Origin of the sequence: Nonomuraea sp. NPDC000554 (genome assembly GCF_040300065.1) — a bacterium.
Classification (GTDB): domain Bacteria; phylum Actinomycetota; class Actinomycetes; order Streptosporangiales; family Streptosporangiaceae; genus Nonomuraea.
Genome location: NZ_JBEPDC010000035.1, coordinates 1 through 55,165 on the forward strand (window position 1 = coordinate 1; position 55,165 = coordinate 55,165).

At 72.8% G+C, this 55,165-nt stretch carries 55 protein-coding genes (1 of these 55 cut by a window edge); 35 read left to right on the forward strand and 20 right to left on the reverse strand.

Annotation, left to right across the window (positions count from 1 at the left end; translation table 11 throughout):
* From ABT294_RS43090 to ABT294_RS43105, 4 genes are all read right to left on the reverse strand, one after another.
* A partial coding sequence (locus tag ABT294_RS43090; protein ID WP_350812262.1) for a Mov34/MPN/PAD-1 family protein occupies positions 1–811 on the reverse strand: 811 nt, incomplete at its 3' end.
* Positions 808–1,392 (reverse strand): hypothetical protein, encoded by a 585-nt coding sequence (locus tag ABT294_RS43095; RefSeq protein ID WP_350812263.1) that lies wholly within the window; start codon positions 1,390–1,392, stop codon positions 808–810. The genes ABT294_RS43095 and ABT294_RS43090, both read right to left, overlap by 4 nt.
* Entirely contained in the window at positions 1,389–2,168 is a 780-nt protein-coding gene (locus ABT294_RS43100; RefSeq protein WP_350812264.1) for a hypothetical protein, read from the reverse strand. Before ABT294_RS43100 ends, ABT294_RS43095 begins: the two co-directional genes overlap by 4 nt.
* A complete protein-coding gene (locus ABT294_RS43105) occupies positions 2,165–3,175 on the reverse strand; it encodes a hypothetical protein (RefSeq protein WP_350812265.1) in 1,011 nt (336 codons plus the stop codon). The genes ABT294_RS43100 and ABT294_RS43105 overlap by 4 nt, the downstream gene beginning before the upstream one ends.
* A gap of 195 nt (positions 3,176–3,370) precedes the next feature.
* Between ABT294_RS43105 and ABT294_RS43110 the strand changes: the two genes are divergently transcribed.
* From ABT294_RS43110 to ABT294_RS43130, 5 genes are all read left to right on the forward strand, one after another.
* Positions 3,371–5,131, forward strand: coding sequence for a sensor histidine kinase (locus tag ABT294_RS43110; protein WP_350812266.1), 1,761 nt, complete (start codon positions 3,371–3,373; stop codon positions 5,129–5,131).
* Entirely contained in the window at positions 5,128–5,832 is a 705-nt protein-coding gene (locus ABT294_RS43115; RefSeq protein WP_350812267.1) for a response regulator transcription factor, read from the forward strand. The genes ABT294_RS43110 and ABT294_RS43115 overlap by 4 nt, the downstream gene beginning before the upstream one ends.
* A gap of 65 nt (positions 5,833–5,897) precedes the next feature.
* Complete coding sequence (locus ABT294_RS43120) at positions 5,898–6,326, forward strand: response regulator (RefSeq protein ID WP_350812268.1); 429 nt, start codon at positions 5,898–5,900, stop codon at positions 6,324–6,326.
* Between the two features lie 161 nt (positions 6,327–6,487).
* A complete protein-coding gene (locus tag ABT294_RS43125) occupies positions 6,488–6,643 on the forward strand; it encodes a hypothetical protein (protein WP_350812269.1) in 156 nt (51 codons plus the stop codon).
* Positions 6,644–7,211: 568 nt separating this feature from the next.
* Complete coding sequence (locus ABT294_RS43130; RefSeq protein ID WP_350812270.1) at positions 7,212–7,589, forward strand: hypothetical protein; 378 nt, start codon at positions 7,212–7,214, stop codon at positions 7,587–7,589.
* 512 nt (positions 7,590–8,101) lie between these two features.
* Here the strand turns inward: ABT294_RS43130 and ABT294_RS43135 are convergent.
* Together ABT294_RS43135 and ABT294_RS43140 are read right to left on the reverse strand one after the other, a co-directional pair.
* Positions 8,102–8,473, reverse strand: coding sequence for a CAP domain-containing protein (locus tag ABT294_RS43135; protein ID WP_350812365.1), 372 nt, complete (start codon positions 8,471–8,473; stop codon positions 8,102–8,104).
* Between the two features lie 214 nt (positions 8,474–8,687).
* Positions 8,688–9,683 (reverse strand): aldo/keto reductase, encoded by a 996-nt coding sequence (locus ABT294_RS43140; RefSeq protein WP_350812271.1) that lies wholly within the window; start codon positions 9,681–9,683, stop codon positions 8,688–8,690.
* Positions 9,684–9,735: 52 nt separating this feature from the next.
* Between ABT294_RS43140 and ABT294_RS43145 the strand changes: the two genes are divergently transcribed.
* Positions 9,736–10,089, forward strand: coding sequence for a cation:proton antiporter regulatory subunit (locus ABT294_RS43145; protein ID WP_350812272.1), 354 nt, complete (start codon positions 9,736–9,738; stop codon positions 10,087–10,089).
* Positions 10,090–10,107: 18 nt separating this feature from the next.
* On the opposite strand, the gene ABT294_RS43150 is transcribed toward ABT294_RS43145, so the two are convergent.
* Entirely contained in the window at positions 10,108–10,977 is an 870-nt protein-coding gene (locus ABT294_RS43150; protein ID WP_350812273.1) for an SDR family NAD(P)-dependent oxidoreductase, read from the reverse strand.
* 97 nt (positions 10,978–11,074) lie between these two features.
* On the opposite strand from ABT294_RS43150, the gene ABT294_RS43155 reads away from it, so the two are divergent.
* Positions 11,075–12,025 carry an alpha/beta hydrolase gene (locus tag ABT294_RS43155; RefSeq protein ID WP_350812274.1) on the forward strand — a complete coding sequence of 317 codons (951 nt, stop codon included), beginning with the start codon at positions 11,075–11,077 and terminating at the stop codon, positions 12,023–12,025.
* Positions 12,026–12,061: 36 nt separating this feature from the next.
* Complete coding sequence (locus tag ABT294_RS43160; protein WP_350812275.1) at positions 12,062–12,892, forward strand: class I SAM-dependent methyltransferase; 831 nt, start codon at positions 12,062–12,064, stop codon at positions 12,890–12,892.
* A 4-nt stretch (positions 12,893–12,896) separates the two neighbouring features.
* On the opposite strand, the gene ABT294_RS43165 is transcribed toward ABT294_RS43160, so the two are convergent.
* A complete protein-coding gene (locus tag ABT294_RS43165) occupies positions 12,897–13,229 on the reverse strand; it encodes a putative quinol monooxygenase (protein ID WP_350812276.1) in 333 nt (110 codons plus the stop codon).
* A 271-nt stretch (positions 13,230–13,500) separates the two neighbouring features.
* On the opposite strand from ABT294_RS43165, the gene ABT294_RS43170 reads away from it, so the two are divergent.
* From ABT294_RS43170 to ABT294_RS43180, 3 genes are read left to right on the forward strand one after another with little or no spacing between them, the layout of a single operon-like run.
* Positions 13,501–14,250: an HAD family hydrolase gene (locus ABT294_RS43170; RefSeq protein ID WP_350812277.1), complete on the forward strand. Its 750-nt coding sequence runs from the start codon at positions 13,501–13,503 to the stop codon at positions 14,248–14,250.
* Positions 14,247–16,475 (forward strand): glycoside hydrolase family 65 protein, encoded by a 2,229-nt coding sequence (locus tag ABT294_RS43175; protein ID WP_350812278.1) that lies wholly within the window; start codon positions 14,247–14,249, stop codon positions 16,473–16,475. The genes ABT294_RS43170 and ABT294_RS43175 overlap by 4 nt, the downstream gene beginning before the upstream one ends.
* Positions 16,472–17,119: a pyridoxamine 5'-phosphate oxidase family protein gene (locus ABT294_RS43180; RefSeq protein ID WP_350812279.1), complete on the forward strand. Its 648-nt coding sequence runs from the start codon at positions 16,472–16,474 to the stop codon at positions 17,117–17,119. The genes ABT294_RS43175 and ABT294_RS43180 overlap by 4 nt, the downstream gene beginning before the upstream one ends.
* Positions 17,120–17,171: 52 nt before the next feature.
* On the opposite strand, the gene ABT294_RS43185 is transcribed toward ABT294_RS43180, so the two are convergent.
* Together ABT294_RS43185 and ABT294_RS43190 are read right to left on the reverse strand one after the other, a co-directional pair.
* On the reverse strand, positions 17,172–17,753 hold the full coding sequence (locus ABT294_RS43185) for a CBS domain-containing protein (protein WP_350812280.1): 582 nt from the start codon (positions 17,751–17,753) through the stop codon (positions 17,172–17,174).
* A complete protein-coding gene (locus tag ABT294_RS43190) occupies positions 17,750–18,616 on the reverse strand; it encodes a universal stress protein (RefSeq protein ID WP_350812281.1) in 867 nt (288 codons plus the stop codon). Before ABT294_RS43190 ends, ABT294_RS43185 begins: the two co-directional genes overlap by 4 nt.
* A 171-nt stretch (positions 18,617–18,787) precedes the next feature.
* Between ABT294_RS43190 and ABT294_RS43195 the strand changes: the two genes are divergently transcribed.
* From ABT294_RS43195 to ABT294_RS43205, 3 genes are all read left to right on the forward strand, one after another.
* A complete protein-coding gene (locus tag ABT294_RS43195) occupies positions 18,788–19,774 on the forward strand; it encodes an Lrp/AsnC family transcriptional regulator (RefSeq protein WP_350812282.1) in 987 nt (328 codons plus the stop codon).
* Between the two features lie 117 nt (positions 19,775–19,891).
* The gene (locus ABT294_RS43200; RefSeq protein ID WP_350812283.1) at positions 19,892–21,190 is read left to right on the forward strand and encodes an FAD-dependent oxidoreductase; all 1,299 of its coding nucleotides are present in this window, start codon (positions 19,892–19,894) and stop codon (positions 21,188–21,190) included.
* A gap of 254 nt (positions 21,191–21,444) precedes the next feature.
* Positions 21,445–21,897, forward strand: a complete 453-nt coding sequence (locus ABT294_RS43205) for a sensor histidine kinase (protein WP_350812284.1) — start codon at positions 21,445–21,447, stop codon at positions 21,895–21,897.
* On the opposite strand, the gene ABT294_RS43210 is transcribed toward ABT294_RS43205, so the two are convergent.
* The 6 genes from ABT294_RS43210 to ABT294_RS43235 all read right to left on the reverse strand — a co-directional run bounded on the left by ABT294_RS43210 (position 21,887) and on the right by ABT294_RS43235 (position 25,994).
* Positions 21,887–22,522 (reverse strand): response regulator, encoded by a 636-nt coding sequence (locus tag ABT294_RS43210; RefSeq protein ID WP_350812285.1) that lies wholly within the window; start codon positions 22,520–22,522, stop codon positions 21,887–21,889. The two genes, ABT294_RS43205 and ABT294_RS43210, sit on opposite strands and share 11 nt — an antisense overlap.
* Positions 22,519–23,847, reverse strand: coding sequence for a histidine kinase (locus tag ABT294_RS43215; protein WP_350812286.1), 1,329 nt, complete (start codon positions 23,845–23,847; stop codon positions 22,519–22,521). Before ABT294_RS43215 ends, ABT294_RS43210 begins: the two co-directional genes overlap by 4 nt.
* Positions 23,848–24,047: 200 nt before the next feature.
* A complete protein-coding gene (locus ABT294_RS43220) occupies positions 24,048–24,440 on the reverse strand; it encodes a YbaB/EbfC family nucleoid-associated protein (RefSeq protein WP_350812287.1) in 393 nt (130 codons plus the stop codon).
* The gene (locus ABT294_RS43225) at positions 24,433–24,816 is read right to left on the reverse strand and encodes a YbaB/EbfC family nucleoid-associated protein (RefSeq protein ID WP_350812288.1); all 384 of its coding nucleotides are present in this window, start codon (positions 24,814–24,816) and stop codon (positions 24,433–24,435) included. Before ABT294_RS43225 ends, ABT294_RS43220 begins: the two co-directional genes overlap by 8 nt.
* The gene (locus ABT294_RS43230; RefSeq protein WP_350812289.1) at positions 24,813–25,544 is read right to left on the reverse strand and encodes a hypothetical protein; all 732 of its coding nucleotides are present in this window, start codon (positions 25,542–25,544) and stop codon (positions 24,813–24,815) included. The genes ABT294_RS43225 and ABT294_RS43230 overlap by 4 nt, the downstream gene beginning before the upstream one ends.
* Before the next feature lie 171 nt (positions 25,545–25,715).
* Complete coding sequence (locus ABT294_RS43235; RefSeq protein ID WP_350812290.1) at positions 25,716–25,994, reverse strand: hypothetical protein; 279 nt, start codon at positions 25,992–25,994, stop codon at positions 25,716–25,718.
* Between the two features lie 1,050 nt (positions 25,995–27,044).
* On the opposite strand from ABT294_RS43235, the gene ABT294_RS43240 reads away from it, so the two are divergent.
* From ABT294_RS43240 to ABT294_RS43300, 13 genes are all read left to right on the forward strand, one after another.
* Positions 27,045–27,269, forward strand: coding sequence for a ferredoxin (locus tag ABT294_RS43240; protein ID WP_350812291.1), 225 nt, complete (start codon positions 27,045–27,047; stop codon positions 27,267–27,269).
* Positions 27,259–28,638: an NAD(P)/FAD-dependent oxidoreductase gene (locus tag ABT294_RS43245; protein ID WP_350812292.1), complete on the forward strand. Its 1,380-nt coding sequence runs from the start codon at positions 27,259–27,261 to the stop codon at positions 28,636–28,638. The genes ABT294_RS43240 and ABT294_RS43245 overlap by 11 nt, the downstream gene beginning before the upstream one ends.
* 15 nt (positions 28,639–28,653) lie before the next feature.
* On the forward strand, positions 28,654–29,886 hold the full coding sequence (locus tag ABT294_RS43250; protein WP_350812293.1) for a cytochrome P450: 1,233 nt from the start codon (positions 28,654–28,656) through the stop codon (positions 29,884–29,886).
* A 231-nt stretch (positions 29,887–30,117) separates the two neighbouring features.
* On the forward strand, positions 30,118–34,059 hold the full coding sequence (locus ABT294_RS43255) for a Pls/PosA family non-ribosomal peptide synthetase (RefSeq protein WP_350812294.1): 3,942 nt from the start codon (positions 30,118–30,120) through the stop codon (positions 34,057–34,059).
* A complete protein-coding gene (locus ABT294_RS43260) occupies positions 34,056–35,324 on the forward strand; it encodes a M1 family metallopeptidase (protein WP_350812295.1) in 1,269 nt (422 codons plus the stop codon). Before ABT294_RS43255 ends, ABT294_RS43260 begins: the two co-directional genes overlap by 4 nt.
* A gap of 56 nt (positions 35,325–35,380) precedes the next feature.
* Positions 35,381–36,883 carry a helix-turn-helix domain-containing protein gene (locus ABT294_RS43265; RefSeq protein WP_350812296.1) on the forward strand — a complete coding sequence of 501 codons (1,503 nt, stop codon included), beginning with the start codon at positions 35,381–35,383 and terminating at the stop codon, positions 36,881–36,883.
* Positions 36,884–37,014: 131 nt separating this feature from the next.
* Positions 37,015–38,577, forward strand: coding sequence for a purine-cytosine permease family protein (locus tag ABT294_RS43270; protein WP_350812297.1), 1,563 nt, complete (start codon positions 37,015–37,017; stop codon positions 38,575–38,577).
* A gap of 10 nt (positions 38,578–38,587) precedes the next feature.
* Complete coding sequence (locus ABT294_RS43275; protein WP_350812298.1) at positions 38,588–39,550, forward strand: carboxyltransferase domain-containing protein; 963 nt, start codon at positions 38,588–38,590, stop codon at positions 39,548–39,550.
* Positions 39,550–40,545: a 5-oxoprolinase subunit C family protein gene (locus ABT294_RS43280; protein ID WP_350812299.1), complete on the forward strand. Its 996-nt coding sequence runs from the start codon at positions 39,550–39,552 to the stop codon at positions 40,543–40,545. Before ABT294_RS43275 ends, ABT294_RS43280 begins: the two co-directional genes overlap by 1 nt.
* Positions 40,545–41,330 carry a LamB/YcsF family protein gene (locus ABT294_RS43285; RefSeq protein WP_350812300.1) on the forward strand — a complete coding sequence of 262 codons (786 nt, stop codon included), beginning with the start codon at positions 40,545–40,547 and terminating at the stop codon, positions 41,328–41,330. Before ABT294_RS43280 ends, ABT294_RS43285 begins: the two co-directional genes overlap by 1 nt.
* Positions 41,330–42,691: an acetyl-CoA carboxylase biotin carboxylase subunit gene (locus ABT294_RS43290; RefSeq protein WP_350812366.1), complete on the forward strand. Its 1,362-nt coding sequence runs from the start codon at positions 41,330–41,332 to the stop codon at positions 42,689–42,691. The genes ABT294_RS43285 and ABT294_RS43290 overlap by 1 nt, the downstream gene beginning before the upstream one ends.
* Position 42,692: 1 nt before the next feature.
* On the forward strand, positions 42,693–42,908 hold the full coding sequence (locus ABT294_RS43295; RefSeq protein WP_350812301.1) for a biotin/lipoyl-binding carrier protein: 216 nt from the start codon (positions 42,693–42,695) through the stop codon (positions 42,906–42,908).
* Between the two features lie 61 nt (positions 42,909–42,969).
* A complete protein-coding gene (locus ABT294_RS43300) occupies positions 42,970–44,406 on the forward strand; it encodes an FG-GAP-like repeat-containing protein (RefSeq protein ID WP_350812302.1) in 1,437 nt (478 codons plus the stop codon).
* A gap of 38 nt (positions 44,407–44,444) precedes the next feature.
* Here the strand turns inward: ABT294_RS43300 and ABT294_RS43305 are convergent, their stop codons facing one another.
* Positions 44,445–45,059, reverse strand: a complete 615-nt coding sequence (locus tag ABT294_RS43305; RefSeq protein WP_350812303.1) for a DinB family protein — start codon at positions 45,057–45,059, stop codon at positions 44,445–44,447.
* Positions 45,060–45,256: 197 nt separating this feature from the next.
* On the opposite strand from ABT294_RS43305, the gene ABT294_RS43310 reads away from it, so the two are divergent.
* The 7 genes from ABT294_RS43310 (at position 45,257) to ABT294_RS43340 (ending at position 50,677) form a co-directional block, all read left to right on the forward strand.
* Positions 45,257–45,742: a hypothetical protein gene (locus ABT294_RS43310; RefSeq protein ID WP_350812304.1), complete on the forward strand. Its 486-nt coding sequence runs from the start codon at positions 45,257–45,259 to the stop codon at positions 45,740–45,742.
* Positions 45,743–45,744: 2 nt separating this feature from the next.
* Entirely contained in the window at positions 45,745–46,134 is a 390-nt protein-coding gene (locus ABT294_RS43315; RefSeq protein ID WP_350812305.1) for a nuclear transport factor 2 family protein, read from the forward strand.
* The gene (locus ABT294_RS43320) at positions 46,118–46,801 is read left to right on the forward strand and encodes a CGNR zinc finger domain-containing protein (protein ID WP_350812306.1); all 684 of its coding nucleotides are present in this window, start codon (positions 46,118–46,120) and stop codon (positions 46,799–46,801) included. Before ABT294_RS43315 ends, ABT294_RS43320 begins: the two co-directional genes overlap by 17 nt.
* Positions 46,802–47,082: 281 nt before the next feature.
* Positions 47,083–48,282, forward strand: a complete 1,200-nt coding sequence (locus ABT294_RS43325) for a cytochrome P450 (RefSeq protein WP_350812307.1) — start codon at positions 47,083–47,085, stop codon at positions 48,280–48,282.
* A 67-nt stretch (positions 48,283–48,349) separates the two neighbouring features.
* Complete coding sequence (locus ABT294_RS43330; RefSeq protein WP_350812308.1) at positions 48,350–48,988, forward strand: TetR/AcrR family transcriptional regulator; 639 nt, start codon at positions 48,350–48,352, stop codon at positions 48,986–48,988.
* Positions 48,989–49,103: 115 nt separating this feature from the next.
* A complete protein-coding gene (locus ABT294_RS43335; RefSeq protein ID WP_350812309.1) occupies positions 49,104–50,069 on the forward strand; it encodes a GlxA family transcriptional regulator in 966 nt (321 codons plus the stop codon).
* Positions 50,070–50,071: 2 nt separating this feature from the next.
* Positions 50,072–50,677, forward strand: coding sequence for a DJ-1/PfpI family protein (locus ABT294_RS43340; RefSeq protein WP_350812310.1), 606 nt, complete (start codon positions 50,072–50,074; stop codon positions 50,675–50,677).
* 35 nt (positions 50,678–50,712) lie between these two features.
* On the opposite strand, the gene ABT294_RS43345 is transcribed toward ABT294_RS43340, so the two are convergent.
* From ABT294_RS43345 to ABT294_RS43355, 3 genes are all read right to left on the reverse strand, one after another.
* Positions 50,713–52,275: a M28 family metallopeptidase gene (locus ABT294_RS43345; RefSeq protein WP_350812311.1), complete on the reverse strand. Its 1,563-nt coding sequence runs from the start codon at positions 52,273–52,275 to the stop codon at positions 50,713–50,715.
* 188 nt (positions 52,276–52,463) lie between these two features.
* Complete coding sequence (locus ABT294_RS43350) at positions 52,464–53,477, reverse strand: MASE1 domain-containing protein (RefSeq protein ID WP_350812312.1); 1,014 nt, start codon at positions 53,475–53,477, stop codon at positions 52,464–52,466.
* 258 nt (positions 53,478–53,735) lie between these two features.
* Positions 53,736–54,674 carry a LysR family transcriptional regulator gene (locus tag ABT294_RS43355; protein WP_350812313.1) on the reverse strand — a complete coding sequence of 313 codons (939 nt, stop codon included), beginning with the start codon at positions 54,672–54,674 and terminating at the stop codon, positions 53,736–53,738.
* Between the two features lie 228 nt (positions 54,675–54,902).
* On the opposite strand from ABT294_RS43355, the gene ABT294_RS43360 reads away from it, so the two are divergent.
* A protein-coding gene (locus ABT294_RS43360; protein WP_350812314.1) for an ABC transporter substrate-binding protein crosses the window boundary here: on the forward strand, positions 54,903–55,165 show its beginning. It continues 628 nt past the right edge of the window; 263 of the gene's 891 nt are visible here — the first part of the coding sequence; the start codon lies at positions 54,903–54,905; its stop codon lies off the right edge, out of view.

Here is a 55,165-nt window from a genome sequence, read left to right on the forward strand (position 1 = left end):
GCCGCCCCAGCGCCCCCGCGGCCCTGGCGGGCGCCTCGCGCAACCGCGCGCGGGCCGAGGACGGCGAGCGTCGGGGCGGCCGGGCAGCCGCGACGGCCAGGGCGAGCCGGTCGGCGGGCGCGGCGGACAGCTCCCAGGGCAGCGCCACCGGCGAGCCGTGCGTGACCAGCGCCGGAGGCACGGCCGGGAAGTCCACCCCGAACAGCACCGCCGACACCGAGGGCAGCGGGTCGAAGCGAGCCTGGACGGCCAGCACCGGGACGCCGTCCACCGTCAGCAGCTCGGGCTCCCCCACCTCGCACGCCCCCGCCCGCTCCAGCGAGGCGGAGACGGGCAGCACCAGCGGATGCATCGGCAGCACCTCGGTCCGCCCCGCCACGCTCACCGCGCCGAACCACGACACCCGTATCCCGTGGCTGACCAGCTCGTGCGCCTGCGGTGGCCGGTCGTCATGCGTCACGATCGGCGCCAGGAACCGTCCGAGGTGCGGGTTCAGGCCGAGTGACCGGCCGAACTCGCGCCGGTCCTGGTCCGAGGGGCGCGGCAGCGCGGCGGGATGCGAGTGCGCGATCCCCTTGAACCTGGCCGCGCCCGCGCGCTGGACCCGCCCGACCTCCTCGATCAGCCACTCGCTGGTGCGGTATCGGACGTCCGTGACGGCGGCCTGTTCGTCCAGGACCAGGCCGGTGACCAGGTCGGTTCCCGGGGGCCCGAGCAGCGCGCCGCCCGCCTCCGGCGGCACCCCGCCGATGCGGGCGACGATCGCGTCCAGCGCGTGGTCGGTGACCCTGACCCGCAGCACGGCGCTCACCGCCCTTCCAGGGCGAACGGGAACGCGTAGCCGTTGCGGACGAAGCCCATGCCCAGCGCCCACAGGACGGACTTGGAGTACGCCTCTTCGAGCGTCGGCTGGCCGGCGCCGCGCGTCTCCGACAGGCAGATCGTCCCGTCGGCGTACAGGTGGCCGTCGTGCGCGCTGACGACGTTCTGCCGCACCAACTGCTCCAGCGCGGGCTCGACCAGTTTGACGCGGTACTCGCGGCCGTCGAAGAACGCGAACAGCGTGTAGCGCTCGTTGAGCTCGGTCGTGATCGAGTACGCCCAGCCGCGCACGCCTGGCTCGTCGAGGTAGACGGTGCCCTCCGGCATGTGCGTGCGCGCGAACCGCTGGTCTTCGGCCAGCGGCCGGTCGGCGCGCCGGGACGGTGCGGCGAAGGTGCCGTGATGGACCTTCGAGATGGGCTCGGTCCCCGCCTGGTCTCCTCGGTAGATCTTCCCGTCCCGTCCCACGGTGATCCGGGCCGCCGGGTCGTGCGGGTACGGGTCCTGGGCGGTCTGCGCCTGCCTGATGATGTCGCGCAGCTCGTTCAGGTCGCCGGGGTTCTCGCTCATCGGTGCTGCCCCCCGGTTCCGGAGTCCAAGCCTGGGCGGTGGTCGCGCGAGCTGTTCGTCCCCGTGTCGCCGGAGCCGCTGAGCGAGCCGTGGAAGTCCGTCCGAGGCTGGGGGGACGACCCGTGGCCGCTCTGGCCGTGGTCCGCCTGCTTCTGCCCGGCCCCGGCTCCGCCGGCGTGGCCCCGCTCCTCAAGGCCCTGGTACGGGTTGGAGACCGGCAGACCGTCGGCCGCGTCCCGCGAACCCATCTGCGCCGGCGGGCGCCCCTGCGCCGCCGTCCCGGCGTCACGGGTCTGGTGGTCCTGCCTGCCGTCCTGCGGCGGGCGGTGGTCATCGCCCCGCTCCGGGGCGGACCTGTGGCGCTGCTGCTGCTCGAACTCCTGGCGGGTCGGGATGTGCCAGCCGTCCGCGTGCCCGTGCCCGGAGGTGGGCGGGCGGCTCTCGCCCTGCCGGCCCTGCCCGTGCCCCTGCCCGTGCCCCTGCCCGTGCCCGTGCCCCTGCCCCTGCCCGTGCTCCCGGCCCTGGCCGCCGCCCTGCTCGTGCGGGCGTTCCCGGCCCGGCTGCGGGTGCTGCTCGGGCTCGGAGCCGAAACGGCGGCGCTTGTCCGGAGTCTGGCCCTCGTTCGGGACCCTGCCGGTCCCCGGACGGGGGCGCTCACCGTGGGGGCGATGCCCGGCCCCGCTGCCGGGACCGCCGCCGCGGGCGTCCATCGGGGCCGGTCCCTGACGGGTGTCCTGGTCCGGCGTGTTCTTGCCGTCGTCCGCGTGGGAGCTCATGCGGGACGCCTCCTGTCGTCGAGTTGCCCGATCTCGTCGGGGGACGGTGGCGCGGCTGCCGCCTCGGTTCCGGGGACGCGCCCGCGCGCCAGGTCTTTGAGCAGTTCCGTGGGGGTGACGCCGAGCGCCTCCGCCGCGAACGGGATCGTGTCGGCGTACTCGCCCAGCAGCCCGTTCAGCACCTGCCAGCGCGCCTTCTCCACCTCGGCGCCGGCCGTGGGGTCGCGCATGAACAGGGGGACCACGCCGTACAGCGCGGCCAGGTCCACATCGAGGGCGGCCTGCCGCACGCCGTGGTCACGGGCGATGGCGTCGCGGTACCGGCTCCTGATGGCGCGCAGCGCCGCGCCGATCGGCTCGATCGCCGTCCGGGCGACCAGCCTGGCCATCTCGATCTCGGCTTCGTCCCCGGCGGTCCTGATCGAGGTGACCACCGGGTCCGGGTCGATGATCACGTGCACGAACCGTTCCACCGCCAGCATCCCGCCGCCGGGGACGGACGAGCCGGGCGAGCCGGCCAGCGCGCTGCGGCTGTCGTGGGCGAGGTAGACGGCGTCGTGATCGCGTTCACCCAGCAGGGTCCGCGCCCATGCGCGGAAGTCGGCGTCGAGCTGGAAGCCGGCCGCCTCGCCGTACCGCGAGCTGAGCACGCCGTACCGGGCCGCGATGTCCAGGAGCATCCGGGGCTCGGCGCTCCACCGCGGCTGCACCACGGCGACCGCGGTCACGCCGACCTGGCGTCCGTCCGCCAGCCGCACGTCGTCGGCCGCCACCTGCACGTTCTGCGGCGCGGTGTCGAACAGCAACATCGACAGCTCGCCGGTGGCGGGCAGCCTGCGGCCGGTGAGCAGGCCGAGCACGGAGCCGTGCCGTCCGGGGCCGCACACCAGGCGGGGCACGCCGTTGCGGAAGACGACGGCCAGCCAGCCGACGTCCACCACGAGCCGCCGTCCGGCCAGCGGGTACGGCCCCCTCACCAAGGTGGGCAGAACGTACGGTTGCGACATGCCGGGCACCTCCGCGCGACGGGATGTTCACCCAGAGTGTGGACGGTTATGATCGGCCCTGCGCACCTGACAAACCCGCTTTTCACGGATGGCATCCTCGACGGCCGGCCAGGGGAAACCCGGGGTCGAGGTCCGGTTAACCAGAGGCCGAGGGGGTGGCGAGACTCGGTGAGGAGCCCGGTTCTCGGCGGGAGGGTGCCTGACACGGCGGTCGCCGCCTCGGTCACCGTGCTCGCACTGGCCGCGGCGACGTGGATGATCGCCGCCACCTGGGGCGCCGGGCCGCCGACCGCGTTCTGGGTGGATCTGGCCTACCGGGGATTCGGGATCCCGATGATCCTCGCGGGAGGCGCGCTGTGGGCCCGCGGACGGGCCCGGGTCGGCCTGCTGCTGATCATCCTCGGCACCGTCTACTACCTGCAGTTCCTGCGGCTCAGCGACGTCCCCGTGCTGTTCGCGGTGGGGTTCTGCCTGGCGTTCCTGTACGTCGGCGTCTTCGGCCACCTGGCCCTCAGCGTGCCCTCCGGGCGGCTGCGCGGCCCCGGCGACCGTGTCTACGTCGCGCTCTGCTACCTGGCCTGCGTCGGCACGCAGGTGGCCCGCTACCTCTCCGACCGGCCCACAGGGCCGTGGAACTACAACATCCCGCAGGTCAACACGGGCTGGGCGATCGCGGGCAGCCTCATCATGGCCGTGCTGGGCGTGGCGGGCATCGTGATCGTGCTGCGCCGCCTGGTGTCCGCGCTCACCCTGCGGCGCCGACGCACCGGGCCGGTGTGGGCCACCATGATCATCGTGGGTGGGCTGCTCATCGTCTCCGCGGTGGCCAGCGCGACCGGCCGCCCCCTCGGCTTCCGGTTCGGCGTCGAGGTCCTCATGTTCGGCGGCGCGGCCGTGGGGATCGTCACGGCGTACCTGGTGTCGGTCGGGATGCGGTGGCGCAGCGAGATGCGCATCGCCGAACTGCCCGCCCGCCTCGGCGGGCTGAGCGCCCCGCCGCTGGAGGCGCTGCAGGCGGCCCTGGCCGAGGCCGCCGGCGACCCGACGCTGCGCCTGCTGCTCCCCCGGCACGACGGCACGCTCGCCGACCTGGCCGGACGCCCGGCCGCACGGGCCGAGGATCCCGCGCGCGCCCTCACCCGGGTCGCCCGGGGCGAGGAGCTGCAGTGCGTCATCGAGCACGACGCCGCGCTCGCCGAAGGCGGCCGGGCGATCGCGAGCGCCACCGCCCTCACCGGCCTGGTGATGGCGAACGTGCGGCTGTACATGCAGGTCAGCGAGTCCCGGCGGCGCCTGCTCGAGGCCGAGCTCGCCGAGCGCAGGCGCATCGAGCGCGCCCTGCACGACGGCGCCCAGCAGGGCTTCTTCGTCGTGCTCACCCTGCTCGGCATGGCCCACAGCCAGGCCGCGGCGGAGGGCAGCCCGCTCGCCGGCCAGCTGGACACCGCCAGGAGCCGGCTCACCGAGGCCATCAAGGTCCTGCGCGACCTGTCGCAGGGGCTGCATCCGCGCTCGCTGGTCGAGCACGGCCTCCGGGAGACGGTCGCCGACCTGGCCAGGCACCACCCGGGGCTGCTCACCTACGAGGTGCCGGGCCGGCGCTGGCCGCCCGACGTGGAGTCCACGGCGTACTTCGTCATCGCCGAAGGCGTCACCAACACCATCAAGCACGCCACTCCGGGTGCCACCGTGCACGTGCTCGTGGCCCAGGACGGCGACGACCTGGTCGTCGAGGTCGCCGACAACGGGCAGGGCGTCGCCGACCCCTCCGGCGGCGGGCTGCGCGGCCTGACCGAACGGGTCGCGGCCGCCGGGGGCGCCCTGGTCATCGACAGCCCGCCGGGGGCGGGCACGCGCCTGCTGGCCCGCCTCCCCGGCGAGTTCCCCTCCGACGCACCCGATCCCGCACAAGCCGATCCCCCGCAAGCCGTTCCCCCGGAAGGAGACGACCGGTGAGAGTCATCGTCGTCGAGGACGACGCCATGCTGCGAGCCACCTTCGTCACGGCGCTGACCCACGTCGGCGTGGAGGTGGCGGGGAGCGCCGAGACAGCCGACCGCGCGCTCGCCCTGGTGGACGAGCACGCCCCGGACGTGCTCACCCTCGACCTGCGCCTGGCCAAGGAGGCCGAGCCGGCCGATGCGGGGCTGCGCATCGCCGAACGCGTCCGGGCCCGCTATCCCGACGTCGCCCTGCTGGTCGTGGCCACCGAGCCGAAGGTCGCGCACGCAGAGCGGCTGATGGCGCTGGAGGAGCCGCCGCGCGCGGTCGGCCTGATGGCCAAGAGCAGCCTGGGCGACATGGAACTGATCACCGACGCGATGAGCCGCGTCGTCAAGGGCCAGATCGTCGTCGACTCCGACCTGGTCCGCCAGCTTCTGTCACCGCGTCCGCGCCGCGCCAACGCGCCCGCCGACCCGCTGGCCGGGCTCACCCCGCGCGAGCTGGAGATCCTGTCCCTGGTCGCCACGGGCCTGACCAACCTGGCGATCGCCCAGAAGCTGTCATGTGCGCTGAGCAACGTGGAGAAGAACCTGTCGACCATCTTCGGCAAGCTCGGCCTGGTCTCCGCGGACGCGGCCGAGCAGCGCGCCCTCAATCGCCGGGTCCTGGCGACCCTGATCTACCTGCGCGCGGGAAACCGGAACGGGCAGTAGGGGAAACTGCGCTGGCTTCCTTCCCGGAATCGAGCAAGATCTGTCCGAGAGAAGGGCCGGCCGCCATGCGCATCGTCATCGTCGAAGGCACCCCGTCGCTGCGTGACGCGCTCGTCCAGCTCTTCACCGAACGCGGGATCGAGGTGGCGGGCACGGCCGCCGACCACGTCGAGGGGCTGCGTGAGGTGGGGCGGGTCCTGCCCGACGTCGTCGTCATCGACCTCCGCCTACCACCCGACCACACCGACGAGGGGCTGGGCATGGCGGAGGCGATCCGCTCGCGGCACCCCGCCGTCGGCCTGCTCGTGCTGTCGTCCCGCGCCGAAGCGGGGTACGTGCACCGCCTGGTCGGCCTGCGCCCGCCGGGGAGCGCCGGTTACGTGCTGAAGGAGCGTCTCGGCGACCCGGACGGCCTGGTCACCGCCCTGCGCCGGGTGCACGCCGGCGAGATCGTCATCGACCCCTTCATCGGCTGGCCCGGCGACCCGCCCTAGGTGAGGCCCAGGCGGGGTTCGTTTGCCGCCGCGCTGTCAGGTGCAGCAGCCGCCTCGCACCAGTCGATGCCGTGGGTGTCCTGTGTCTCCCACTGGAACCGGTGCGCGGCCGGCGGCGCGGGTCGATCTCGTCGAGGCTGAGGGCGTCGTAGAGGCGCCCGTTGACCATCGTCATCGTCACCGTCGTCGAGTTGCGGATGCGGCATGCGGCCGGACACCTGGCACCTGTGCATGTCGGTGTCCACCGCCGTCACGGCCACCGCCGTCGGCTCGGTGATCGGGTCAGGGCGCTCTCGCCCGGCGACCAGGTGTGCTAGGTCGTGCCCGAGTTGCGCGGCACCGGGCTGGCGGGCGCCACCGTCCGGCACCTGCTGGACATGCACGCGGGGACTCGCGAGGACATCACCACGCTCGACCTCCAGCGGGCCTACGACGCCACACCTGCCTGTGGGCGCCTCCCGAGGCGCCGGGTGGGACGAGGACTCCCGCAGCCACTTCTGGCGGTCCGCCCGCAACCGAACCGGCGGCCCAACGGGCCGCGACCACCTCCGGGAGGTCACCGGGATGCGGTCGAGCCCGCATGGCAGCACGGGCCGGACGGCAGCACGGGCAGCACGGCAGCGCGGGCAGCACGGCAGCACCGCAGCGCGGGCCGCACGGGCAGCACGGGCAGCGCGGGCGGCGCGGGCGGCGCCGAGATCCACGTCTGCCGCGAGGCCGAGGAGGTGCTGGCGTCGCCGACGGCGGTGTCGGCGGGCGGGAGACGGCTGCCGTGGCGATCCGACGAACCGCGCCACCACTCTGCGACAACTTATGGTTACTCTGCGTCGTCTAACGTTGCGTTCCAGTTCCCCCACGGAGGGCCCAACGATGCGTTCATTCCGCATGGATCGTTCCATTCTGGTAGCCGCGGCTCTCGCCGCCGCCGCCGTCCTGACGGGCGGCTGCTCGGCTTCCAACGGCTCCACCCAACCCATCCCGACGGACTCCACCACGTTCGCGACGCCCACGCCGTCCGCAAGCCGGCAGGCTGAGAATCTCGGGAGCCCGGCTCCGACGACGGTGGCGCCGACGCCCGGGGTGGCGACCTCTTCTCCAACCCCGACAGCGGCGAAGACGCCTCGCAAGGCAGCGCACAGGTCCAGGCTCCGGCCCACGCCGACGGCGACCGCGCACCGGCCCAAGCCCAGGTCCACGCCGACGGTGCCCCCGGAGGTGCCGCGCCGCGCCGTGCAGTCCGGCATCCACCCCGGAGTGCTCTGATCGCCGCAGGGCGCACTCGGCCGGTCCAACGCGGGCAGGCCGATGCGGTGCAGCTCGCACGACGGCAACCGCGCCCGCTGGCGCTCCACTTGAACGTCACCCGGGCGCTCTGGCGCGGCACCTGAACGTAAGCCGGGCCTCTGGCGTGGCACCTGGACGCCAGCCGAGCACGTGGGCGCGGCGCCCGAACGTAAGCCGGGCGTTTTGCGCAGGCGCCTGAACGCCAGCCGAGCACTTCGGCGCGACGCCAGCCGAGCACGTTGGCACCGGCTGGCCTTCAGGCGCTGGGGGTCAGCGCGCCTCGTTCGAGGCGCGCGACTACTCGGGAAGCCCGAAGCGCCGGGCCGCTGTGACGACGGCCAGGCTGCGGCGCACCAGCCCTGCGGTGGCCGGGAGCACCACTACCCGGCCAACCGTGGCTGCAGGGCCCGGCACTGCTTCGAGCGGTTCGGGGTCTGGGCCGGTTCGTGGCGCTGCTGCCGGTTCTCGCCGTCCTCGCCGTCCTCGGCGGGTCATCTGCAGAAGCCGAAGACCTGGGTGGTCACCAGGGCGTACACGGACGTGGTACCCGGCCTGGCCGTGCCGTGGCGCACCGAGACCCCCGTCTCGACCATCTGCCCGTTGAGGATCGCCTGCCGGTGCGGAGTGCTCCGCATCCACCAGGTCACCGCCGCCCGCGGGGTGGCCCCGGCCGGGCCCCACCCCTGGTAGACGTTCTCCAGCACCTGCCAGGTGCCGGACGGGCAGTAGCCCGCCGCCCTGACCCGCTCGCCCGGCCCGGTGCCGGTTCGCGGGTTGACGCCGAAGACGGCGCCGATGACAGGGCCGATGCCGAGTCCGATGACCGTGCCGATGACGGGGACGCCAGGGACGGGGCCGGTGATGCGGCCAGCAGGCCCAGCGCTGCCAGCGACGACGTGGCGGCCGCTGCGGCGAGTCTCCCCGTTCTCATGGTGGTGTGCTCCCTCTGTCGGTCTTCACTTCCCTCGAATGTGCGGACCGACGGCCGGCCACGCATGAGTAGGGCCTACTCAACGCGACGCAGCCCTGTTCAACGGGCCTACTCGCCACGGGCCTGCTCGACTCCACGGGCAGGTGTCAGCCCGCCGGGTGGCGGAGGTCGAGCTTGGCGCGCTGCTCCGGCGTCAGGTCCAGGTCCACCGCGGCCAGGCTCTCGTCCAGTTGCGCCACCGAGGACGCGCCGACCAGCGGGATCGCCGGAACCTCGGCCCCGATCAGCCAGGCGAGCACCACCTGGTTGACGCTCGCCCCCGTCTCCTTGGCCACCTCCCGCAGCGCCGCGAGGCGGGCGGGCGTGTCCGCGTGGTAGAGACCGGCGGCCAGCGGCTTGTCCTCGCGGACGTAGGCGCCGCCGAGCAGCGGCGAGTAGGCCACCAGCGCGAGCTGCGGTTCGGCCCGCAGGTAGCTGAGCGTGTCGCCGCTGAGCACACCGAGATTGCCGTCAGGAGAGCGCAGGGTCGGCTGGTCGGTACGCTGGCGCAGGTAGGAGTGGTGGTACTGGAGGACCTCGTAGCCGGGCAGCCCGGCCGCCGCGGCGAGGGCCCTGGCCCGTTCCACGCGCCACGCCCAGTGGTTGCTGGCCCCCAGCAGCCCGACGGCGCCGTCCACGACCAGCTCGCCGAAGGCCTCGACGATCTCCTCCAGCGGCGCTCGCAGGATCTCGACGTGCCCGTACAGCAGGTCCAGCCGCTCCATGCCGAGCCGTTCCCTGCTCCGCTCCGACTGTTCCCTGATCACCTTGGCCGACAGGCCCTCGATGTCGCGGGAGAGCGTGGTCGAGGCCGCCAGCGGCCGGCCGCCGAGCTTGGTGGCGATGACGATCTCGTCCCCGATGCCGCGGCCGCGGCGCCAGCGGCCGAGCAGCTCCTCGCTCTCCCCACCCTGGGTGCCGTTGACCCAGAAGGCGTAGTTGTTGGCGGTGTCGACGAAAGTGCCGCCGGCCTCGACGTAGCGGTCCAGGATGGCGAACGAGGTCGCCTCGTCGGTGACCGTGCCGAACAGCATGGCACCGAGGCTCAGGACGCTCACCCGGCGGCGCGTGCTCGGGTCCGTGCCGATCGTGCGGTATTTCATGCGGCTCCTCTACAGGCGCGGATCGAGATGCGCGGATCGAGCAGGAGTATGGGTGCTGGAGCGCGCTCCAGGTCAACCTCGGCGTCAAGATCCCGTGTGGGCGGCCCCGGCGGGGCAGGTGCCGCTGCTAGCTCGCCGGCACTGGAGCTCGTCAGGCGCGGCACCGGGGTGCCGGCCATCGACCGGCGTCCCACGCCCTCGCCAAGACCCGCCCGCCCAGGAGTACGCGGGGGTCCCTCTGGGACGGGCGGGCCTGCGGCGCAAGTGCGGCGTCACCATCGTCGCGGTCAAGAGCCCGGGCGAGGCGTTCACGTACGCCACCGCCGAGACCGAGCTGAGCTACAGCGACACCGTCATCGTCTCCGGCCGGACCGGGCAGGTGGAGCGCTTCGCCGAGCTCCCTTGACCGATCGGGCCGCTCGGCTCAGCCGCCGAGGGGGCCGCGCGGCTGGGCGCTGCCCAGGTCGGCGATCTGGGCGAGGTGGGCCGCGACGTCCTCGACAGACAGGTCGGCCGAGGTGTAGCCGGCCGACTCGACGACGGCCAGCCTGGAGACCTTGCCGCTGCCGACGCAGAGCACCTCGCCGTTGAGCTCGCACGACTCGTGCGCGAGGTAGGCGGCCGCGGGGGCGACCAGGTGGGCCGGCATGCTCGCCTTCAGCTGCTCGATCGCCTCGGCGGGCAGGTCGAGGGCGGCTAGCATATCCTCGGCCATCCGGGTGCCCGCGCGCGGGGCGACGCAGTTCACCCGCACGTCGTGGGCGACGGCCTCCACCGCGAGGTTACGGCTAAAGCCGAAGACCGCGCCCTTGGCCGCGCCGTACGCGGTCATCAGGTCGGTGCCGAGCATGCCTTCCGAGACGGTGTTCACCACCCGTCCGTGCCCGGCCCGGCACAGGTGCGGCCAGGCGGCGGCGGTGACCATCACGGTACCGAGGAAGTGCACGTCCAGTGAGCGCTGGAACTGCTCGACGGGGATGTCGGGAAAGGCGGCCGGGCGGGCGAAGCCGGCGTTGTTGACGACGACATCCAGCCGCCCGAACGCGGCGACGGCCGCCTCGACGATGGACCTCGCGCCCTGTTCGGTGGCGACCGAGGCGTGGTGGGCGATGGCCGTGCCTCCGGCTTGGACGATCTCGGCCGCCACGCCGCCCGCCGAGTCCGCCTCGTCGGCGAGGTCGGTGACGACGACGGCCGCCCCCCTCCTGGCCAGCAGCAGCGCGTGCTCGCGCCCGATGCCCCGCGCGGCGCCGGTGACGATCGCCACCCGGCCGTCGAACCGCAGTTCAACCATGATCACTCCTATGAACGAGTCTGAACGACTTGACCATGCTAGCTATTTCAGCCAGAGTTGAAACACCTAGCAACAACTCGTCAAAGGAGACGATCGCATGGCTTCCCAGCCAGAACAGGTGACCTTCAACTCCCTCGGCACCCGCTGCGCGGGCGACCTCTACCTGCCCGACGGCGCCTGCGCTGACCGGCCCGTGCCCGCCCTGGTGCTCGGGCACAGCGGCGTCATGGTCAAGGAGGCGCTGGGCTTCTTCGCGCCTTACTTCGTCGACGCCGGCTTCGCCGCCCTGGCCATCGACTACCGGACGGTCGGCTCCAGCGAGGGCGAGCCGCGCGGCATGGACTACCCCGAACGGCAGGTCGAGGACTTCCGCAGCGCGATGTCCTACCTGCAGACCCGGCCCGAGGTGCAGCCCGAGCGCCTCGGCCTGTGGGGCGTCAGCTTCGGCGGTTCCGTCGCCACGCAGGCCGCCGTGCTGGACCGCCGCGCGAAGGCCGTCGTCGTGCAGAGCCCCAGCGTCTGGAACGGCTGGCGCTCCCTGGAACGGATGCTGGGCCGTGAAGGGCTCCGGGCCCTGCGCGACAGGCTCGACGACGACTGGAAGCAGCGCTACGAGACCAACGTGAGCGCCCGGGTGCCGCACCTGACCCTCGACCACGACAACGTGCAGGACGCGCCCGACCTGTCGGAGGAGCTCTTCCCGACCTACCGCAACGAGAAGACCCTCGACTCCGCCGAGCACCTGCTCACCTTCGCGCCCGAGAATCTCATCGAGCGGCTGGCCCCGACCCCGCTCCTCATGATCGCCAACGGCGGATGGGACCCGTACCACGTGCTGGAGGAGGCGCAGAGCGCCTTCGCCAGAGCAGGTGAGCCCAAGCGGCTGGAGATCCTGCCGTACGACGTGCTGGGCCTCTACACCGGCCCCGGCCTGGAGGAGGCGATGGGCCTGGCGATCGACTGGTTCGACCGCTACCTGCGCCAGACCCGGCTCCCGGACAACACCCCCACCCCGACCCGCGAGAGCGTCGAGCAGATGCGCCGCTGACCGTCCCGACCTCAGAAAACCAGAAGGAGGCACATCATGGCGCTCCAGCGCCGCACGCCGGTACCCGCCCTCACCACGATCCAGGAGACCCTGCTCCTCACCCTCTACGCCCGCGCGCTCGACAGCAGACTGCCGGGCTCGATCCTGCACGACACGATGTCGGACGAGGTGGTGAAGCGGCTCGACTACGACTTCGCCAAGCTCAAGGCGTCAGCGAGCGTCGTGTCCGGCACGGCGCTGCGGGGCGCCAAGCTGGACGACGTCGTCAGGCGGTTCTGCCGGGCCAACCCCCGGGCCGTGGTCCTCGACCTGGGCTGCGGCCTCGACACCCGGGTGTTCCGCTGCGACCCGCCCGACGGCGTCGACTGGTACGACATCGACTACCCCGAGGTCATCAAGCTGCGCGCCGACGTCGTGCCGGAGCGGGCGCACGCCCACCGGGTCGCCGCCGACATCACGGCGGCGGGCTGGCTGGACGCGATCCCGTCCGACCGGCCCGCCATGATCGTGGCGGAGGGCGTCATGCCCTTCCTGCCCGAAGAGACCTTCCAGGCGCTGACGCGGACGCTGACGGCCCACTTCCCCTCCGGGGAGCTGGCGCTGAACGGCTACACCCGCTTCGCCGGATGGTCGATGCGCTACCACCCGGCCATGAAGGCCCTCGGCATCAGGGGCGGCGAGGGCTTCGACGACCCCCGCGAGCCGGAAGGCTGGCGGGCCGGGCTCACCCTGGCGGGCGAGCAGCTGCTCACGCGCGCGCCCGAGGTGGCGTCGTTCCCGCAGCCGCTGCGCGCGCTGAGCCGGCTGATGGCGCTCAGCACCGCGGTGTCGCGGCAGGGCGCCCGCATCCTGCGGTACCGCTTCTGAGCGGTCAGTCGCGCCCGGGGACGGCCATCTCCCCCAGCCGAGACCAGTCGTCCTGCGGGACGGTCGCGTTCACGATCCGGGGCGTCTCGGCGAGGTGCGGCGGCAGGGTCCGCTGCGCCTGCCTGAAGTGCTCCGACTGGACGTGCGCCGCCCCGGCCTCGTCGTCACGGAACGCTTCGACCAGGACGTACTCGGTCGGATCCGCCACGCTGCGCGACCAGTCGAACCACAGGCAGCCAGGCTCGGCGCGGGTCGCCCGGGTGAACTCCCCGGCGATCTCGGGCCAGCGATCGGCGTGTTCGGGCAGGACGCGGAACTTCGCGGTAATGAAGATCATCGGTGTCATCCCTCCGGTCAGCGGTGTACGCGTCGAGGCTATCGGCAGGCCTCCGCTCAGGAGGGAGGCGCAGGGCGCGGCGGGCGCCGGATCGCCCTGGCGGGAAGGCCGGGCGCGAAGGCGGGGTGGGAAGGCGGGGTGGGAAGGCGGGGTGGGAAGGCGGGGTGGGAAGGCGGGGTGGGAAGGCGGGGTGGGAAGGCGGGCCGGAGGTTCCGGTGGGCGGGGTCCAGCGGCGATGTGCGGCCGGGCGGGCTGTGGGTAGCGTCCCGATATGGCCGCCATCGACCTCGTGACCGTCCGCGCGGTCGTCTTCGACACCGACGGAGTCGTCACCGACACCGCCCGCGTGCACGCGGCCGCCTGGAAGCACGTCTTCGACCGCTTCCTGCGCGGCCGCTCGGCCCCGTTCGACGTCCGCGAGGACTACCTGCGCCACGTCGACGGGCGGTCGCGGCTCGACGGTGTCCGCGCCTTCCTGGCCTCCCGGGGCATCACCCTGCCCGAGGGCGGGCCGCGGGACGAGCCGGGCGCGCCCACCGTGCACGGCCTCGGCCTGGCCAAGGACGCGCTCTTCCGCCGGCAGATCCGCGAGCACGGCGTGGCCGCCTTCCCCTCGACCGTCGCGCTGCTGCACGAGCTGCGACAGCGCGGCTGCCGGACCGCCGTGGTCTCCGCCAGCACACACTGCCGCGACGTGATCGCCTCGGCGGGCCTGATCCACCTGTTCGACGTCCTGGTGGACGGCGACGACGCAGCCCGGCTCGGCCTGCCCGGCAAGCCGGACCCCGCCCTGTTCCTCGAAGCGGCCCGCCGCCTCGACTCCCCGCCGGAGGAGACGGCGGTCGTCGAGGACGCGCTGCCGGGCGTCGAGGCCGGACGCAGGGGCGGCTTCGCCCTCGTCGTCGGGGTGGACCGGTCACGGTCCCTGGCGGCGGCGATGCGCCGCGCCGGAGCCGACGTCGTCCTGACCGACCTGGCCGACCTCGCCGTCACCGGCCGCGTCCCCGTGAGCCGGACATGAACCCGTGGAGCCTGTCCTACGAGGGCTACGACCCCGCCTCCGAAGGGCTGCGCGAGGCGCTGTGCACGCTCGGCAACGGCCGCTTCGCCACGCGGGGCGCGTCGCCCGACGGGCGGGCGCGGACGCCGGGCACCTACGCCGCCGGCTGCTACAACCGCCTGCCGTCCACGGTCGAGGGACGGCTCGTGACCAACGAGGAGCTGGTCAACCTCCCCGACTGGCTGCCTCTGACGTTCGCCACGCCCGGCGTAGCCTGGTTCCACCCGGAACGGGCCGATCTGCTGGAGTACCGTCAGGAGCTCGACATGCGCCACGGGGTCCTGCTCCGGGAGCTGCGCTGGCGCGACCGGCAGGACCGCGTCACGCAGGTGCGGCAGCGCCGCCTGGTCTCCATGGCCGACCCGCGGCTGGCCGCCCTGGAGACCACCTTCACCGCGGAGAACTGGACGGGCCGGCTCCGCGTCCGCGCGGCGCTGGACGGCCGGGTGACCAACAGCGGCGTGGCTCGCTACCGCGACCTGCGCGGCGACCATCTCACCTGCCACGCCACCGGCGCCCTGGACGGCGTGACCTGGCTCACCGCCATGACCCGCTCGTCGGGGATCATCGTCGCCCTCGCCGCCCGCACCGACTCGGGCGAGCCCCGGGTCACCGAAGAACCCGGCTGTGTCACCACCGACCACGTCCTCGATCTCGTCGAGAACGAGCCCGCGACGCTCACCAAGATCGTGGCCCTGACCACCTCGCGCGATCCCGCCATCCACGATCCGCGCTCGGCGGCGATCCGCGCCGCCCGGCGCGCGCCGCACTTCGACGCGCTGCTGGCGCAGCACGCGGCGGCCTGGGAAGGGCTGTGGGAGCGCGCCGGGATCGACGTGGACGGGCCGGAGATCGCGCAGATCGTCCACCTGCACATCTTTCACCTGCTCCAGACCCTCTCTCCGCACACGGCCGACCTCGACGTCGGGGTCCCCGCGCGCGGACTGCACGGCGAGGCCTACCGCGGGCACGTGTTCTGGGACGAGCTGTTCGTCCTGCCCTGGCTGAACCTGCGCTTCCCCGAGATCTCGCTCGGCCTGCTGCGCTACCGGTGGCGGCGGCTGCCCGAGGCCCGCGCGGCGGCGCGGGCGAGCGGGTTCGACGGCGCCATGTTCCCCTGGCAGAGCGGCAGCGACGGGCAGGAGGAGACGCAGACGACGCACCTCAACCCCGTCTCGGGACGTTGGCTGCCCGACAACTCCCACCTGCAACGGCACGTCGGCCTCGGCATCGCCTACAACGTCTGGCAGCACTACCTGGCGACCGGCTCGATGCCGCCGTGGTGTGCCGAGCTGCTCCTGGAGATCGCCCGCTTCTTCGCGTCGCTGGCCGTGCTCGACCCGGTGTCGGGACGGTATGAGATCCGCGGCGTCATGGGCCCGGACGAGTACCACGAGACGTACCCGGGCGCCGCGTCGCCGGGCCTGGCCAACAACGCCTACACCAACATCATGACGGTCTGGCTGCTGCGCCGCGCCCGCGACACCATGCGGCTGCTGCCCGGTCTGCCCGCCACCGCCCACGAACTGTCCCGCTGGGAGGACATCACCCGCCGCGTCAGGGTCGACTTCCACGACGGCGTCATCAGCCAGTTCACCGGCTACGCCGACCTCAAGGACCTGGACTGGGAGCGCTACCACGGCGTGCGCCGCCTCGACCGCGCCCTCGAAGCCGACGGTGACGACGTCAACCGCTACAAGGCGTCCAAGCAGGCCGACACCCTCATGCTGTTCTACCTGCTGACCGCCGAAGAGCTCCTCGACATCCTGGACGGGCTCAACTACCTGGCGGATCCCGGTCTCATCCCCCGCACGATCCACTACTACCTGGACCGCACCAGCCACGGCTCCACCCTCAGCGCCGTCGTGCACGCATGGGCGCTGGCCCGATCGGACCGGGCCCGGTCATGGCACTTCTTCACCGAGGCGCTGCGCAGCGACATCGAGGACGTCCAGCACGGCACCACGGCGGAAGGCATCCACCTCGGAGCCATGGGCGGCACGCTCGACCTCCTGCAACGCTGCTACCTCGGCCTGGAGATCCACGCCGACGGCCTGCGGCTCGACCCCCTCCTCCCCGACCAGCTCAGGATCCTGTCCATGCCCGTCCGATTCCGCGGCACGCACATCCAGATCGACGCCGACCACCGGCGGGCCCGCACCTTCACCAGGGGGAATCGATCATGACCGATCTCGGACGCCGCATCGCCCATCACCGCGAGCGGCTCGGCCTGAGCATCGAACAGCTGGCCGACCGCGCGGAGCTGTCGTCTGGATACGTGCGGTTCCTGGAGGAACAGCCTGGCTCGCCGACAAGCGACACGCTGTCACAGCTGGCCGGCGCCCTGGAGACGACGGTGGACGAGCTGCTCGGCGGCAGCGCGGAGAAGCCTCCCGGCCGGGGCCCCGCCATGGCCCACCCGTCCGTGGAGACGCTCGACACCGACCGGTGCCTGCGCCTGATCGCCCCGGGCGGCATCGGGCGGGTCGCCTTCACCGGCCCGAACGGGCCGACGGTGCTGCCCGTCAACTACAAGCTGCACGAGGGCGCCGTCGTCTTCCGCACCGCGCACGGCGGCCCGATGGACAAAGATCTGCGCACCGGCCTGGAAGGCGTGGACATCAAGATCGGCTTCGAGGTCGACAGCATCGACGAGGCCAGGCACGAGGGATGGAGCGTCATGATCCAGGGGCCCGCCCACCACGTCTCAGAGGAGGAGCTGCCGAAGGTGATCGAGTGCGGCGTCACGCCGTGGGCGGGCGGCCCGCGCGAGCTGTACATCCGGATCGTCCCGCATCAGATCACCGGCCACCGCGTCCACGGCCTCTGAGGTGAAGGGGGGCGCCACCCGGCCGCCCCCGATCGGGCCGGGTGGCACGCGCTCAGCTCGGCAGCACCGGCTCGAGGTGGAACATGCCGGTGACGACCTCGCCGGTGAGCTCCGGATGCGGGACGCGTCCGGCCACCGCCATCAGGACGTCCCGCGCGGTGATCATGCCGACCAGCCCCCGCTCGGACACCACGGGGACGGCGTCGCAGTCCGCGTCGATCATGACGGCCGCGACCCGCGTCAGCGGGGTGACGGGCCGGACCCGCGGCCTGCGCCCGCGTCCGAGCAAGGTGCGGACCTGGCGGCTCGACTGCTCCTCGGGGCCGCCCGACCAGGACGCCGCCAGCTCCTCCCGCGACAGGATTCCCAGGACGTGCTGCCCGTGGACGACGGGCAGGTGGTGCACGCCGGCCCGGCGCATCAGCTCCCAGGCCATCAGCGGCGACTCGTCGGCCTTGACGGCCACCAGGACCCGGCTCATCACGTGCTCGGCGGTCAGCGACTCGACACCCATCGCCTCCGCCGACCCGCCTCGCTTCGAAGCAACGGTTTCCGGCCCGCCCGGCCGCGCGGACCGTGCCGCGCTCCGGGGCCGCTCCGAGCTTTCCAGCCGCTCGCCGGTCGGTGTGTTCATGACGCCCCCCTGTGTGGTCGTACCACCGCGACCGGGCGGGTCACGTGGTGCAGCACCGCGTGGCTCACCGACCCGAGCACCGCCGAGGCGAAGCCCCCCAAGCCCCGCGACCCCACCACGAGCAGGTCGACCGCGGCCGCGGCCTTGATCAGGGCGCTCACCGGGTGCTCGCACACCTCCTGTTCGGTGATCTCGACCTCGGGGTACTTCTCCCGCCACGGGGCCACCCGCTCCCGCGCCGCGCGTACCTCCTGCTGGAACACGTCCTCCAGCACTCCTCCGTAGCCGACCGCGTACGGCGAGAAGACCGGCAGCTGCCACGCGTAGACGACCCGCAGCCTCGCGTCACGCGCGCGGGCCTGCATGAGCGCGTACTCCATGGCCGCCTCGGAGTGCTCGGACCCGTCGAACCCGACGGCGATCTGCCCGTGCTCGACCGGCCCGGGGCCGAGCCCCGCCGCGCTGGGGTCGCGCACGATCACGACCGGGCCCTCCGCGTGGCCCGCGACCGCCATCCCGACCGAGCCGAGGACCATCCCGGCGAACCCGCCGAGCCCCCGGCTGCCCAGCACCACGCTGTCCGCCGACGCCGACTCGGCGATGAGCGCCTCGATGACGTTCCCGGACAGCATCTCCGTCGTCACCTCGACGTCCGGAGCGAGCCCGCGCGCCAGGTCGGCGGCGGCCTCCAGCACGCCCGCACAGTGGTCGCTCCGCGGCTCGCCGACGCCGTGCGGCCACGGCTCGCAGACGTGCACGACCCGCAGGGGCAGCCCTCTGCGACGGGCGTCGTCCGCCGCCCACTCCACCGCCGCCGTCGCGGGCGCGGAACCGTCCACGCCGACCACCATCCGTCCAGCCATCGCGTCTCCCTCACGAGTCGGGCTCCCCCTACCAGCTTCACGGGACGGGCGCCCGCCCGCCGGAGCCCGAAGTCCCGCATGCGGGTGCCATTGGTCCCTAGTCGCGCCCTCCTTGGCGTCCGGGACCGACGGCAGGGCGTGGCGCGATCCGTCGCTGGATAGCCTCCAGGGGTGGAATCCGTCACGCTCGACGCGCTGGACCGCGCTCTGGTGCACGCCCTCCAGATCGACGGGCGGGCGCCGTTCAGCAGGATCGCCGAGGTGCTCGACGTCTCCGAGCACACGGTCGCCCGGCGCTACCGGCGGCTGCGCTCGGCCGGGACGGCCCGGGTGGTCGGCGTCGTCGACGGCCTGCGGGCCGGCTATGTCTCCTGGGCGATCCGCCTGCGGTGCTCCCCCACCTCGGGCACGGCCATCGCCGCGGCCCTGGCGCGACGTCCCGACACCGCCTGGGTGAGCCTGCTGTCAGGCGGCACCGAGATCGCCTGCGGTTCGCTGGCGAGGACGCCGCAGGAGCGCGACGCGCTGCTGCTGGACAAGCTGCCGGGCACCCGGCAGATCGTGTCCGTGACCGCCCACCGGCTGCTGCACCTGTTCACGGGCGGGCCGGCCGTCTGGGCGGGGCTGCGGGCGCTCTCCGACGAGCAGGCCGAGCGGCTTCGGGCCGCCTCGCAGGAGCCGGAACCCGGCGACGACGGCGGCGGCGGTCCCGTCGTCCTCGACGAGGCCGACCACCGGCTGCTGGCGGCTCTGGCGCGCGACGGGCGGCTCAGCCACGCCCACCTGGCGGCGGTGACCGGCTGGTCGGAGACGACCACCCGGCGGCGGCTCAGACGGCTCCTGCGGGCCGGGATCCTCTATTTCGACGTGGACATCGCGCCCGAGTCGCTCGGCTATCACGCGGAGGCCTGGCTGTGGATGTCGGTGCGCCCGTCCGACCTGGCCGCGGTGGGCGAGGCGCTAGCCCGTCATCCGGAGGTGACGGTGGCCGCGGCCCTGACGGGCCCGGCCAACCTCTTCGCGGGGGTCGCCTGCCGGGACTCCGGCGACCTGTACCGGTACGTGACCGAACGGCTCGGCGAGCTGACGGCCGTCAGCCACCTCGAGACCGCCCCGGTGATCCGGACGGCGAAGCGGGCGGGCACCGTCCTCGTCTGACGGAATCCGCCCTCTCACCCCGCCTCCATGCTGGAATACGGCACCAGGCGGCGGCCGGCTCCGCTTCCCCCGCGTGCGGGCCCGATCGTGTCCACGACACGGAAGGGAACCACGACCATGCACGTGATGATCATCGGGGCCGGGATCGGCGGCCTCTGCCTGGCGCAGCGGCTGCGCCGCGACGGCGTCGGCGTCACCGTCCACGAGCGCGACACGACCCCGGCCCTCCGCCACCAGGGCTACCGGCTGCACCTCAACGCCGACGGCCAGCGGGCGCTCCACCACGCGCTCCCGCCGGACCTGTGGCGGCTGTTCCTGGACACCGCCGGACGTCCGGGGCCCCGATCGGTGTTCCTGGACCACCACCTCGGCCTCCAATGGGTCGCCGAGTCCGGCGAGGACCTCCCGCCGCTCGCCGTGGACCGGCTGACGCTGCGCCGGATCCTCCTGGCCGGGCTGGACGACGTCGTCCGCTTCGGCAGGCGGCTGACCGGCTACGAGGTCCACGACTCCGGCGCCGTCACCGCCCGTTTCGCCGACGGCACCAGCGCGACCGGTGACGTCCTGGTGGCCGCGGACGGCGTCAACTCCGTCGTGCGCCGCCAGTACCTGCCGCACGCCCGCGTCGTCGACACCGGCCTGCGCAACCTGTACGGGACGATCCCGCTGGACGGGCGGACCCGCGAGCTGTTCAGCGCCGACATGTTCAACGTGTTCACCGCGATCGTCGGCCCCGGCAACGCCTTCATCGGGGTGGCCCCGGTGGAGTTCCCCACACCGGTCCGCGCGAAGGGGCTCCTGGGCGAACCCACGTTCCCCGACACGGGCCGTGCCGAGGGGCTCCTGGGCGAACCGGCGTTCCCCGACACGGGCCGTGCCGAAAAGCTCCTCGGCGAGCCGGCCGCCTCGGCGTCTCCCGGCGCTGCGGCCGTCCGGTCCGGTGCCGCCCGCGACTACATGACCTGCAGTTTCGGGACGCGCGCCGAGTTGCTGCCCGTCACCGACGCCGAGCTGCACCGGATGAGTGGGGAGCAACTGCGCGCGATGGTCCTGGACCTGGTCGAGGGCTGGCATCCCCGGGTGCGGCGGATCGTGTCGCACTGGGACCCGGCCGGCATCTTCCCGGCCGTCCTGCGCACCAGCGTGCCCGTCGAGCCGTGGCCCACCACCACGGTCACCCTGCTCGGCGACGCCATCCACGCGATGAGCCCGGCGGGAGGGATCGGCGCCAACACCGCCCTGCGCGACGCCCGCGCCCTGGCGACCGCGCTGGCCGAGGCGTCGAGAGGCAGGCCGCTCGTGCCGGCCCTGCGGGACTACGAGACGGCGATGACCGGCTACGGCTTCGCCGCGGTCCGCGAGTCCGCCGCCAACGGCCACCGCTTCCTGGGCCAGAACCCCCTCCCGGTCCCGTAACTCACCTGCCCGACCCACCCCCGTCCGTGACGGCCCCCCTCAGCAGCCCGGCCCACCCCCGTCCGTGACGGCCCCCCTCAGCAGCCCGGCCCACCCCCGTCCGTGACGGCCACCCCTCACCGGCCCGGCCCACGCCCGTCATCAGGAGGCGAGGCAGCGGAGGGGGAACAGCCGTCCAGAGGCCGACCGCGCTCACCCTGGCGCAGAGCGAGCGCGGCCTGGACACCCGCCTGCCCGTCGCCCTCGACGCCGTCGTGGAGCAGGTGGTGGACCAGGTGGCCGAGCAGCTCACGGCCGAGGGCATCACCCTCGACGTGGACCTGCGCCCGGTCACGGTCACCGGCGACGAGGTGCTGCTGACCCGGCTCGTGGCCAACCTCGTGCAGAACGCGACCCGCTACCACCATCCCGGTGGAAGCGTCACGATCCGCCTGTCGCCGGGCGACGGGCTGATGATCGGCAACACCGGCTCGCCCGTCGCCGCCGAACAGGTCCCCGAGCTCTTCGAGCCCTTCCGCCGCCTGCACGGCGACCGTGCCGGGTCGGCGGGGCTCGGCCTGTCCATCGTCGCCGCCATCGTCCACGCCCACGACGCCCGGATCACGGCGGTTCCCAACCCCGGGGGCGGGCTCGCCGTCACCGTCCTGTTCCCCGGCGGGGACTCCGGGCGGCCCGGCGCGGCCGAGGTGGCCGAGGTCAGCTCCTGAGGTGCAGGGCCAGCTGGGTCCTGTCGCGGAGGCCGAGCTTGCGCAGCGCGCTGGACACGTGGTTCTTGACCGTGCCCTCCGTGATGAACAGCCTGGCGGCGATCTCCCTGTTGGAGGCGCCGGCCGCGACCAGCCTGGCCACCTCCGCCTCGCGCGACGACAGCCGCTCCTCCCCGTGGAACCCGCTCCGGCCCTGCGGGGCGTGCCGGAGCTCGGCGACCAGGCGGGCCGCCACCGGGCTGGCGAGCACGGTCTCCCCCCGGGCGGCCCGGTGGATGGCGGAGACCAGGTCGTCCGGCGAGCAGTCCTTCATCAGGTAGCCGACGGCCCCCGCGCGCAGCGCCCCGAAGACGTACTCGTCCTCGTCGAAGGTGCTGAGGACGATCGCCGCCACCCGGGGGTGTTCCGCCGTCAGGCGGGCGATCAGCTCGACGCCGTCCATGCGTGGCATCCGGGCGTCGACCAGCGCGACGTCCGGGCCGCATGCGGGCACCGCGCGCAGCGCCGCCTCGCCGTCGGCGGCCTCGCCCACGACCTCGATGCCGTCCTCGATCTCCAGGAGCTTGCGCAGGCCCTGCCGCATGAGCACCTGGTCGTCGACCAGCAGCACCCTGACCGGCCTCATGCCCGCCCCCCGGCCGGCAGGGCGACACGCAGTTCGAACCCGCCGCCAGGGGCGCCGCCCGCCGACAGCGTGCCGTCGAGCGCCCTGGCGCGCTCCGCCAGCGAGGTCAGCCCGAACCCGCCCGTGTCGTCGGAGTGCCCCCTGCCGTCGTCGGCGATCACGAGCGTGACCTGGTCGGCGTCGAAGACCAGCCTGCCGCGCACGTGGCTGGCCTCGGCGTGCCGCAGCGCGTTGGTCAGCCCTTCCTGTAGGGCGCGGTAGAGCACCAGTTCCGCGTCGGGCTCCAGGGGACGCTCGCGGCCCGCCACCTCGAAGGCGACCGAGACGCCGGTGCCGTCGAACGACGCCGCCAGGCGGGCCAGCGCCGCGCTGCCGACGTGCCCGTCCAGCGCGAGGGGGCGCAGCGCGCGCACCCAGCGGCGGGCGTCGGCCAGCGCCTCGGCGGTCAGCTCCTTGGCCTGGCGCACCTCGTCCCAGGCGGCGTCGGGACGGCGGTCGCGGAAGCGTTCCGCGTTCTCCAGCCCTACCTTGATCACCGTCAGGTGGTGGCCGATCGAGTCGTGCATCTCCGCGCCCATCCTGGCGCGCTCCTCGGCCACGGCCAGCTCCCTGACCCGCTCCAGGAGCCGCTGCGCCTCCTCGCGGCTGCGACGCGCCTCCAGCACGGCGGACGTCACGCCGAGCGTGAACGCGGCGAAGGCCGCCATGACCACGACCTGGACGAGGGCCTCCAGCACCGTCCGGTCGTACATCAGCGTGACGGCGAACTCCGCCGTCAGCAGGCCGCCCAGGATGGCGGTTCCCGCGCGCATGCCGTACGTGAAGGCGAGGTTGGCTATCGCGATCAGGGTCAGCAGCAGGTGCGTGCCGGCCGAGCCGGTGAGCCCGAGCACCGCCGTGGCCACGAGGAACGCCAGGGCGGCGGCGCGGTGCGCCTGGCCGGGAGTCCATCCCAGTGCCAGCCACAGGCTCACGACCAGCGCGACGTTGACGCCGAACAGCAGCAGGTCGATCGTGCTGGCCGGCGCGGAGACGGGGCCGCTGACCGTGGCGGCCAGCACGACCCAGAACACCACGCTGAACAGCATCGGACGGTCGGGGTTACGCAACTCACCCAGCCGCCGCACCGCCGACCGGCAACCACCGGCCAACCGCGCGCCCAGCGACCGGCCGACCCCGGCTGACCGCGCGCCGGGCGCGGCACCACCTCCCGCCGGCCCCAGGCCCTGTGACCGGCCATCATCGGCCGGCGACTGGGCCGGCCGGTCGCGCGGGCGGTCGCGGACGCCGTCGGCCCGCGCGCGCTGCGCGCTCGAACGCTCCATGCCCTCGACCCTAAGGTCACCGGCGGCCTGGCGGGATCCCCCCTGCGTCACCATGACCTTCGTCATGGTGACCTCCGTCGCGAGCCCGATGCGCGACCGCGCCGCCGTTCGTAGCGTGCATCAGCGTGGCGGCCGAGGCCCGGGCCGGCCGCCTGGCAGGCCGATGCCCGACCTGCCAGGCGTTACGGCATGTGCGACGCCTAATGCGGGTCGGTCCTGATGCCGTCGCCACCCACGAAGAAGCGTTTGGCGTCGCCGAACAGGTCGCCCAAGCCGAGGCCCGCGGTCAGGTCGCCCATCAGCGCGGCCTTCGCCTCGGTCGCGGCCTGCTCGGCCGCGTGGATCGCCTCGAGCACCGCGTCGCCGAGCGTCACGCCGTCGTGCCGCCGCTTGCTCAGCCGGCTGATGTCGAGGGCCAGCAGGTTTCCCGAGGCGTCCACGGTCGCCGTGATCCCACCCTTGTCGGCCTCGCCGGTGAACTCCCGCGTGGCCAGCTGCTCCGCTGCCGCCCCGGCCTCAGCCAGAGTCGCCGACCGCTGCTCCAGCCGCTCCAGCTGCTCTGTGTACTTCCGCAATCTGTCCATCTCATCCATGCCCGCCCTCCCGCAGAATCGCGTCGAGGTAACGGGTGAACGAACTATCCTCCGGGTCGGGCTGCGGCCGGCCACTGTTCAGCCTGTCGAGGATCTCGTCCAGCCCTTCCGCCGCGGCCTCGCGCGCCGCTCCGACCGCGTCCAGCACGGCCTGGCTCAGCGCCACATGGTCGAGGTCGCGCATCGCCCGAGGGTCGATGCGCACGTGCAGGAGCTGCGCCGAGCCCGACACCGTGGCCACCACCCGGCCGGTGCCGTCGGCACCTGTCACCTTCCGCTCGTCCAGCTCTCGTACCCCGCCTGCGAACGTGTCGGCCATACGCTCGACCTCGCGGAACAACCGTGGGAGGTCCTCCTCGTTGCCCGCGTGCGTCACTGGCTTTCCTTGGTGACGGGCACCCAGAGGTTGACGTCGTAGCCCACCGGCTTCAGGTGCAATTTGCTGTCACCCACGGAGAAGAGCCCTCGGAGTTCAAAGATCTTATGGCCGAGAGTCTCCAGCTTGAGGTCGAGCGCTTTGATCTTGCCGATGAACTCCTCTATCAGGCTCCAGAGCATCTTGAGGAACGCGAGGGCAGCCGCCCCCAGGGCGATCCTGCCGGCCACAGTCGCCCTGATCGGCAGGAGCAGCGTGAAGAAGGCGCCGGCTCCAGCCAGCAGGGTGACGAGCTTCATGTCGTAATCCATGACATCCCAGGCCAGGCTGGTCAGGGTGCCGCTGATCTCAGTGGCGATACGGCCGAGCTCGTCGAACATGCCGATCAACTCGAATCTGAGATAGCGCTGGACCGTTTCGGACGCGTGACCCATCCAGTACGGCGAGACCTCGCTGAAGTATGTGATCCACACGTCCCAGGCGCTGAGCTTGAGATCGCCCAGCATTTCGTTCCACGTACTCCGGTCCTCGAAGAACTTGTAGGGATCGGCCGTGTGCCACATGGCGGCAGCGATCAGCGCACCGCCTGCCGCGAGGAAGCCACCCAGAGCCACCCCCGTAACGACCGGCCGCTGGTGAGACCTGATCAAGGTCATCAATCTCTCGAAGAACTTCGGGTCCACCTTGACCTGGGTAGCCTTGGCCCACTCAGCTTCCCGGAGAGCCATGGTCTCCTTGGCTTGACCAGCAATCCTGGCCCGCTCAGCGACCCTGGCCCGCTCAGCTAGCTCAGCAGCCCTGGTCCTCTCAGCTTGAAGCCGCGCTGCGCGCCTGCGCAGTAATTCACTCTGGCCGTGGTTGGGCCGATTGCTCGAGGAGGGCGGCATCTAGGACATCCTTCACTGGTTGATCTGATCGACGGCTTTTCCAGCGTCCTCGTTGACGTCGTCGTACCTCTTTGCCACGTCCCTGAGCTTTGGCGCGTCGTCCCCGAGCACTCGCTGCAGGGTTCCCGCGGCTTCGACCCATTCCCCGATGTAGCCGTTGAGCCTTCTGAGAGAAGCACCGGGGGCGGGGGGGACGCCGAACAATGGGTTCCAGTGGTCGGCCATGGGGGCCTTGGCCTTGATCTTGTCGACGTTCGTCGCGGCCTCAAGCATCACGTTGGCGAATACCACGATCTTGTCGGTTCGTGCCGCGTAGCCATCCTGGTCATCAGGGGCAGGCTCGTCGGGTCGGGCCGGGGTAGGAACGTGGTCTTTTGGACCAGGCCAAAGAGGGCCGGGAGGGCGGCCCAGTCTGTCCTCCGGCAGGCACGGGCGAATCCGGCACGGGGGATTGTGCGGGCATGAGGGTTGACCCGATGGAGAAGGGCTCGGACTGCCTGCCGAAGGGCTTGGTGACGGACTGGGCGTCCCGGAGTCGCTGGGGGACGGACTGGGCGTCCCGGAGTCACTCGGCGAAGGACTGGGCGTCCCGGAGTCACTCGGCGAGGGACCCGCGGATGAGTCCGGATATGTCGGGCTCGGGGAGATGCCGTCGGGCACTCGATACACCTTCCATGCGCTCAGCGGACGGGCGACACAGTCTCAGCAACGGTCGGCCGACGATCGGGGGGCCGCGACAGGAGCACACTGTCTCCTCGCCACTGCGCGAATGCGGAGAGCAATGCGCCGAGCAACAGAGGAGATGTCATGAGTACGTTGCGAGCTGCAAACGATCGTGCTCCAATTCGATACGCGAAACCTCCGGTTTAGGGCGGGACCATAATCTACTGGACGATCATCGTCGGCGTCCACGTGAGCGTCGCACCTGCGCCCACCTTGCCTGTCCGGTCAGGGAGAGCTCCATAGACGGTCACCCAGAAGCCTAAACGCGCCGGTTGTTTCGAGTATCCGGGCAACAGCGCGCCGCAGTGCCCGTCGACCCTTTTTGAGGATCCGATGGGACGGGTAAGGCGGCCATAGGAGCGCAGCGAGCCGCTCTAGTCACAGCCCCATATGGAAATAACGGCCACTGCCGTATTGAGCCCAGTGCCCGCGCAGTTCTTGACAGCGGGTCCGACAAAGGAGTAGCGCGAGAATCGCGGCGGGGGGCCTGCGGGTCGCTCGGCCACTGTTTGCCGCCGTGTCGGCAAAGGTACCGCCAAGCACCGCGATGCCCGCCGCCGCGCGGGCATTTTCCCTGTTCAGCAGGGTGACCCAACCGGGGTGAAGGGGCAGGGGCTCATGAGGCTGGTCGTCGACCTCAACCGCTGCCAGGGCTACGCGCAGTGCGCGTTCCTGGCACCGGACGTGTTCACGATGCACGGCGAGGAAGCGCTGATGTACGCCCCCCACGCCGACGAGGCGCAACGCGAGCAGGCCATGCGGGCCGTCGCGGCCTGCCCGGTCCAGGCCATCCTCGTGGACGCGGCCAACGCGCGACCGGAGGCGGGATCCCATGTCCGGTGACGGCCCCGGGAAAGGGCACATCGTCATCGTGGGCGCCTCCCTGGCGGGCCTGCGGGCGGCCGAGACGCTGCGCGAGGAGGGCTTCACCGGCGAGGTGACCGTGATCGGCGACGAGCCGCGCGCCGCCTACGACCGTCCGCCGCTGTCGAAGCAGGTCCTGCTCGGACGCGTGCCCGCGGACGCCACCTCGCTGCCCTGGCGCTGCCCGCTGGACGTGCGCTGGCGGCTCGGGTCGGCGGCCGTCGGGCTGGACCTGGCCGGCAAGAAGGTGCGCCTGGCCGACGGCGAGGAGGTCGGGTTCGACCGCCTGCTGATCACGACCGGCACCCGGGCGCGGCCGTGGATCAGGGAGGCGGAGGCGGAGCTGGACGGCGTCTTCGTCCTGCGTACCAGCTCCGACGCGGGCCAGCTGAACCGGCGGCTGGCCGCCGGGCCGCGCAGGGTGCTCATCGTCGGCGCCGGGTTCACCGGCTCCGAGATCGCCTCGGCCTGCCGGGAACGGTCGCTGAACGTCACGGTCGTCGAGCGGGGCCCGGCTCCCCTCGTGGGGGCGCTCGGCGGCGTCATCGGCGCGGTCGCGGCGGAGCTGCAGCGCGAGCACGGCGTCGATCTGCGCTGCGGCCTCACGGTGACCTCGCTCGAAGGCGACCAGGCCGGGCGGCTCAGGCGCGCGCACCTGTCGGACGGCACCGCGCTGGACACCGAGCTGGCGGTGATCGCGCTGGGCGCGACGCGCAACACCGAGTGGCTGCGGGGGTCGGGGCTAGCCGCCGGGCCGAGGGGCATCGCCTGCGACGCCGGGTGCCGGGCCTTCGACGTCAACGGCATCGTCACCGACGACATCTTCGTCGCCGGGGACGTCGCCCGGTCGCCGCACCCGCTGTTCGGCTACCAGTTCCTGTCGCTGGAGCACTGGGGCAACGCGGTCGAGCAGGCCGAGGTGGCGGCGCACAACATGATCAGCCCCGGGCCCGAGCGGCGGCCGCACCTGTGGGTGCCGGCCTTCTGGTCCGCGCAGTTCGGCGTGAACATCAAGTCGGTCGGCGTCCCGCCGATGGGCGAGGAACTCGTGGTGCCGCAGGGGGCGCTCTCGGAGCGCCGGTTCGTGGCGGCCTACGGCTACCAGGGACGCGTCATCGCCGCCGTCAGCTTCGACCAGGCGAAGTGGCTGGACTTCTACCGAGGGCTGATCGAGTCGGCGGCGCCGTTCCCGCCGGACTTCACCACCGTCGACCGGAGGCTGGACGGCATGCGGCCGGTCTCGGCCTGCTTCCCCGATCCTTCCCTGCCGAGTCACGGGGCCAGCGTCACCGTGAGCGGCTACTCACCCAGCGAGCGGCGGGTCACGTTCACGCCGGCCCGCGCCTGACGAAGGGCTTCCGCCATGTCCGCCGACACCCTGGTGCAGCAGATCCTCGACTACGACAACCGCGCCGACCCCTACCCCCTGTATGCCGAGCTCCGCCGGACGCCGGTGGCCCGGCAGCACGACGGCGTCTACGCCGTCAGCACGTACTGGGAGATCCTCGGCCTGCTGCACGATCCGCGGATCAGCTCCGACGCCCGCAACCGCGACCCCCTGGCGGGCGGGCCGCCCCTGGCGGAGGACGACCCGAACCTGCCGCCCAGCTTCATCAGGCTCGACCCGCCCGAGCACGACCGGGTGCGCCGGATGGTGACGCGGCCGTTCGGGCCGCCGGTGAGCCCGCGGCGGATCCACGACATGCGCGGCGAGCTCGCCCAGATGGTCTCCGCCCTGATCGACGGCTTCGACGGCAAGGACCGGATCGACCTCGTCGAGGACTTCGCCTACCCCTTCCCCGTGAAGGTGATCAGCAAGCTGCTGGGGGTGCCGCACGAGGACGAGCCGCTCTTCCATCGCTGGGCCGAGGCGATCGTCGCCGGCCTGGACTTCGGCACCGACCAGGACCCGGAGGAGCGGGTGCGCAACGCGCAGCAGGCCCGTATCGAGCTGGGGAGGTACCTCGCCGGGCTCATCGAGGAGCACCGCCGCCTGCCGGGGGACGACATGTTCTCCGCGCTGGCCACCGACCGGAGCGCGGACGGGCAGCTGTCGGCGATAGAGCTGATCGTCACGGGGGTGCTGCTGCTCATCGCCGGCCATGAGACGACCGTCAACCTCATCACCAACGGGATGCTCACCCTGCTGCGCAACCCGGACGTGCTCAAGCGGCTGCGCGACGATCCCGCCCTGGCGCCCCGGCTGGTGGAGGAGCTGCTGCGGTTCGAGCCGCCGGTGCAGTTCCTGCCCCAGCGCACCTGCCTCGCCGACATCGACGTCGCCGGCACGACCATTCCCAAGGGCTCGCCCATCTGGCTGTTCCTGGCCTCCGGCAACCGGGACCCCAGGCGCTTCCACGACCCGGACCGGTTCACCCCGGAGCGCCTGGACAACCAGCATCTCGGCTTCGGCAGCAGTATCCATTACTGCTTCGGCGCGCCCCTGGCCCGGCTGGAGGCGCAGCTCGCGCTGACGGAGCTGGCCCGCAGGCTCGGCGACCCGCAGCTCGTCGAGGATCCGCCGCCCTACCGGTCGAACCCGGTGCTGCGCGGCCCCCGCCACCTGCAGCTCGCCTTCAGCGGCCTCGCACCGTAGCCCGCGCGACGGCTGACCGGGGTCGGGCTGTTCGGACGGGTGCGGGCCCCCGGATGGCGGTGGGCGCCGACCTGGCGCTTCCTGGAAATCCCGCAAACGGCGGAATATGGGCAGATTCGCGGCCGTTGGGATCGGGGTGGCGCGAACGCCACGACAGCGGCGGATGAACGGGTGCCGCGGTACTCGCCCCTCGGGCGGCCGCTGCCGACCGCCTGACTCAGGGAGTAGCGTTTGCGTCCGAATCCGTCCGGGCCCTTTCCCATGCCCTCGTCCCTGCCCTCGTCCGCGGCCTCAAGCGCGGTCTATCCGGCGGGCCTGCTGGCGCCCCCGCCTCGCACCCTGCTCGACGTCCTCGACGAGACCACGCGCGCCCACCCGGACGCGCTCGCGCTCGACGACGGGAGCAGGCGGCTGGACTACCTCTCGCTGCGCGCGGAGGTGGCCCGGATGGCGGGCGAGCTCAGGCAGGCCGGGATCGGCCGCGGTGACAGGGTGGGCGTGCGGGTGCCGTCCGGGACCGCCGAGCTGTACATCGCGATCCTCGGCGTGCTCGCCGCCGGGGCCGCGTACGTGCCCGTCGACGCCGACGACCCGGAGGAGCGGGCGGAGCTCGTCTTCGCGGAGGCCGCCGTCTCGGCCGTCATCACCGGCGGACCGGCCATCACCGTCGCGCCGGGCACAGACGACGACACGAACGGCGACACGGGCGGCGACACAGACGGCGACACAGACGGCGACACGGGCGGCGGGGCCGTGCGGCTCGAGGAACCGCCTGGCCTCGACGACGACGCCTGGATCATCTTCACCTCCGGCTCGACCGGCACGCCGAAGGGCGTCGCGGTCACGCACCGCTCCGCGGCGGCGTTCGCCGACGCCGAGGCGGGGCTCTTCCTCACCGACCGGCCGCTGGGGCCGGGCGACCGGGTGCTCGCGGGACTCTCGGTGGCCTTCGACGCGTCCTGCGAGGAGATGTGGCTGGCCTGGCGGCACGGAGCCTGTCTGGTGCCGGCTCCCAGGGCTCTGGTGCGTACCGGGATGGACCTCGGCCCGTGGCTGGTGGCGCAGGGCATCACGGTCGTCTCGACGGTGCCGACGCTGGCCGCGCTCTGGCCGGTGGAGAGCCTCGACGCGGTCAGGCTGCTCGTCTTCGGCGGCGAGGCGTGCCCGCCCGAGCTGGCCGAGCGGCTCGCCGTCCCGGGCCGGGAGGTCTGGAACACCTACGGCCCGACCGAGGCGACGGTGGTCGCGTGCGCCGCGCGGCTGACGGGTGACGGCCCGGTTCGCATCGGGCTGCCGCTGGACGGCTGGGACCTGGCGGTGGTGGACGCCGCGGGCGACCCCGTGGCCATCGGCGAGACCGGCGAGCTGATCATCGGCGGGGTGGGCCTGGCCCGCTACCTGGACCCGGTGAAGGACGCCGAGAGGTACGCGCCGCTGCCGTCGCTGGGCTGGGAGCGCGCCTACCGCAGCGGCGACCTGGTGCGGGCCGACCCGGCAGGGCTGGTCTTCGTCGGCAGGGCCGACGACCAGGTGAAGCTGGGCGGTCGCCGGATCGAGCTGGGCGAGGTGGACGCCGCGCTGCAGTCGTTACCGGGCGTCGCGGGGGCCGCCGCCGCGGTCCGCACGGCGGGAGGCGGCCACCAGGTGCTCGTCGGCTACGTCGTCGCGGGCCCGGGGTTCGACCTCGGGAAGGCGCGCGAGCTGCTGGCCGACTCGCTGCCCGCGGCCCTGGTGCCGAGACTGGCGCCGGTGGCCGACCTCCCCACCCGGACCTCCGGCAAGATCGACCGTGACGCGCTGCCCTGGCCGCTGGCCGAGCCGCAGCCGGCGGCCGGCGCGTTCGACCCGGTCGAGGAGCTGCTGGCCGAACGCTGGACCGGCGTTCTCGGTGTGGCGCCCGAAGGTCCCGGCGCGGACTTCTTCTCCGACGGCGGCACCAGTCTCGCCGCGGCCCGGCTGGTTTCGGCGCTGCGTCCCGACTTCCCGGACGTGGCGGTCGGTGACGTCTACGCGCACCCGACCCTGGCTGAGCTGGCCCGGCTGCTGTCGGCAAGAGGCGAGGGCGAGACGACGCGGCGGGCCGTGACCCCGATGCCCCGCGGGGCCGCCCTGGCGCAGTCGGCGCTCATGGTGCCGCTGCTGACCGTCGGCGCGATGCGCTGGCTCGTGCTGCTCGCCACCCTCGGCAACCTGCTCGCCCTGCCGTGGACGCCTGCCCTGTCGTGGTGGTGGGTGGCGCTGGGGTGGCTGGCGTTCGTCACCCCGGCCGGCCGGATGGGCCTGTCCGCGGCGGCGGCCCGGCTCCTGCTGCGCGGGGTGCGGCCGGGCAGCCATCCGCGCGGCGGCGGCGTCCACCTGCGGCTGTGGTTCGCCGAGCAGCTGGCCGCCAGGCTGGGCGTGCCCGACCTGGCCTGCGCGCCGTGGATGGCGCAGTACGCCCGGCTGCTCGGCGCGCACGTCGGCCCCGACGCCGACCTGCACTCGGCTCCCCCGATCACGGGGCTGCTCAAGGTGGGCAGGGGGGCGTCCGTCGAGCAGGAGGTCGACCTCAGCGGGTACTGGTACGACGGCGACCTGCTCCACATCGGCGAGATCCGGATCGGCGCGGGTGCCACGGTCGGCTCCCGCTCGACGCTGCTGCCCGGCGCCAGGATCGGGAAGAACGCGCAGGTGGCTCCCGGTTCCGCGGTCGACGGCTCCGTCCCCGGAGGTGAGCGCTGGGCCGGGGCGCCGGCCACCCGGCTGGGCAAGGCGCGCAGGTCGCGGCCCGCCGGACGGGCCGCCCGCTCCCGGCTCTGGGTGCTGCTGTACGGCGTGACCGGCCTCGCGCTCAGCCTGTTCCCCGTGGTCGCGGTCGCGTCCGGGCTGGCGGTGCTGGCCGGGTTCGTGGCGGGCGCTCGCACCCTCGGCGAGGCGCTCACCGCCGCCCTGTACGGCGTGCCGCCGGCGACGATCGCCGGCATGGCCGTGTTCGCGCTGGTCACGCTGGCCGCCGTCCGGCTGCTCGGCGTCGGCATGCGTCCCGGCCACCACCCGGTGCACAGCCGCCAGGCCTGGCAGGCGTGGGCGACCGGACGGCTGATGGCCGCGGCGCGGGTCTGGCTGTTCCCGCTGTACGCGAGCGTCCTGACGCCCGTCTGGTTGCGCGCGCTCGGCATGCGGGTGGGCCGCGGCGCCGAGCTGTCGACCGTGCTCGCGCTGCCCACGATGACCTCGGTCGGCGACGGCGCCTTCCTGGCCGACGACACCATGGTCGCGCCGTACGAGCTCGACGGCGGCTGGATGCGGATCGCCGCCGCGCGGATCGGCAAGCGGGCCTTCCTCGGCAACTCGGGGATGACCGCCCCCGGACGCAAGGTGCCGAAGGACGGCCTGGTCGGGGTGCTGTCGGCGACGCCGAAGAAGGCCAAGTCGGGCTCGTCGTACGTCGGCATGCCGCCGGTCGAGCTGCGCCGCACGGCGGAGGAGGGCGACAGGAGCCGCACCTACGACCCGCCTGCGCGGCTGAAGGTGGCCCGCGCGTTGGTGGAGTCCTGCCGCGTGCTGCCCGCGATGGCCACGGTCGCGCTGGCCGTGCTGGTCGCCGCGGCGTTCGAGTGGCTGGCCGCCCGTTCCGGCTTCGCCGTCGCCGCGCTGCTGGGCGGCGTGGTCATGCTGGTCGCCGGGGTCGTCGCGGCGGCGGCGGCGACCACGGCCAAGTGGGCGCTGCTCGGCAGGATCACGGCGGGCAACCGGCCGCTGTGGAGCTCGTTCGTGTGGCGCAACGAGCTCGCGGACAACTTCGTCGAGGTGCTGGCCGCGCCCTGGTTCGCGGAGCCGTGGCTGGGCACCGCCCCGCTGAACGTGTGGCTGCGCTCGCTCGGGGCACGCATCGGACACGGGGTCTCGTGCCACACGTACTGGCTGCCCGAGGCGGACCTGGTGCGCCTCGGCGACGGCGCCTGCGTCAACAGGGGCTGCGTGTTGCAGACGCACCTGTTCCATGATCGGGTGATGAGCATGGACACGGTGACGCTGGGCGGCGGCGCGACGCTCGGCCCGCACGGCGTGATCCTGCCCGCGGCGCGGGTGGGCGAGGACGCCACGATCGGGCCGGCCTCGCTGGTCATGCGCGGCGAGGCGGTGCCCGGCGGCACCCGGTGGTTCGGCAACCCCATCTCGGTGTGGCGATGACGTCGTACTTTCCCCGGCACGGCGACCACCGGTACAGGGTGTCGCACTACGACCTGAAGCTGCGGTACCGGGTGTCCGCCAACCGGCTGGAGGGTGCCGCCCGGCTGTCGGTGGCGGCCGCCGAGCCGCTCGACGTCCTCGAGCTGGATTTCGGCCCGTTGCGGGTCTCCGGCGTGACCGTCGACGGGTCCGCGGTGCGCCACACGCACCGCGACGGCAAGCTGCGGCTGGCCCTGCCGCGGACGCTGACCGCGGACGCCACCGTGGACGCCACCGTGGAGGTCCGGTACGCGGGCAACCCCAGGCCGGTGCGGAGCGCCTGGGGCGGGCTCGGCTGGGAGGAGCTGACCGACGGCGCGCTCGTGGCCAGCCAGCCGATCGGCGCGCCCTCCTGGTTCCCGTGCAACGACCGGCCCTCCGACAAGGCGTCCTACCGGATCGAGGTGACCGCCGACTCGCCGTACCACGTCGTCGCGAACGGCGTGCTGACCGGCAAGCGGCGGGCGGCCGGCGCCACCACCTGGGTGCACGAGCAGGCCGAGCCCATGGCGAGCTACCTGGCGAGCGTGCAGATCGGCCGCTACCGGCTCGACGACGCGGACGGCACCCGGCTGGCCTGCCCGGCGCACCTGGCGACCCGGGCACGGCACGACTTCGGACGGCAGGGCCAGATGATGGCCTTGTTCTCCGAGCTGTTCGGGCCCTACCCGTTCACCGGGTACACGGTGGTGGTGGCCGACGACGACCTCGACATCCCGGTCGAGGCGCAGGGCATGTCGATCTTCGGCAGGAACCACGTCGACGGCGGACGGACGTTCGAACGGCTGGTCGCGCACGAGCTGGCACACCAGTGGTTCGGCAACAGCCTGACGGTGGCCTGCTGGCAGGACATCTGGCTACAGGAGGGCTTCGCCGCCTACGCCGAGTGGCTGTGGTCGGAGGCGTCGGGCGGGCCGTCCGCCGACGAGCTCGCCGAGCGCTGGCGGCGCAGGCTCGCGATGCTCCCCCAGGACTTCGTGCTGGCCGACCCGGGCCCTGCGCTGCTGTTCGACGACCGCGTCTACAAGCGGGGCGCGCTGACCGTGCACGCGGTGCGGCGCGCGCTGGGCGACGGGGTGTTCTTCCCGGTCCTGCGGGCCTGGACGGCCGGGCACCGGCACGGGAACGTCACCACCGGGTCCTTCGCCGAGCACGTGGCCCGGCACGCCGCGCGACCGGTCGGCCCGCTCCTGTCGGCCTGGCTGTACGACAGGCCGCTGCCCTGATCCGGGCGCGGCCGACGCCGGGTCTGGGCAGGTCGCCGAGCCGTTAGCCTGGGCAGATGCCGGAGATGCTCGCCAGTCTGGTCGCCAGACGCGATCTCGGCCTGACCCTGCGCGCCGGGCGCGGCGACGTCATCGTGCGCTGGGCGCACATCAGCGACCTGCTCGACCCCACGCCGTACCTCGACGAGGGCACCCTGTTGCTGACGACCGGGCTGAGCCTGGGGCGCACCAGCAGCCAGTGGCCCGAGTACGTCGAGCGACTGGCGCGCGCGGGCGTGCCCGCGCTCGGGTTCGGGGTGGGGCTGCGGCACGCGACCGTCCCGCCGCCGCTGGTCGAGGCGGCCGACCGGCTCGGCGTGAGCGTGGTGGAGGTGTCGGAGCCGACGCGGTTCAGCTCCGTGGTGCGCGCCGTGACCGACGGCATCGCCGCCGCCGAGCGCGCCGAGCAGACCTCGGCGATGGAGCGCTACCGGACCCTGGTGAAGGCGGCCCTGACGGCTCCCGCGCACCGTTCGATCGTCACCAGGCTGGCGGCGCAGCTCGACGCGTGGGTGCTGCTGCTCTCGCGCGAGGGCCACGTGCTCGCGGGCGCTCCCGACCACGCCCGGCGCAACGCCGAGCGCGTGCGGCTGGAGGTCTCACGCACCCGCTCCTGGCATGCGGCGATGTTCGACCTCGGCGACACCCGGGTCACCCTGCTGCCGGTGAGCGAGGCCGTCCGGCCCGCGGGCGTGCTCGCGGTCGGCAGGCAGGCCCCGCTGTCCGGGCATGATCGCGGCGTGGTCGACATCGCGGTCGACCTGCTCTCACTGGAGGTCGCGCGGGCGGCGGAGCTGCTCGCCAGCGAGCGCCGGGAGCGGGCGACGGTGCTCGCCCTGGTCCTGGCCGGCCGGTACGCCGCGGCCGAGCAGGCGGCCGAGTCGCTGGGCATCCCGCTGCCCGAGGGGCTCGTGCGCATCGCCGTCGTCACCGCCGACCCGGGGCACCGCGGCGACCTGCTGGTGGCGCTGGAGAACGAGCGCAGCCTGCAGATCGTGTCGGCGCTGGTCGCGAGCGATCCGCGGGGCCGCGTGGTGGTGGTGCTGCCCGCCGTGGAGGGGCACGTGGGGGTGCTGCAGTCGGTGCTCAGCTCGGTCAACGGCAGCCGGGGCGTGATCGGCGCGGCCGTCGACTGGACCGACCTGGCCCGCGTCTGGCCGCGGGTGGCCGCGCTCGCCGACACGGTGCCGGGCTCCGCGCCGTACACGCTGCTGACCACCAGGGACGTCGCCGACGTCGGGCTGCTGGCGCACGTCGGCCCGGCCGAGGCGGAGGGGTGGGCGATCGCGATGCTGGCCCCGTTGGAGAGCGAGGAGGCCCGCAGGACGGATCTGCTCGGCACGGTGCGCACCTTCCTGACGCACAACGGCAACACCGAGGCGGCCTCGGCGGCGCTCGGCGTCCACCGCCGGACGCTCGCCTACCGGCTCGGACGCGCCGAGACGCTGCTGGGCAGGCGCTTCTCCGACCCGGGGCTGCGCGCGGAACTATGGATGGCGTTCACCGTACGAGACAGGTGAATGAACGGCGGATTACGCGAATGGCGCAAACGGGCCGCCCGGTTGCACGGATCGCGGATGGGGCGGACGTGCCGGCGTGACACATCCTGGCCTGAGCCGACGTCCCCCCCCAACGTTCGCAGGAGACCCACATGTCCCTCACCTCCGCGCCCCGCCCGGCGCTGGAGGTCTCCTTCACCGACGACCCGAAGGTCGTCAAGGAGGCCGCCACCGAGGACTACTCGAACCATGTCGTGCCCAGGTCCTGGCGATCCGGCCGATGGTCGCTCGCCATGGCCTGGTGGGCGCTGTTCTCGGCCATGTTCTGGCTCTACGTCGCGGTGGCCGCGGCGGACGCCGTCGGCACCCCGGCGACCATCGCCGGCATGGCGCTGACGGTGGCCACGTTCGGAGCCGTCAACCTGGTCCTGTCGAGGTACGCCGCCCGCACCGGCCTGACCGTCGCGCTGCTGTCGAGGCGGCTATTCGGCACGCTGGGCTCGGCGCTCGCGCCGCTCATCTTCGCCGCTACCGCGCTGTACTACGCCGTCTTCGAGGGCTCGATCGTCGCGGTGGCGTTCCAGCAGTACTTCGGCGGCGCCATCGAGCTCTGGTACCTCGTGGTCGTGGCGTACGCGCTGCCGCTGGTCATCGGCGGCGTGCGGACCTGGCTGGACAAGCTCAACGGCGTGCTGCTGCCGCTGTACGTGGCCGGCCTGGTCGCCGTGGTGATCGCGGCGACGGTCCAGCGGGGCTACCCGCAGGACTGGCTGCAGTCGTCGGCGTCGAGCGGGCCGCTGCCCGGCTGGCTCACCGCGTACCTGATCTACATGGGTGTCTACATCATGATGATGTACACGATGGACTACGCCCGCTTCGGCCGGGCGGAGGACCAGCGATTCCACGGCACGATCACCTTCGGCTGGGTCTTCTACGCCTTCACCTTCGCCGTCAACGGCCTGATCGGCATCTACCTGCTGCGCGCCTGGGACATCGCGGGCACCGAGACGGGCGTGGTGACCGCCTTCATCAGGTCGCTGGGCTTCGCCGGAGTCCTGGTGATCTTCGTCTCCCAGACGCGGATCAACACCGCCAACTACTACCTCGCCTCCACGAACCTGGACGCGTTCGCGGCGCGGGTGCTCCGGCTGCGCCTGCCACGGGCCGTCTGGGCCGTCGTGTCGGGCGTGCTCGCCTACCTGTTCATGCTGACCGACGTGCTGAGCTACCTGCTGCGCGCGCTCGCCTGGCAGGGCGTCTTCGTGACCGCCTGGGTCGCGATCGCGATGGTGCACATCGCGGTGCGGGGCGCGGACCGCGACGGCCTGCCCGAGTTCCGGCCGCGGCGGCTCAAACCGGTGACCGCGGGCGCCGGGGCCTGGCTCGTGGCCTCCGCCGTGGGGATCGCGCTCACCGAGCAGCAGGCCAGCCCCGTGCTCGCCCAGCTCGCGCCGCTGGTCACCGTCGCCCTCGCCGCGGGCCTCTACTACGCCGCCCTGGTCACCGCCCCCGGCGCCGTACGGCCTGCCGGGGAGGACCCCCGAGACGAGGTCGAGGACATCTGGGAGGCCCGCATCAGGTGCCACTCCTGCGACCGGTCCTACGTGGCCGTGGAGATGGACCGCGACCCGAACGCGGGAGGAGCCGCCGTCTGCTCCGCCTGCGCCGCCGACTCCACCGCCCCGGCCGGTGCCACCGCGCCCGCCGGCCGCTGAGAGAGGAACCATGACCGCCATCATCAACCGCCATCCGGCCGAAGGAGACCGGCCGGCCATCGTCTACCGGGCCGCCGGCGACCGCCACGTCCTCGTCGAGTACGGCGAGATGGCGCTCGACCTGGAGTTGAACTTCTTCGTGACCGCCGTCACGGCCCATCTCGCCGAGCATCCGGTGCCGGGGCTGGTCGAGGCCGCGCCCGGCTTCCGCTCGCTGCTGCTGCACCACGAGCCCGCGGTCATCGACCGCAAGGCGCTCGTCGACGCGGTCGAGGAGGCCCACCGGGCGCAGCGGTCGGTGCGCTCGCTCGTCCTGCCCAGCCGGTTGATCACGCTGCCGATCGCGTTCGACGACTCCGAGAGCCGCGAGGCGGTCCGCCGCTACGCGACGACCATCCGGCAGGAGGCGCCCAACATCCGCGACAACTCCAACATCGACTACATCGTCGACTACAACGGCCTGCCCGGCAGGGACGCCCTGTACGCGACGGTCACCGGCACCGAGTGGTGGAACGCCTACACCGGCTTCTTCCCCGGCCTGCCGTTCATGTTCCCGCTCGATCCGCGCAACGCCATCACCGTGCCGAAGTACAACCCGACCCGCACCTGGACGGCGGAGGGGGCGGTCGGCATCGGCGGCCCCTGCGTGGCGATCTACCCGGTGGAGGCGCCGGGCGGCTACCAGCTGTTCGGCCGGACCGTGCCCGTCTACGACATCCTGGCCAGGCACGACGTCTTCCGCGACGATCCGATCCTGATCCGCCCGGGCGACCGGGTGCGCTTCGAGCCCGTGAGCGAGGACCAGCTCCTGGCCGCCCGCAGGGACGTCCTGGAGAACCGCTACGAGTACGTGATCGAGAACGACCAGTTCTCGGTCACCGACTACCTCGCCCGCGCCGCCGAGGTGCGCGCCGAGGCCGACACGCTGCGGTCCGCCCGTGAGGCCGCCGCGGCCGGAACGGAGGTGCCGTGATGACCGGCGAGCACGCGGTCTTCGACGTCGTCATGCCGGGTCTGCAGACCCTGGTCCAGGACTACCCCGGCCGCCGCGGCCTGCAGTCCAAGGGCTTCTTTCCCTCCGGGCCGATGGACCACGTGTCCTTCCGCATCGCCAACGCGCTCGTTGGCAACGAGCCGGGCGCGCCCGCGCTGGAGATCCCGATGGGCCGGCTCGCGTTGCGCGCCCTCGCCGAGACCTGGGTCGCCGTCACCGGGGCCGAGGGCTCGGGCATCCGGCTGAACGCCGCGCCCATGCCGCTGGGCGAGACCGTCCGGATCGTGCCCGGAGACGAGATCACCTGCTCGATCGTCAAGGGGCCGGGGTTCCGGCTGTACCTGGCGGTGGCGGGCGGCATCGACGTCCCGATGGTGATGGGGTCGCGGGCGACCTACACCATGGGCGGCATCGGCGGCGTCGAGGGCCGGGCCCTGGCGAAGGGCGATGTCCTGCACGCGCGGCCGGTGACCGCGCCGCCGTCGCGGCTGCGCGTTCCGGCGTCGCTGCGTCCCGCGCTGGCCAACGTCTGGGAGGTGGAGATGATGCGCGGCCCGCACGCGGACCCCGACTTCCTCACCGAGCAGGACTGGAAGGACCTGGTCGGCCGGGAGTGGAAGGTCGACCTCAACTCCAACCGCGTCGGCACCCGGCTGGAGTCGCATCGCTTCCAGTGGGCCAGGCCGTCCGGCGGGGTCGCGGGCGGGCACCCGTCCAACCTGCTGGACGGGAGCTACCCGATCGGCGGCATCAACACCAACGGGGACGTGCCCGTCATCCTCGGGCCCGACGGCCCGACCGCCGGGGGCTTCACCGTGATCGCCACCGTCGTCCAGGCCGGGCTGTGGAAGGTCGGCCAGCTCCGTCCCGGCCGCGACCTGATCCGTTTCCGAGAGGTGTCGCTGGACGAGGCGCTCGCGCTCGCCGCCCGCGTCGACTACACGACCGACCCGCACCACTACGAGGAGCTGTGATGCCGCGCGTCGACCTCAACTGCGACATGGGCGAGAGCTTCGGCCGCTGGAGCCTCGGCGACGACCTCGGCATGATGCCGTACCTGACCTCGGTCAACATCGCCACCGGCTACCACGCGGGCGACCCGCCCACGATCCGGCGCACGGTCGCCGCCGCGGTGCGGCACGGACTGGCCATCGGCGCGCACCTGGCCTTCCCCGACCTGATGGGCTTCGGCCGCCGGCGCATGCTGGTCCCGGCCGAGGACCTGGAGGACTACTGCCTCTACCAGCTCGGCGCCCTGCAGGCGTTCGTACGGGCCGCCGGCGGCCGGCTGGCGCACGTCAAGCCGCACGGCGCGCTGTACGTGATGGCCTCGGAGGACCCCGCCGTCGCGGCCGCGGTCGCCCGCGCGGTGGCCAAGGTGGACACGTCGCTGCCGCTGATGCTGCTCACCCCCGCCACCGCCGGCAGCGTGGCCGCCGAAGGGGTGCGGTTGGTCGTGGAGGCGTTCCCCGACCTGCACTACGACCGCACGGGGAAGCTCGTCATCGAGCCGGTGAAGCGGGCGTGGGACCCCGAGCTGGTCGCCCGCCGCGCGGTCCGCATGGTGCTGGAGCACAAGGTCGCCGCCGACGACGGCACCGACCTCGACGTGGACGCGGTGTCCCTGTGCCTGCACGGTGACGCGCCCAACGGCCCGGAGACCGCCGAGGCGGTGCACAGGGCGCTGACCGGCCACGGGATCGAGCTGGCCCCGCTGGCCGAGCTGCTCGGCACCCCAGCGGACGGAGGCCGCCGGTGATGGAGTCCCTGCTGGTCGCCAACCGCGGCGAGATCGCCCGGAGGATCATCCGCACGGCCCGGCGGCTCGGCGTCCGCACCATCGCGGTGCACAGCGACGCCGACGCCGGCCTGCCGTTCGTCCGCGAGGCCGACGAGGCGGTGGAGCTCGGGCCCGCGGCTCCCGCCGAGTCCTACCGCAACGCCGAAAGGGTGCTGGCGGCCGCCCGCCGCACCGGCGCCGAGGCCGTCCATCCCGGCTACGGCTTCCTGTCGGAGAACGCCGGCTTCGCCCGCGCCGTCCAGGAGGCGGGGCTGCTCTGGGTCGGTCCCGCGCCGGACGTCATCGAGCTGATGGGCGACAAGATCAACGCCCGGAACGCGGTCGCCGCCGCCGGGGTGCCGGTCGCGCCCGGCACCCCGGAGCCGGTGGCGGGCGAGGCCGCCGCGCTCGACGCGGCGGCGGCCATCGGCTACCCCCTGATGGTCAAGGCCGCGGCGGGCGGCGGCGGCATGGGCATGGCCGTCGCCCACGACGAGGACGACCTGCGCAAGCAGTACGCGGCCGTGTCCGGATTCGCCGAGCGGTTGTTCGGCGACCCGGCGATCCTGCTAGAGCGCTACTACCCCGGCGCACGGCACATCGAGGTGCAGATCCTGGGTCTCGCCGACGGCTCCGTCATCGCCCTGGGAGAGCGCAACTGCTCCGTGCAGCGGCGCAACCAGAAGCTCGTCGAGGAGAGCCCGTCCCCCTGCCTCGACCCCGACCTGCGCGAGCAGATGCTCGCCGCGGCCGTGCAGGTGGGCAAGGCCGTCGGCTACCGCAACGCGGGCACCGTCGAGTGCCTGGTGTACGGCGAGCCGGGCGCCCAGGGCTTCGTCTTCCTGGAGATGAACACGCGGCTGCAGGTCGAGCACCCGGTCACCGAGGCGGTGTGGGGCGTCGACCTGGTCGAGGAGCAGCTTCGCGTCGCGGCGGGCGAACCGCCGTCGGTGGACCTCGCCGCGCTGCGCCCGCGCGGGCACGCCGTGGAGTTCCGCGTGAACGCCGAGGACCCGGTGCGGTTCCTGCCCGGCCCGGGGACGATCACCGCCTGGAGCGAGCCGTCCGGCGACGGCATCCGCGTCGACGCCGCCTACGGGCAGGGCGATCGGGTCACCCCCGCCTACGACTCCCTCATGGCCAAGCTGGTCGTGCACGCGTCCTCCCGGGAGGACGCGCTGGCCAGGGCGCGGGAGGCGCTGGCCGCCTTCACGATCGCGGGTCCGAAGCAGAACCTGCCCTTCTTCGCCGAGCTCCTCGACGAGCCCGAGTTCGCCGACGGCTCGTACAGCACCGCGCTGGTCGCGCGGATGCGCGCCACCCCAAGGAAAGGAAGCTGACATGGGCCAGCAGATCACGTCCGACCTGGCGGCCAACGTCTGGAAGGTGCTCGTCTCCTCGGGCGACAGCGTGGCCGCCGGCGACACGCTGGTGATCCTCGAATCGATGAAGATGGAGATCCCCGTCGAGGCCGAGACGTCCGGCGTCGTCACCGCGCTGACCGTCAGCGAGGGGGACGTCCTGGACGAAGGGGACCTGATCGCGGAGATCTCCTGACCCTTCGCAATCTCGGTAAGTGCGTGACGCCGGCATGCCCGCCGCGCGAACATAGGCTGTCATGCCGACGATCGACAACCTCGCGGGCCGCGCCGGAGCCTGGAGGGTGCTGCTGACCGCGCTGGTCGCCTGCGTCCTGGCCGTGCAGGCGGGCGGTGTGGCGCGGGGCGAGGACGCGCGGCCCCGTCCGGCGGGGCTCGCCCCCGTGGCCGACTTCAACGGCGACGGCTTCGAGGACTACGCCGTCTCCGCCCCCTCGGGCCGGGTCGGCGACAAGAGCAGGGCCGGCTACGTCGCCGTCGTCTACGGCACCCCGCGCGGCGTCGACACCGTCCGCTACCAGCTCCTCCACCCGGACAACCCCGGCGTGGGAGGCGAGGCCGCCGCCGGCGACAGGTTCGGCGCCCGCGCCGTCGCGGGCGACTTCGACGGCGACGGTTACACCGACCTGGCCGTCGGCACGCGCGCCATCGAGCTGGACCGGCGGTTCGTCACCCTGCTGTGGGGCGGCCGGTACGGGCTGACCTCGGGCGTGCGGCTCGCCGACCAGCCCCGCACGGGGGCCGAGCCGGACCTGGTCGACCGGACCGTGGGCGAGGAGCTGGCGAGCGGCGACTTCAACGGTGACGGCACGGACGACCTCGCCGCCACGTCCGAGAGGGGGGCCGTGGACGTGTTCTACGGCCCGATCCGGCGTGACGGCCGGCCCGCCCGCCAGACCGGCCTCCCCGGCACCTACGAGGACGTCACCAGGCTGGCCGCCGGCGACGTGACCGGCGACGGCAGGGACGACCTGATCAGCATGCACGCCTGGGAGGAGACGGCGGAGAAGACCCTGTTCTGGACGGCCGGCCCGCAGGGGTTCTCCCAGCGGCCGGCCAAGCTGGACGCGGCGGCGGCCGCCACCGTCGGGGACGTCGACGGCGACGGCTACGGCGACCTGGTGATGCGTGTCATCACCGACGGCTTCGTCGACACCCTGGGCCGCGACAAGGGCACCGTCAAGGTGTTCTACGGCTCGGCCGGCGGCCCCGGCGCCCGCACCCGCGTCCTCACCCAGCGCATTCCCGGGCGCGGCCACCAGTTCGGGTACGACCTGGCCGCCGGCGACGTGAACGGCGACGGGTACGCGGACATCGCCGCCGGCGTCCCCCACGACGGGAGCGGCGCGGTGGTGCTGCTCAGGGGCGGCAGGGGCGGTCTGGGCGTCGCGGGCGCCCAGACGTTCTCGCAGGCCACCCCCGGCGTCCCCGGGACCGCCGAGGCGAAGGACCTGTTCGGGACGTCCGTCGCGCTGCGGGACTTCAACGGCGACGGCCGGGCCGACCTGGGCGTCGGCGCGCCCGGCGAGGACAGCACCGCCGCCGGCTCCGGAGCCGCCTGGGTGCTGCCCGGCTCCCCCGGCGGGCTGCTGACGACCGGATCCCTCTCCTTCGACCCGAGCACCCTGCACGCCTCGGACGCCGGCTCCCAGCTGGGCGCATGGACCGCCAAGTAGGCGGCGCACGAGAAGCGCGTCGTGGGAGGTGCGGTCGGTCAGGTCCAGCCGTGGGCCGGTGGCAGCGGCCAGGCGGGCGGATCCGGAAGCGGGCAGTCCGCGGTGAGCGGTGCGCCGGTCGATCGGCCGCTGAGCCAGCCGAGCAGCGCGTGGCCGGGGCCCGCGACGGCCACGCCGGCCGGTGACGGGGTCCACGACCGGCCGAGGTCCACGGCTACGGCACGCGCGAGCGGGAAACCACGTGCGGCGAGCGCGGCGCAGGTGTCGCCGAGGGCCCAGGTCACGTACGCGGCGGGCCAGTCGGTTGTGCGGTAGCCGACGTCCAGGTCGACGTGGTGGGTCTCCAGCTCGCGCCAGCAGCGGTGGAGGGTGTACCAGGCGGGGTGCGGCCAGCCTGCCAGGGCGGTGACCCGGTTGTCCCAGGCTTCGGCGGGCATCGACGTGGCTGCCTCGGTCAGGCGGGCGAGGCGGGTGCGCACGTCCGGGTCGGTGAGGGTGGCGAGGGTGCCGACGAGCCGGGCGCCGGACCGGGTGATCTCGCCGATGACCACGGTGTGCTCGGGAGCGGCGTGACCTCCTGCGGCCGCGTCCACACCGGCCTGTCCGGGAGGCACGGGACCTGCTGTGACCGCGTCCGCGCCGGCCTCTGACATGGGATCTCCTGGGCGTCGATGCGAGTCGCCCAGGCGCGCGGCATCGGCCACGGTGGCCGGGCCGCTTCCCGGTGCTCCACCTCAGCGCCAGTCACGGCCCGCCGCCCACAGTAGCGAACGTCCGTCCACGGAGCCTTGCCAGACCATGGCGACACCTGTTATTCCTTTATAAGGTGTCGGCAAGCGAAAGGCGCGGTATGAGCGACCAGCACGGGACGATCTCCCTCCGGCAGCCGCATCGCCCCCGCGCCATCAGCTACCACGGCGTCAGGACGGTCGCCGGATGGACGGTGAAGCTGTACGGCATCAGCGCGAACGACGCCGCCCCGCGCGCCGAACTCCTGCACGCGACCACGGAGATCGCGGCATCGGCGCTGCCGTCCCCGCCGCGCGCCGGCGACCGCTACGGCATCGGCTTCGCCATCGCGCACGACGCCGCCGACTACTGCTTCGCGCTGGTCGACTGGTGGTCCGGCGAGAACGAGATCCACCAGCGGCTGTACTCCGCGCCGCTGGACCGGCCCGCCGAGCTGCGGCCCCATCCGAGCCAGGCCATCGGCTGCGTGTGGGAGCTGGCCGTCACCGACTTCGAGCGGCGCGCGTGGCTGCGTCACGTGCTCGCCGCCCCCGACGGCCCGGACGTGGCCGCCTACCTGCAGTCCCACTTCGAAGAGAGGATCTGATCATGGACATGACGCTGGAACGGCTGGCGGAATTCGGCGAGGCGTGGCGGAAGAAGGACCTTGACCGGCTCATGGAGTTCATGACGGACGACTGCGTCTTCCGGGCCTCCGTGGGGGTCGAGCCGGGCACCACCTTCCGCGGGCGGGACGAGGTCCGCCGCGGCTTCGAGCTGATGCTCGCCTACGACGCGGGCTTCGAGTCGCAGGGCGGCGACGCCTTCATCACCGGCGACCGCGGCGCCTCCCAATGGTCCTATTCGCGGACGGACGAGGACGGGCGGCTCCATCAGGTGCACGGCTGCGACTTCTTCACGTTCGTGGGCGACCGCATCCGCGTGAAGGACGCCTACCGCAGGGTCCACGGAGACATCGGCGATGCTCCCACCGGCTAGGCCCGAGGACGTCACCGGCCTGCCTCCCGGCATCGCGTTGCTCCATCAGTTCGCGAACACCGAGGACCTTCGCGGCTTCACCACCCATGGCCGGCGCCTGGAGGCGCACGACGCCCTCGCCACGCCCGCCGACCTCGAAGGCTGGCTGCGGAAGCACGACCTGCTGCCCCCCGGCGCGGAGGTCGGCCAGGCCCATCTCACCCGCGCCCACACCCTCCGCGCCGCCCTCCGCGCGTCCCTGCGCCAGGCCACAGAGGGCGGCGAGGAGACCGCGAGCGGCGACAGCCACGCGACAACCGGCGAGGAGGTCGGGAACACCGAGGGCGGCGACGACGCGACACGTGGCGGGGAGGCCAAGGCGGGCGAGGGCGGGGCGGTCCTGCTGGACTTCCCCTTCGCCGTCAGGCTGACCGCCGGCCGCGGCGCCGACCTGGTGGTCTCCGCCGACCCGGCCACCGCCGCGCTCGCCCGGATCGCCATGGCGGCGGTCACCGCCACAGCCGACGGCACCTGGCACCGCCTGCGCATGTGCCCGGCGCCCGACTGCCAGTGGGTCTTCTACGACCAGTCCCGTCCGGGCCGGGCGCGCTGGTGCTCCCCCCGGTTGTGCGGCAACCGGATGAAGACCCAGGCCTACCGCCGCCGCAGCACAGCAGGAAACCCCTGACAGCCGCGCACCGCCGCCTGAGGCCGGTCCGGCCGTGACCGGTCTCAGGCCCGGGTCGACTCGCGCAGGACGAGGCTGCACGGCATCGCCGCGGCGGCGGGTGCCGGGGCTGCCGTCGTGAGGACCAGCCCGCGGGCGGTCGCGGCGGTTGCGCCCGGTCATCCCCGGGGACGTTCCGCATCGTCGCGTCGGCGGAGCGGAGGCCCGCTCTTGCGGCTAAACGATAGCTTGCTATCGTTTAGGTCAGACCAGTCCGGACGACGAGTCATCCAGGGGGTTAAATGAGCGAGTCCTCGACGCTGCCGCCGCTGCACATGCGGCGGGCCGCGTTCGATCCTGCTCCGGAACTCACGGAGCTGCGCGATACCGAGGGAATCAGGCGCGTCCCCACGCCGTGGGGCACCGACGCCTGGCTGGTGACCCGCTACGCCGACGTGCGCGCCGTGCTCGGCGACGCGGAACGCTTCAGGCTGGCGCGGCAGGACCTCGTCCGCCTGCCGGGCGCGCCGAAGATGACCGACGAGGAACTGGAGAAGCTGCGCGCCGGCAGCCTGCTCGCCCACGACCCGCCCGAGCACACCCGGCTGCGCCGGATGCTGACGCCGGAGTTCACCATCCGCCGGATGCGGCGGCTCGAACCCCGGATCACGCGCATCGTCGAGGACCACCTGGACGCCATGGAACGCGCCGGATCGCCGGCCGACCTGGTGTCGTCGTTCGCGCTGCCGATCCCGTCGCTGGTGATCTGCGAGCTGCTGGGCGTGCCGTACGGCGACCGCGAGGGGTTCCAGCACAGGACCGGCCGGATGCTCGACGTGTCGGTGCCGGCCGCCGAGCGCGTGGCGCTGCAACTGGAGCAGCGCGCCTACATGACCGACCTGGTCACCCGCATCCAGGCCGACCCGGGCGAGGACCTGCTCGGGATGCTGGTACGCGAGCACGGCGACGACCTCACGATCAACGAGCTCGTCGGCATCGGCAACCTGCTGCTGCTGGCCGGCCACGAGACCACGTCCAACATGCTCGCGCTGGGCACGCTGGCCCTGCTGCGCCACCCCGACCAGCTCGACCTGCTCAAGAAGGAGCCCGAGCGGATCGACGCCACCGTGGAGGAGCTGCTGCGCTGGCTCACCATCGTCCACTCCGGCACCGCCAAGGTGACCACGACGGAGGTCGAGATCGGCGGCCAGCGCATCGGCGCCGGCGACATGGTGATGTGCGTGCTGCCCGCCGCCAACCGCGACCCCGCGCTCCTTCCCGACCCGGAGACGCTGGACATCTCCCGGGGGCAGGCCGGCCACCTGGCCTTCGGTCACGGCATCCACCACTGCCTGGGCGCGCCGCTGGCGCGGATGGAGATGCGCATCGCCTTCCCGGCGCTGTTCCAGCGCTTCCCCGAGCTGCGCGAGGCCACGCCGGACGCGCACTTCCGCTCCTTCCACGTCGTGTACGGCCTGACGTCTCTCGAGGTCGCGTGGTGATCGGCAGGTGACCGAGAGGTGACATCTCGCACCGGGTGACCGCATGGATGCTGCTAGCGTTCGACATGTGCGAGAGCAGCGACGTCGAGCGGACGCCCTGCGCAACTCCGACAGGATCGTCCGGGCTGCGATCACGGCGCTTCAGGAGTCCGGTACGGGTGTCCCGCTGGAGGAGATCGCGCGCCGGGCCGGCGTCGGGATCGCCACCGTCTACCGGAGGTTCGGCGACCGCGACGGCGTGATCAGGGCGTCCTTCGAGACCTACTTCGTCGAAGAGATCGAGCCGCTCGTCCTGGCCGCCCGCGACGCGGCCGACCCCAGGCAGGGGCTGGCCGAGGCGCTGGCGGCCGTGGTCGAGACGCTGGCCGCCCACCGGGCCCTGCTCGCCGCCGCCCGGGAGGCCGGCGCGTTCACGGTCGGCATCGCCGAGCGGTTCGTCGGGCCGCTCGGCGACGTGCTGGCCGCCGCCAAGGCGCGCGGGCTGATCAGGGACGACCTGCTGGTCCGCGACCTGGCGGCGATCGTGGTGATGACGCTGGCGACCGTCCAGATGAGCGCCGAGGACAGCACCGACCACCGGCGCTACCTGGCCCTCCTGCTCGACGGCACCCGCCCGTCCGACGAGCCGCTCCCCCGCCTCTCGTGCGAGGGCTTCTTCGTCAAGGACGCCCCCGGGAAGTGCGGGCCCCCTCCGTCCACGTCGTGACCGCAACGCCTGCGACGTGACCAACCACGCACGGCTCGGAATCGTCCGTCGTGTGGCGTAATGTGCAATACCCGCGTCATTGACGCCATGGCCCCAGCTTGACCAGCATGAAGTCATGAGCAAGCGGGTCGTGATCGTGATCTACGAGGGGTTCCAGCTGCTCGACCTGGCAGGGCCCGCCGACGTGTTCGCGGCCGCGGGGCTGACGGCCGGACGGCACGGCTACCAGGTGGAGGTGACCGCCCTGCGCGAGGGGCCGGTCACCGCCCTCAACGGGATCACGATCGCGGTCCGCACCCCGCTCGCCGAGCTCACCGGCCCCATCGACACGCTGGTGGTGGTGGGCGGCGTCATCACCCTGGAGGACGTGCGCGACCGGGAGCTGTCCGGGGGCGTCGCCCGGCTGGCGGCGTCGGCGCGCCGGGTCACATCGGTGTGCAGCGGGGCGCTCGTCCTGGCCGAGGCCGGGCTGCTGGACGGGCGCAGGGCCACCACCCACTGGCTGGTCGCCGACGCGCTGCGTGCCGGCTACCCGAGGGTCGAGGTCGACGCCGACCCCATCTACGTCAAGGACGGGGACGTGTGGACCTCGGCAGGGGTCACCGCGGGCGTCGACATGGCGCTGGCCCTGGTGGCCGAGGACCACGGCCACGAGCTCGCCAGGCAGGTCGCGTCCGGCCTGGTGGTCTACCTGCACCGGCCGGGCGGGCAGAGCCAGTTCAGCACGGCGATGAGCGTGGCCACGCCGCGCAGCGCGCCGCTGCGCGAGCTGCAGGCGTTCATCGACGCCAACCCCGCCGGCGACCTCAGCGTGCCCGCGCTGGCCAGGCGGGCCGGGATGAGCGAGCGGCACTTCTCGCGGGTCTTCACCGAGCAGACGGGCCTGTCGCCCGGCCGGTACGTGGAACGCAGCCGGGCCGACGCCGCCAGACGGCTGCTCGAGATCACCGACCATCCGCTCGACCGGGTGGCCAGGGAGACCGGGCTCGGCAGGCCCGAAACCCTCTACCGCGTCTTCCGCCGCGCCTGGCGGATCTCACCGGGCGACTACCGTCGCCGATTCCAGGTCAAGGAGAGCTGATCATGCATGTCGCGATTCCCCTCTATCCCCGTTTCACCGCGCTCGACGCCGTCGGCCCGTACACCGTGCTGGCCTACGCGCCCGGCATCACGGTGACGTTCGTCGCGGCCGAGCCGGGGCCTGTCACCGACGACCGGGGCACGCTCACCCTGACGGCCACGGCGGGCTACGCCGACCTGCCGCGGCCCGACGTGATCGTGGTGCCGGGCGGGGCCGGCACCCTCGACGCCCTGGACGACCAGGCGCTGGTCGACTGGATCCGCACGGCCCACGAGAGCGCCGAGTGGACCACCTCGGTGTGCACCGGCTCGCTGCTGCTGGGCGCGGCCGGGCTGCTCAAGGGCCTCAAGGCCACCACTCACTGGGCCCTCCTCGATCACCTGGCCACGTACGGGGCCGAACCGGTGCGCGAGCGCACGGTCGTGCAGGGCAGGATCGTGACGGCCGCGGGGGTCTCGGCGGGCATCGACATGGCGCTGACGCTGCTGGCCAGGACCGCCGACGAGGAGACGGCGCGGGCGGTGCAACTGGTCATCGAGTACGACCCGCAACCGCCCTTCCAGATGGACCCCGCGCTGGCGGACCGCGCCCTCAGCCTCCTCGCCTGATCCGTACGCCCGCCCGTGTGAGCGGGCGGGCGGCGCTATCGGGTGACCTGGCCCAAGAGGCGGGCGCCCGGGGCGGCCGGGGCCATGCGGGCGGTCGCTCCTGTGCCGGGCCCGGGGAGGTCCGTGCTGAAGGCGTAGACGACGACGGCTGTGGCGATCGCGCCGGTGTTCAACGCCAGCGCCGTGTCGTCGATGTTGGCGATGGTGTCGCACGCCTGGTGGTAGCAGGCGTCGTAGGGCCGGCCGGCGGTGCCGCCGAACAGCGCGGCCTCCTCCGGCGTCTTGGTGTCCTCGGCTCCGGTGAACAGGCCGCCGGACGGGATGCCGGCCTTGATGAACGGGCCGTAGTCGGAGCGGCCGTCGAAGTCGGTGCCGTTGTGGCCCTGGCCCAGGCTGTCGAAGTACGTCTCGAACAGCTTCTCGATCTCGTCCGATCCCGGCGGGCCGGCGGGGGCGCCCTGGGCGTCGGAGTTGTCGCCGTCGTAGATCTTGAGCGCGTAGTTGGGCGAGGCGATCATGTCGAAGTTGAGGTACAGCTTGATCGTGGCGAGGTCGGCGGGGGCCAGGCTGCCCACGTAGAACCGGGAGCCGAGCAGGCCCAGCTCCTCCGCGCTCCACCAGGCGAAACGCAGCCTGTTCGTGGTGTGTACCTTGCCGAGCGCCTCGGCGACGGACAGGACGGCGGCGCTGCCTGAGCCGTTGTCGTTGATGCCGGGCCCGGCCACCACGGAGTCGAGGTGCGCGCCGGCCATGACGACCTTGCCGGGGTCGCCCCACCTCGATTCGGCGATCACGTTGTGGGTGGTGCGCATCTCGCTGATCGTGTCGGTCTTGAGGCGCACCACCGTTCCGGCGGGGGCCGACAGTTCCTGGCCGACGACGAAGCTCGTCCCGACGACGGGGATGGAGACCGGCGTGCCCAGGTTGCCGCGCAGCGTCTCGGTGCGACCGGTCTGGCCCTCGTTGAAGATGATCGCGGCAGCGGCGCCGGCCGCCTGGGCGTTCTGCGCCTTGACGAGGAAATTGCAGGTGCCGCGCTGCAGCAGGGCGATGTTGCCCGGCGTGAACCCGGCGAAGTCGGCGGGCTCGCAGCCGGAGGTCGAGCCGGGCGCCGGCCCTGGTGGCAGGACCAGGTCGACGTTCTGCAGGGGCGCGGTGACCTCTCCCGGTCCGGAGTAGCTCATCGTCGCGAAGTCGCCGACCGTGGAGCCGTCGGGCGGGGTCGGGGCGTACGGCTTGGGGGCGGGCGCGGTCCGTTCCAGCTGCGCGGTGGACTTCTCCTGGTAGAACGGGAAGTTGAACGGCTGGAGCGTCACCTTGTAGCCGGCCTTCCTGAGCGTGGCGGCCACGTAGTCGCGCGAGGCGTCGTGGCCGCTGGTGCCCGCGGCGCGGGTGCCGTCGTTGCCGTCGGCGATGTCCTGCAACGCCCGCAGGTGCCGCTTGACCGCGGGCGCGGTGACGGAGCTGATCAGCTCCCTGTCCGCCGGGGTCGGGGTGGAGTCGGCGTGGGCGGCGACCGGGGTGAGGGCGAGGGGCAGGGCGAGTGCCGCGACCACCGAGAGGGCACGGGACACCCTCGCTCGCGGGACAGGGCGCATACGGGCTCCTCCATCTGGAGTCTGTTTCTCCGTCATGACGCTGAAGGGCACGGCGATCCGACAGGCACACCGGGTTCAGCGCGGTAGATCACCGATACCCCGGATGATCACGTCAGCCGCGCCCGCCGTGGCCAAGGCCGCTTCCAGGAAGATTGGCCTCCCCTTGACGCAGCCGCCGCCAGGACCGGCTACTGCGACCGATCCCTGCTCCGCTCTCCGGTGCGTGGGGACGGCAGCCGGATGTCCAGCTTCTTGTCGCGCGCGAGCCGGTCCGCCACCTCGTTGAGCCGGGTGCAGAAGTCCTTGATGTTCTGGTGGGCCTTGTTGCGCTCGGCGATGATCGCGGCGAGCAGCAGCGCGGTCAGCGCCGCGGAGCCGTTGAAGGCCTGGAGGGCGACCATGTTGAGGAAGAGGTTGTGCTGGGCGAACGGGCCGGAGTGATGCGCGGCGGAGACGATCGCCACCGTCGTCGCGATCAGCGCGCACGCCGCGGCCCCGGGGAGCTGGAAACGCAGCGCGGCCCAGATCAAGAAGGGGAAGACCAGGAAGAGCAGGTTGACGGGGCCCACGGTCGCCACCAGCGTGACGAGGAAGGTGCCCAGCAGCAGCGCCGCCCCTTCGACCCAGCGGAGCACGGGGGCGTCCCGTGGGATCCGGGTCGTGCGGCTCACGAGCAGGAGCGGCGTGACCACGAGCACGCCCATCGCGTCGCCCGTCCACCACACCGACCACGCGGGCCAGAACTCGCTGGGCCGCACCCCGCCGGCGAGCACCAGCGTGCCGGCGCCCACGGTCGCGCTGACCAGCATCCCGGCGAAGGCGCCGAGGAACACCAGGGCGAGCGCGTCACGCAGCCGATCCAGTTCGGTGCGGAAGCCCACGCGCTCGAGCAGGAGGTAGGCGCAGACCGGGGCGAGCGTGTTTCCCATGGAGATGCCCAGGATGGCGGCCATCGTCGGCCCGATCGACACGTTGACCAGGAAGGCGCCGAGGGTGATGCCCGGCCAGACACGGAGGCCGAGGAGGAGCAGGGCGGCCAGCCCGATGCCCGTCGAGGGCCACAGCGGCGTCACCTGCCCCCGGACCAGCTGTTGTTGCAGCCCCAGTTTGGCGGCCACGAAATAGGCGATGGCGACGGCGAGGATTTTCACGGCCGTCATCGCATGATCCCGTAGCCCGTAGTGGACGGCGACAGCCCTCATAGGAACACCTCCGGCCCCACCGAATCGGCGCCCGGTCAAGCGCGTACCGCAGCAACAGTCGTCTCTGCCCTCACCTGCCCGTTCAGTCGCGGGTTCCGGCCTTTGGCGTGGCACGACCGGCCCTGTTTCGAAACTAGTCATACTCCCGCCAGATGGGGCCCAACACCGGGTAATCGACATATACGTCAAAGGCGATATCGCCATAGAAAAAGGAAAGGATGCCCCGTCGCGGCGAGATTCTTTTTTATCCGGTGTGTCTCATGACGGGCCCGACAGGGCCGTCGGGAGGTCCGTCCGCCGGTCGAGAGCTTCCGCGGCCGTCCTGAGCCTGCTGATCACGTGGCTGAAGAGCGGGTTGGGGTCGGCCGTGCGGCGCACCGCGAAGACCCTGCGGACGTGGGCCGGGTTGCCGAGCTTGAACACGTGGACGTCGTGCGACTCGATCATGGCCAGTTCCGGCACGATCGCCACGCCCAGCCCCTTGCGTACCAGCTCGAAGGGCAGGTTGTAGTCGTTGGTGCGGAACAGCACGTCAGGGTGGAAGCCGCCGGCGGCGCAGATGTGGGTCAGGTTGCGCGCGGCGTCACGGCCTTCGGAGTAAGAGATCCACCGCTCGGCGGACAGCTCGCCGAACTGGATGCGCTTCCTGCCGGCCAGCCGGTGGCTCGTCGGCACCAGCACGTACAGCGGCTCCTCCAGGATCAGCGTCATGTCGAGGTCCTTGGGCAGGGTGTGCGGCACCATTCCGTACTCGAACACCACGGCCAGGTCGAGCCGCCCCTCGACGACGGCCGGGATGGTGACCTCCGGGTCGCCTTCCTCGTACCGGACGTCCACCTGGGGGCGGTCGCGCAGGAACTCGGCCAGCACGGCGGGCAGCAGCCGGAAGCCGGCCGACCAGAAGCTGCCCAGGTGCAGCCTGCCCCGGTGCGCGGTGGCGAACGAGCGCATCTCGTCCTCGGCCGCCTCCAGGTCGGCGAGCAGCCTGGCCGCCTTGCGGGCCAGCTGGGCCCCGGCCGCCGTCGGGCGCACGCTGCGCGGCGAGCGCTCGAACAGCTGGACGCCGAGGGTCCGCTCCAGCGACGAGATCTGCTGCGAGATGGCCGACGGCGTGAACCCGAGGCGCTTGGCGGCCGTTCTGAGCGAGCCGGTGACGACCACCTCGCGAACCGCCTGCAGCTGGATCGGAGTCAGCATCGGCACAACTTAACAGCACGGACCTTACGATCACCAGACCCGCTGCTCGATCGGGTGCGCGGAAGCGGGGTGTCACGCCGTACCCGCAGGTGGACCTCGAGGTCGAGGATAAGTACAGCTGAACAACCTGTGCGCGACGTATCCGTTCATCTTGCCTTCTCGCGCCCGATTCTCATCATTGGTGACTCAAGGAACGGCATTTCACCTGAAAGGGGGTGTCCTGTGGCGATGCGTTGGAAGACCGGCGTGGCCGTCGCTCTCAGCCTGGCAGGACTCCTGACCGTGGCGGCATGTGGCGGATCGGACAAGTCCGAAGCCGCGGCCCCGGCGCAGCAGAAGGACCAGGCGCTACACGACCTGCTGCCCGACAAGATCAAGCAGAGCGGCACGCTGAACGTCGCCGCGGGCCACAACTACCCGCCCCTGGTCTTCCTCGACACCGACAACAAGTCGGTCATCGGGCTGGAACCGGAGCTGATGCGGGCGATCGG

What these genes read in the sequence shown, in the direction of transcription:
- ABT294_RS43095 (WP_350812263.1), bottom strand. Translation starts at nt 1,392, where the DNA reads ATGAGCGAGAACCCCGGCGACCTGAACGAGCTGCGCGACATCATCAGG.
- ABT294_RS43100 (WP_350812264.1), bottom strand. Translation starts at nt 2,168, where the DNA reads ATGAGCTCCCACGCGGACGACGGCAAGAACACGCCGGACCAGGACACC.
- ABT294_RS43105 (WP_350812265.1), bottom strand. Translation starts at nt 3,175, where the DNA reads ATGTCGCAACCGTACGTTCTGCCCACCTTGGTGAGGGGGCCGTACCCG.
- ABT294_RS43120 (WP_350812268.1), top strand. Translation starts at nt 5,898, where the DNA reads ATGCGCATCGTCATCGTCGAAGGCACCCCGTCGCTGCGTGACGCGCTC.
- ABT294_RS43130 (WP_350812270.1), top strand. Translation starts at nt 7,212, where the DNA reads ATGGATCGTTCCATTCTGGTAGCCGCGGCTCTCGCCGCCGCCGCCGTC.
- ABT294_RS43140 (WP_350812271.1), bottom strand. Translation starts at nt 9,683, where the DNA reads ATGAAATACCGCACGATCGGCACGGACCCGAGCACGCGCCGCCGGGTG.
- ABT294_RS43150 (WP_350812273.1), bottom strand. Translation starts at nt 10,977, where the DNA reads ATGGTTGAACTGCGGTTCGACGGCCGGGTGGCGATCGTCACCGGCGCC.
- ABT294_RS43155 (WP_350812274.1), top strand. Translation starts at nt 11,075, where the DNA reads ATGGCTTCCCAGCCAGAACAGGTGACCTTCAACTCCCTCGGCACCCGC.
- ABT294_RS43160 (WP_350812275.1), top strand. Translation starts at nt 12,062, where the DNA reads ATGGCGCTCCAGCGCCGCACGCCGGTACCCGCCCTCACCACGATCCAG.
- ABT294_RS43165 (WP_350812276.1), bottom strand. Translation starts at nt 13,229, where the DNA reads ATGATCTTCATTACCGCGAAGTTCCGCGTCCTGCCCGAACACGCCGAT.
- ABT294_RS43170 (WP_350812277.1), top strand. Translation starts at nt 13,501, where the DNA reads ATGGCCGCCATCGACCTCGTGACCGTCCGCGCGGTCGTCTTCGACACC.
- ABT294_RS43175 (WP_350812278.1), top strand. Translation starts at nt 14,247, where the DNA reads ATGAACCCGTGGAGCCTGTCCTACGAGGGCTACGACCCCGCCTCCGAA.
- ABT294_RS43180 (WP_350812279.1), top strand. Translation starts at nt 16,472, where the DNA reads ATGACCGATCTCGGACGCCGCATCGCCCATCACCGCGAGCGGCTCGGC.
- ABT294_RS43185 (WP_350812280.1), bottom strand. Translation starts at nt 17,753, where the DNA reads ATGAACACACCGACCGGCGAGCGGCTGGAAAGCTCGGAGCGGCCCCGG.
- ABT294_RS43190 (WP_350812281.1), bottom strand. Translation starts at nt 18,616, where the DNA reads ATGGCTGGACGGATGGTGGTCGGCGTGGACGGTTCCGCGCCCGCGACG.
- ABT294_RS43200 (WP_350812283.1), top strand. Translation starts at nt 19,892, where the DNA reads ATGCACGTGATGATCATCGGGGCCGGGATCGGCGGCCTCTGCCTGGCG.
- ABT294_RS43210 (WP_350812285.1), bottom strand. Translation starts at nt 22,522, where the DNA reads ATGAGGCCGGTCAGGGTGCTGCTGGTCGACGACCAGGTGCTCATGCGG.
- ABT294_RS43215 (WP_350812286.1), bottom strand. Translation starts at nt 23,847, where the DNA reads ATGGAGCGTTCGAGCGCGCAGCGCGCGCGGGCCGACGGCGTCCGCGAC.
- ABT294_RS43220 (WP_350812287.1), bottom strand. Translation starts at nt 24,440, where the DNA reads ATGGATGAGATGGACAGATTGCGGAAGTACACAGAGCAGCTGGAGCGG.
- ABT294_RS43230 (WP_350812289.1), bottom strand. Translation starts at nt 25,544, where the DNA reads ATGGCTCTCCGGGAAGCTGAGTGGGCCAAGGCTACCCAGGTCAAGGTG.
- ABT294_RS43240 (WP_350812291.1), top strand. Translation starts at nt 27,045, where the DNA reads ATGAGGCTGGTCGTCGACCTCAACCGCTGCCAGGGCTACGCGCAGTGC.
- ABT294_RS43245 (WP_350812292.1), top strand. Translation starts at nt 27,259, where the DNA reads ATGTCCGGTGACGGCCCCGGGAAAGGGCACATCGTCATCGTGGGCGCC.
- ABT294_RS43250 (WP_350812293.1), top strand. Translation starts at nt 28,654, where the DNA reads ATGTCCGCCGACACCCTGGTGCAGCAGATCCTCGACTACGACAACCGC.
- ABT294_RS43260 (WP_350812295.1), top strand. Translation starts at nt 34,056, where the DNA reads ATGACGTCGTACTTTCCCCGGCACGGCGACCACCGGTACAGGGTGTCG.
- ABT294_RS43265 (WP_350812296.1), top strand. Translation starts at nt 35,381, where the DNA reads ATGCCGGAGATGCTCGCCAGTCTGGTCGCCAGACGCGATCTCGGCCTG.
- ABT294_RS43270 (WP_350812297.1), top strand. Translation starts at nt 37,015, where the DNA reads ATGTCCCTCACCTCCGCGCCCCGCCCGGCGCTGGAGGTCTCCTTCACC.
- ABT294_RS43275 (WP_350812298.1), top strand. Translation starts at nt 38,588, where the DNA reads ATGACCGCCATCATCAACCGCCATCCGGCCGAAGGAGACCGGCCGGCC.
- ABT294_RS43280 (WP_350812299.1), top strand. Translation starts at nt 39,550, where the DNA reads ATGACCGGCGAGCACGCGGTCTTCGACGTCGTCATGCCGGGTCTGCAG.
- ABT294_RS43285 (WP_350812300.1), top strand. Translation starts at nt 40,545, where the DNA reads ATGCCGCGCGTCGACCTCAACTGCGACATGGGCGAGAGCTTCGGCCGC.
- ABT294_RS43290 (WP_350812366.1), top strand. Translation starts at nt 41,330, where the DNA reads ATGGAGTCCCTGCTGGTCGCCAACCGCGGCGAGATCGCCCGGAGGATC.
- ABT294_RS43295 (WP_350812301.1), top strand. Translation starts at nt 42,693, where the DNA reads ATGGGCCAGCAGATCACGTCCGACCTGGCGGCCAACGTCTGGAAGGTG.
- ABT294_RS43300 (WP_350812302.1), top strand. Translation starts at nt 42,970, where the DNA reads ATGCCGACGATCGACAACCTCGCGGGCCGCGCCGGAGCCTGGAGGGTG.
- ABT294_RS43305 (WP_350812303.1), bottom strand. Translation starts at nt 45,059, where the DNA reads ATGTCAGAGGCCGGCGCGGACGCGGTCACAGCAGGTCCCGTGCCTCCC.
- ABT294_RS43310 (WP_350812304.1), top strand. Translation starts at nt 45,257, where the DNA reads ATGAGCGACCAGCACGGGACGATCTCCCTCCGGCAGCCGCATCGCCCC.
- ABT294_RS43315 (WP_350812305.1), top strand. Translation starts at nt 45,745, where the DNA reads ATGGACATGACGCTGGAACGGCTGGCGGAATTCGGCGAGGCGTGGCGG.
- ABT294_RS43320 (WP_350812306.1), top strand. Translation starts at nt 46,118, where the DNA reads ATGCTCCCACCGGCTAGGCCCGAGGACGTCACCGGCCTGCCTCCCGGC.
- ABT294_RS43325 (WP_350812307.1), top strand. Translation starts at nt 47,083, where the DNA reads ATGAGCGAGTCCTCGACGCTGCCGCCGCTGCACATGCGGCGGGCCGCG.
- ABT294_RS43335 (WP_350812309.1), top strand. Translation starts at nt 49,104, where the DNA reads ATGAGCAAGCGGGTCGTGATCGTGATCTACGAGGGGTTCCAGCTGCTC.
- ABT294_RS43340 (WP_350812310.1), top strand. Translation starts at nt 50,072, where the DNA reads ATGCATGTCGCGATTCCCCTCTATCCCCGTTTCACCGCGCTCGACGCC.
- ABT294_RS43345 (WP_350812311.1), bottom strand. Translation starts at nt 52,275, where the DNA reads ATGCGCCCTGTCCCGCGAGCGAGGGTGTCCCGTGCCCTCTCGGTGGTC.
- ABT294_RS43350 (WP_350812312.1), bottom strand. Translation starts at nt 53,477, where the DNA reads ATGAGGGCTGTCGCCGTCCACTACGGGCTACGGGATCATGCGATGACG.
- ABT294_RS43355 (WP_350812313.1), bottom strand. Translation starts at nt 54,674, where the DNA reads ATGCTGACTCCGATCCAGCTGCAGGCGGTTCGCGAGGTGGTCGTCACC.